This is a genomic window from Streptomyces sp. NBRC 110611 (assembly GCF_001590865.1).
Taxonomy (GTDB): Bacteria; Actinomycetota; Actinomycetes; order Streptomycetales; family Streptomycetaceae; genus Streptomyces.
Genome location: NZ_BBUY01000022.1, coordinates 1 through 49,517 on the forward strand (window position 1 = coordinate 1; position 49,517 = coordinate 49,517).

Genomic DNA, 49,517 nt, shown 5'->3' on the forward strand with positions numbered 1-49,517 from the left:
CCCTAGGGGAGCCGTCCATGTCGGTGCGGGAGCTTGATGCGGTGGCGGCCCTGGCACCGCTGGAGACGGAGCTGGCGATGATGACGGCCGTACGTCGGGTCGCCACGAAGGAGATGGGGCCCACCGGAGCGGTGGAGGGCCTGGCGCCACTGGATCGCGTCCACGCCATCGCGATCTGCACCGCGGTCATGCTGCTGGAAGCACGTGGCCGCACCACAGCCCTCAAGCAGCTCGATGCCGAAACCGTGCGGTATGAGCAGATGGGTTACCCCAGGCCCTACACGATCACGTGACCGCCGTGCGGCCGAGGGCGTCGGACTAGACGCCTCCCAGCTCGTTCACGATGGCCTCGATGACCGAGTCCGATCCCTCGATCTGTGCCGGCATCACGACGCCGACGGTCCTTCGGTGTGCGGTTGCGCTTCCCGACAGCAGGGTCGGCACGGGGCTCTCACTCACGATGCGCAGCGCGCTGTGGCCGGGCGAGCCTTCAATCCGGTAGCCGGTTTGAAGGCGCGACAGCCACGCGTCGTCCACCGCCACGGCTGTGCGGTTCACGGCCCCGACGCGGAGCCCCTTTGTCACCCAGACGGACCAGAGGACCTCGCTCCAGCCGGATTCATCGGCTTCCGACGGAATGGCATCCGAAAGGTCCGGGTGCTCCGGAGCTACCCATCGTGACGGTTGGGCCTTGCGGATCACCCATTGCCCATCGCGGGACACCTCGTCGGGATCGAGGCCGGTGATGCCGCTCATGTCGAGAACGACATGACCGTCGGTAATCCGGTCGCCATGGACCCAGACTTGGTTCTTGTTGACGACCCAGTCGCAGAGCCGTTCCATTGCTGCTGTCACTCGTCGCGCTCCCCGGCAGAGACCGATAGTCTCCACGGTAGGTCAGGCCGGTGGACGGCATCGGCCCAGACCGGCCGAACGTGGACCCCGAGCACCGCGTGCACCGTTGCCAGCCCTGCAGCGAAACGCGGCGGTTAACCGCACACTCCCGCGTCGATGTGGGCCAGAAATCGAACACATGCTTGGATGGCTCGCCATGGAGTCCCCCAGCTATCACGAGCTCCTGCGGGCGCAGGTCGACTGGAACCGTACATACGCGGCGCTCGCGGCCTCGCCGAGCAGCGCCAGCACGACAGCCCTGCGTCGCCGCCTCTTGCGGCTGTCTGTCCAGGTTTTCTGGCATCCGTTCTTTCCGCTGTTCAAATCTGTCTCATGAGGTGTGTGGTTCAGTCTCGATGCGTTGTGGCGGTGCGAGACAGGTGACGCTGGGCTCTCGGGCACCTGGGGAGGGGCGAGTGTGGATCTTGCATCGCCGCCGTCGACGACGCGGACCTCCCCGTCCACCTCACCGAGTGGCCGCAGTTCATCCACATCGACCCCCAGCGACTCGCCATCCGCACCCACGGCCCGAAGGTCATCGACGGCCGCGACACCCTCGATACCGACCAGTGGCGCGAAGCTGGCTGGATGAGTCGAGCCCTCGGCTGTCCGTGGTCTCACGTGGAGTGGTCCGCTGATATGTCCGTCTCGACGCCGATGGCTGTCCCACCTCACGCGGCGGCCATCGGCATCGGTCCGACTCGGCGAGGATGCGAGGCGATCGGTCGTTCACGCGGCGGCCCGGAACGCCTGGATCCTGTTCGAGGACGAGGCATCACAGCCACTGACGCCGCCGCGCACAAGAACCTGCGGTCGCGTAGGGGTAACTCCCGTCGTCAGTGTGCGCGGCCGTGGCTCCGGGAGGTCTCGATGGCCGGGATGGCCTGCTTCAAGCCGGGACAGCGGTCGCGTTTTCTCTACAGCTTCCGCGTCCACCGGGGCCGCAAGGGCGAACCGAAGGCTTTCACCTGGCAGGATTCACCGCGACCTGGTCCTCCGCGCACACCGGCAGCTCCTCCGGCACCTCGCCGACGGCAGCCTTCACGCCCCGCAGCGCAAGCAGGGCGGCGGCGCCCAAGCCGCTGTCCTCGGCCGTGCTGAGCAAGCGGCTGCTGACCGAGGATGACCTGGGCGAGGGCTACGTACGCAAGGCCGAGCGCACCCAGCGCAACGACGACGTCACGGTGGTCGGCTGCCCGGCGCTCGACAAGCTCGGCGCGGAGGCGGCCACGGGCGCAAGCCTCGACTTCCCGCGCAAGGCGAAGATCTCCTTCACCTACAGCGCGAGCAGCACCCCCGAGGTGAGCGAGGAGCTGTACAGCGACACCGCGCAGAAGCTGTCTGCCGACGTCAGAGCCGCATCTTCGACGCGATGGTCTCCTGCCCGGAGTACCAGGTCGTCTCGGCAGTACCGCCATCGGCATGGCCACCCAGGCGACGACGGTTCCTGACCTCGGTGACGAGCAGTGGAGCCAGCTGCTCACCTACTCCGCGGGCGGGCAGCGCAGCGTCGTCAAGCAGACGGCGATCCGCACCGGGAACGTGGTGGTCATTGTCTCCGGCTCGCCGACCCTCGTGGACGCCCACCTGGACAAGGCCCTCGCCAAGGCCCAGTCCCGATAACCCCGCGTCCTCTGACGGTGTCCCTGCCGCTGCTGGGCAGCGGCAGGGACACCGTCATATCGTCATCTGCTGCTAGTTCAGAGAATCCGAGACCCTGATCGCCTGGGCGGCGAGCACGGTGATGACCAGGCGCTTGACCCGCAAGGGCCCGGCCACCGCCTGGACGAGGAAGCCGCAGCCAACCCGCTGACCAGGCCATTCACCGGATTGCGGGCCGCCCTCACCGAACTGCTGACGCCAGCGCAGGAACACCTGGAGCTGCAAGGCGGTCTGCCGTCCTCCATGCTTCACGGCTGCCCCCGCCCCCCGTGAGGCGGGGGGGAGCCGTGAAGCGCGTCAGCCAGCGACCAGCCCTGTCTTGTGGGCGTTGGAGTTGACGAAGTCGAGGTAGAAGTAGACGCCGTCGCGGAAGTCCCTCCCCAGAACCTTCCACTGGCCGGCCTTTGCCGTGACCATGCGGTTGCAGGTTTCCTTGTTGGGATCACGGTCCTTCAGGTAGCACAGCTTCACCCTCGTGTCGCGGTCCGCCTTGACCTGGATGTCCGCACACCGGTCGGTCGTCACGTAGTAGCCGGTGCCCATGGGGGCGTACTTCGTTCCGTCGTACTTCCATGCCCCGCGGAGGCAGGCGCCGGCGGCAGCAGCAGCGGTATCGCCGGCCGATGCCTGGGCCGACACCGACTTCTCCAACGCCGGTGCGGCGGTGGCGGTCCCGACAGCCCCGCCGAGGAGCTCGGCGGCGAGGACGCCTGCCGCGAGCGCGGTGGTGAAGACGCCTGCCGCGAGTGTGGTGGTGAGCTTCATACGAGTAGGCACAGTTCTCCTTCTGATGCTCGATTGCGGATGCCCGTCGGGGGCATCCGTGGATGACTTCACCGGCTCGCGGATTGTTCGTCAGCCCTGCTCCGTGCGACGAACAATCCCGTCGACGGGGCGCACGGGCACGTCTGCGGCGGGCGCGCGGTGGCCGGTTGGCCGAGACCTGGCTATGCGCCGTCGGTGGCGTTCCGTAGGTTGATGCCGCAGATCATCTGAGGGGGACGGGTGGGGCGCAGGGAGAAGCCGGTGGATCCGGCGGCGGGGCCGGTTCAGCGTTTCGCGTTCGAGTTGCGCAAGCTGCGTCAGGAGGCCGGCGGGCCGTCGTACCGGGTGATGGCAGAGCGGGCCCAGTACGGGGTGACTGCCCTGTCGCAGGCGGCGGCGGGGGAGAAACTGCCGTCGCTCCCGGTCGTCCTGGCGTATGTGACGGCGTGCGAGGGTGACCCCGCTTCGTGGGAGCGGCGCTGGCACGAGGCCGCGCGCGAGGAGGCCGGGCGGCGCTCTCCTGGGCCGGATGAGGAGGGGCCGGCGCCCTACCAGGGCTTGGCGCGTTTCGAGCCGGCCGACCACGAGCGTTTCTTCGGCCGGAAGCGGCTCGTGGACGAGGTGAGCGACATCCTGCGCGAGCACAGGTGCGTCGCCCTCGTCGGCCCCTCCGGAAGCGGCAAGTCCTCCCTGTTGCGCGCCGGATTGATCCCGCTCCTCCAGCGAGCGCAGGATCCCGTTCTACGGCCGGCGGCACTGCGGGTCCTCACGCCAGGCGAGCACCCCATCCGCACCCACCGCGATGTCCTTGCCCCCGCCCCAGCGGATGGCGACACCTGGCTGGTCGTCGACCAGTTCGAGGAGGTCTTCACCCTCTGCCGGGACGCCGGGGAGCGCGCCGAGTTCATCGACCTGCTACTGACCGCACACGCCCCGAACAGCCGACTGCGCGTGGTCCTGGGGATCAGGGCCGACTTCTACGGCAGCTGTCTGGAACACCCCGGTCTGGTCCCGGTGCTGCGCCGGGCGAGCGTGCCAATCGGTCCGATGACACCTGAAGAGCTGCGGGAAGCCGTCGTCAAGCCGGCTGCCGCACACGGCCTGATCGTGGAACGGGCGTTGACGGCCCGGCTCGTCGAGGAAGTGGCCGACGAGCCCGGCGGGCTACCGCTGCTGTCCCATGCCTTGCTGGAGACCTGGCGCCTACGGCAGGGCCGCACGCTGACAATGGGCGCCTACGAGGCCGCCGGAGGTCTGCACGGCGCCATCGCCCAGACCGCGGAGAACCTCTACACGGCGCTCTCGCCGGATCAGCGCGCCGTCGCCCGCAGGATCCTGCTGCGGCTCATCACCCCCGGCCAGGGCGCCCCGGACACGCGATGCCCGGTGGACCGCTCCGCACTGTCCGACCTGGGGAGTCCGGCCGACGATGCGGACGAGACCGGCACGGTCCTGGACCGGCTGGCGCGGGCCCGGCTGATCACGCTCGACGAGGACACCGCCGACCTCGCACACGAAGCGCTGATCACCGCCTGGCCCCGGCTGCGCGGCTGGCTCGACGAAGACCGCGAACGGCTGCTCCTGCACGGCCGGCTCCGACAGGACGCGCGAACCTGGGAGGAGCTGGGCAAGGACCCCGGATCCCTGTACCGGGGCGTCCGTCTGGCCGAGGCCGAGGAGACGTTCGGCCCCGGCGCGGCGCCGGACGAACTCACCGCGGCGGAGGCCGAGTTCCTGACCGCCGGCCGGACCGCGCGTACCCGTGAGCGCAGGCGCCGTCGCGGCCTGGCGGCCTCCCTGGCCGTCCTCGTCGTCCTGTCCCTGATCGCGGGTGTGGTGGCCTGGCAGCAGAACCGTACGGGCGACCAGCGCCGGGCGGAGGCCACCTCTCGCCGCATCGCGTCGATCGCGGAAAACATGCGCGCCACGGATCCGGCCACCGCGATGCGGCTGAGCGCCGCCGCGTGGCGGATCAGCCACACGGACGAGGCGAAGGCGGCGCTGCTGGGGGCGGTGACGCAGCGGGAGCAGGACTACTTCACGCTGCCCGGAGCGGGCACGGACGCTGAGACGCGGCTCAGCGCCGACGGACGGACGCTGGTGATGACCGGGGCGGGCCGGGTACAGCGCTGGGATGTGGCCGGCCACCGGCGGACGGGCGGGTTCCGGGTGACCGGCGGGGAGCACATGCTGGACCTCTCGCCGGACGGGCGGCTGCTGTTGCTGGCCGCGGGTGACCAGTTGGTGATCCGTGACGTCGCCTCCGGGAAGCCGGCGGGCCCGCGCTTCGGCGCCTCCTCCGCGGGCGCCAGGTACGCCCCGAGCGGACGCATGGTCCTCCTGGAAGGCGAGGACTCGGTCCGGCTGTGGGATGTACGGCGCGGGCGCGTCGTGTTCCAGCGCGAGGGCGGGAACATCGGTGAACCGGTCGTCAGTCGGGACGACAGGCGCATGGCGCTGTGCAGGGGACAGTCTCTGGAGATCTGGGACATCGCCGCGCGACGTCAGGTGCGTCCGCCCCGCCCGGCGGCGCTGTCGCGCGCCGCCTGCGGTACCGATGATGACCGCGGCGGCGGCACGGTGTGGGAACTCGATCCGCAGGGACGCAGGCTGGCGGTCACAGGTGAGGGGGTGAGCATCTGGGACCTGAGCTCCGGCAAGGAGGAGCCCATCCTCGACGACGCCACGGCGCCGCACTCCGTCCGCTTCAGCCGCGACGGACGGTTCATCTCCACGGCGGACGACCAGGGCATCACGCTGTGGCGACTCCCCGCGGACTCCGCTGGCGCCACCGACCACTCCGAGTTGATCTACGCGCATCGGCTGGCCGGCGAGCACGCCTCGGACCTCAGGCTGGATCTGGACCGGGGCGTGATCCGGTACGAGGAAGGGTCACGCGCGGGCACCGGCAACGTGCGGACGCTGTTCGTGGACGATGCCACCGCCTCCCGCTGGCGCCGGGAACCAACCGAAGAGACCGCGTTCAGCCCGGACGGGCGCCTGGTCGTCACGGCCCGCCTCGACGGCGAACGGATGCGGTTCGAAGCCCGCGCCACCGACGGTGGCGGCCGGGCGGCCGCTCTGCCGCCGGTCGGCTGCGCAACGGCCGACCGCCCGCTGCGGAAGAGCGAGTCGTGCTGGGCGCACCTGGCGTTCAGCGGCGACGGGCGGACTCTGGCCTACGGGGTCGGGGTGCGGGAGACGGACGCGCCGGACCCGGACCGGACCAGGATGCGCCCGGAACGGATCGGGGTGTGGAATCTCCGAGAGAACCGCAAGCGGGCGGAGCTCCTGCTCACGACGGACGGCGAGTGGGGGAAGAGCATCGATTCCATCGCGCTGAGCCCGGACGGCTCATCCCTCTTCGCCCTCCGGCAGGGCCCTGGAGCCGTGCTGGAGAAGTGGGACGTGCAGCATCGGACCAAGGTGGCACGCCAGGTGGAGACGGCCCCCGACGGAAGCGCCGTCTGGGCGCTCCCTCCCGAGGGTGCCATGGTGGTGCGGCCCGACGGACGACGGCTCGCCACCACCTACGGAATGGGCTTCACCTTGCCATCGGCCCACCGGACCACAGACAGCACCGGACAGACAGAGGCCCGGGCACTCGCCTACAGCCCCGACGGCGAGCGGCTGGCCCTGGGCACGTCCTCCGGCCGGGTGGCCGTGTACGACGGCGACGCGAGGCGACGCGTGGGCTCGCTCTCCGGAACGTACTCGGAAGCCGCCCAGGAAAAGGAGCCGGTGACCGCCCTCGCCTACTCACACGACGGCACGACGTTGGCCGTGGGGGGGAAGGACGGCACGATACGACTGTGGGACGCCGCCTCGGGACATCCCTTAGGGAGCACGCTGACCACCACGACCGATCCCGTCCAGGCGATCACGTTCAGCCCCGACGACCGGACCCTGCTAGTAGCCGGCGCGTACATCCCCCTCAGGACATACGCCATCGACCCCACCCGCGCCACCCACACCGTCTGCAAGCGCGCCCGCGGCGGCCTGTCCCGCGCCGACTGGGAGGCATACATCCCGGATATGCCGTACCGCGACATCTGCTGAAGCGGTCGCCGAAGCCGCTGGGCTGCTCGGGTGGTAGCCCCGAACCAGCTGCGGGTAGAGGAGCCGGTGTGGGGCGGCGGCCAGGTCCTGACGCTGACCGAGTACCTCGGCCGGACCGTTCGCCGGCACAGCCCGGTGGACCCACCGCGACCGTTGTCAAACATCCGGCAACGAGTTTACCTTCACACCACCGGCTGCGGACTGCGTCGGGGACGTCGAGACCCCTGTCCTCGTCGCAGCCCTCCACCATGCTCGCCCAAGTTGTCTCAGCCGCCGTTACCCCACTGCGCCCCGAGGCTCTCGCCAACACCGCTAACCTCCAGGTCAATCGCGCGGCCAGCGTCCGACTACATGTCTCATGAGACACGCTGAGCGCGAAGAACATCCGCACTGGTCGACGCAAGGATGTTCGCCAGTGTCCCTGGTAGAGCTGCGTCGCCAGGCGCGGGTGCTGGAGACCAGTGCGGCATAGGCGGGTTGGTCCGGTGGGCGGTTCTCCGACGCAACCGTATGCCCGCATAACCCTCATCCTTCCCAACAAGCAGACCGTCGAGGTACGGCTGTACGAGCGGCTGCAGACCACAGGGCGTTTTCCGTGGCGATTTCGTATCGGCGTTCCCTCGTGGGTGGCGACGGAAGACGGGGTGGAACCTGCCGAGTATTCGGTCTGGGTCACAGACCGGCAGCTGAGGCCGATCGAGGGAGTGGACCTATCAATGGTCCCGACGCATCGCAGCCTGGAGGCTCTCCCCACGCCGAAGCCTTCCGGCTGGGTCGTCCGCCCTGACCCGCAGCGCCGCGGCGGCACACTCGTCCACGACGGTATATGCCAGCACGCGGGTGGCAAAGGTCGAGAGCTGAGTTTCCTGGAAGCGCTGGACGCGCTGATGCGTCCCGGCGCTAAAGCCTGCTACGACTGCGCCGCTGCCGAAGTCCTGCTCCCTGCCCTGGAATTGGGTCAGGAGTACGGCTAGTCGCCGTGGGCGGCCATATCCTTGCGATATCTCTCGGCTGAACGCGGGGATCCTCTGCCGTGCCGTGACGACGAACGGCTCCGCCGAATCTTTCAGCGGAGCCGCTCTGCGTGCGGCCGACCAGAGCCGACGCGCAGGGGTGGCCACTACACGTCCTCGGGTCGCCACTGCAGCCCGAAGGGACGATCAGATAGCGCCGGTGGCGTGGTGGGATTGCTCACGCGAACGGGATGGGGTTCTCTTTGCGTGAGCCACGGGTGATCGAATCGTATGTGCCGAACTGCGGGACCCGTTCCCACAGGTCATCGAGTGTCCGGCCCGGAATGAGGGTGAGCTCCTCGGTGTAGCGTTCGCCTGTCACTTCTTCTTCCACGGAGTGGTCGCCAGTCCCGTCGGGCCGGAATTCGTCCTTCTCCATGCGCTGGCACTGCGACATCCCGCGATACTCGACAGTGTCGCCGTAGTCGTACGTGACGATCTCGCTGAGAAACAGCAACTCGTCCTGGGGGGCGAAGGTGTAGGTCATTTCGACGCGGCTGAGGTCGTCGTAGAAGAAGACGCGGACGTGTCCGCTGCGCAGGGCGATTTCAGCGGAGCGGTCAGCGCGGCCGTGTGCTTCGTCGAAGGACGCCACAGCGTACGGTTCGCCCGCTTCATGGCGCTGTCGCGCCTCTTCGGCGCTGAGGGGCTTGATGGGCTTGTTGAACCGGTTGTTCCAGCGCTGGCAGTACACCAGTGACATCGACGTGCAGCTCCTCTAGGTGTAGACGTGACCCGTGACGTCCCGGATCATGATATTCAGCTCCTGGGCGTGCTCGATGATCTCTTGAGGGATCGGGGTGACCTGGACCGGCACCTCCAAAATCATGTCGCCGCTGAGTGGCTTCCCGTCCAGTTCCGGGTATTTGTTGCTGCGGATTACGGTGTCCGGCTCGTACTTGTTGGTGATCTCGTCCAGGTAGCTGCGTGCGGTTTTGGGTTCCACCTCGGACAGCTGCGCATGTTTCCGGGAGACGATTTCCTTGCCGGGCGTGTAGGAGTCCAGCCGCTTACCGTTGGTGAGATGCACCTCGTTGGCCGGGTAGCGCCCGTAGTTTTCCCGGTTGAACTTATTCCCTCTGTAGAAGTTGTCTTTGACTTCCTGCGGAAGGTCTTTCCACGCGAAGACCCAATGTGCGTCAAGGCCGCTGCCGCCGACGCCGGGCAGCATCCCCTCCGGCATGGCCAGGGACGGACCCGTGTTAACGGGTACCCCTTGGAAGCCGCTCAATACTGTCTTGATTCCTCCGGCTTCATTGACGGCCTGGACGCCCTTAGCGGCACCTCCGTAGGCCCCGCCGGCCATGAGCCCGGACAGGCCGGCGTGCTTCATCTCCCCCAGATCGATCACGCGTTGGTCGCCCAGGAGATTTCGGCCTCCCTGGGCGACGACGACATCGACAGTGATCGCTTCAAGGCAACCAATGGCGGCAGTGGCCAGCACCGTTCCGGCGATCTCGGTAATGGTGACGGACACCGCGATGCTGGCGGTACTGGCAGCCGCGACGATGGCTTCGGCCGCGCCGGCGGCAGCGAGTTCGGTGATTCCGCCAGTGAACACGGCCAGTGCCGTGCCGGCCACGACGACGGCGCCTGCGATGGCCAGTTCGTGTTGGATCTTGCGCTGCGCGTCGTCAATCTCGTCAGCGAACTTGTCCAGCGCCTTGGCCATGTCCCGGGCGGCAGAGGCCAGATCATCCAGGTAGCCCTTGCCAGAGCCGTGGTACCTGCGCCAGAACGCCGAAAACGCTTCGATCGACCGGCCCTTGTTGTTGTCGATGACGTCCTGCGCCGACTTGTGTGCTGCCGCGGTACATTCCTCGACGTCGTCGGCGTACGTGCGCCAGACCCGGGCCGCTTCACGTAGCGCGTCCGCGTCCCCGTCGGGCCACCACATCCCTGTGAGGTCTTGGACGATCTCCTTGGCCTTGTCCCCGGCGCTCAACGACCACCACCGTGGTTGCCCTGGAACCCGGAGGCCGAAGAGTGGTCCGCTTCCTCGTGGTTGCCGGCCATGTCCTTCATCGCGCCATGGATGCTTGCCAGCCCCTTGGTCAGGGCATGGGCGACATTCTCGATTGCGTGTAGATGTGGAGAGTAGACATCTTCAAACTTCGCCCCCTGCTCGTCATCCCCCCATGGAGAGCCGAGTCCGGCTAAGGAATGCTTCAGCTTCTGAGTAGCACGCTCCAATGCGACCGACTCTCTATGGAACGTCGGTGCAGCAGAGTGAATTTGGTCAAGGTCTATATCGAAGCCTGAATCGGCCACACGTCCCCCTCCATCACCCTTCCGTCGTCGTGCGATCAACTTACTACTCCCCACTGACAGCACCTCAACTTGCTGGTCATGTATGGCGGTTGCGACATATGCCCCCATTCCCGCAATCCAGCCAGGAACCTGCCGACGAGAACGTTTCGCAAGGTGGGGCTGGATCGAACTACCCAGCTTCTGCGGAATAGTTGAAACGCGCCCACCGAGGAGTGCATGAGGCCCCTCGAATCCACCAGGGTGGATTCAAGGGGCCTCGCAAAAGTGGGGACGGTGAAAGTACGGGTCAGCTCTCGGAGCCGTTGTCTTCGGAGTCGCCCGTTCGGTGTCGGCGGGCCGCTATGAGAGCGCCTCCTCCGGCAGCGAGGAGCAGTCCGGCGCCGCCGAGCAGCCACGGGGTGGCGTCTGCGCCGGTGTGCGCGAGCGCGCCGTCGGGTTCGGGCACTGCGGCCCCCGACCCGGTCTCATCGTTGGCCGGGGTCTCGGAAGGCGAGGCGGACGGCTGCGAGGGGGCGTTGTCCTCAACGGGGTCGTCCGGGGCCGACTTGCCCGTCGGTTTGTCGGTCGCCTTCTCCGTGGGCTTGTCCGTCGGCTTGTCCGTCGGCTTCTCCGTGGGCGTCGGTGTGGAGATCTTGGCGTTGGTGACAGTCACGGTGACGGGGTGGCCCGGCTTGGCTGTGAAGGGCTTCGAGGGCTTGTAGAGGTCGTAACCGTCAGGGGCCTTGACCTGCTTGGCCCAGAAGTCCGTTCCGGTACGGGAGTTGATGGGCAGCTCGCCACTGGCCGTGCCGTCGGCGCCGGTGGTCAGGGTGAGAAGGGTCTTGTCGCCGCTGCCGATGTTGACCTTGGATCCGGCCAGCAGCTTGCCGCTCTTGTCGTCCTTGGCCTTCAGCAGAAGCGAGGCCGGCTTGAAGGGGTCGGTGATCGTCAGGGGCGTGACAGTGCCAGGCGTCACAATGACGTCCTGGTCGTTGACCGTGTCGTGCAGATTGCTGCCGCTGGAGATCTCTTTGAGGCGGAAGACGCCCGGCGTCAGGTCTTGGAAGACCAACTGGCCCTCCGCATTGGTCTTGCCGCTTCCGGCCTCCTGACCTGAGCCGTCCAGGAGAAGGAACGCGGCGCCTGGGAGGACATCGCCGGCGGGGTCCTTCGTGGTGATGGCGACACCGCCGACCTCGGGCTCGGAGGTCTTGGTGGGAGTGGTGGAGGCCGATGGCGGCGGTTCGGTCGGCTGCGCGGTCGCGGTCGGTGCCCAGGCGAGGGTGCAGGTCAGCGCGGCGGCGACGGCGCCGGATCGGACGGTCCCGCGGACGATTCGAGTGTGCACGGGAAGGGTGCTCCTTGTTCGGTGGAGGGAGGGTTAGCGGGTTCGGCCAGGGGCCGGGGTTGCGGGAGGCATGGCGAGGGGGGTGGAGTGCGGAACCTGCTTGGTCGCTTGGGTGGTCGCCGCGACGTAGAGGTGGCTCCGCGTGTGGAACGGGATGTCCTTCACGGTGCGGTGCACTGGCTCGGTGGAGATCAGTGAGGCGGTGAAGGCTGCGGCGAGCGTGTTGGGGGCGCCGAAGGAGAAGCGCGCTCGCCAGTGCGGCTCGTTCGGGTATCCGCCTGCGGCTGTCCAGGCAGGGCGGCTGGTATTGGTGGCGGCGTACTGGTGTCGCACGAAGCCGAGGGCTTCGGGTGCTCGGAAGGTCTGGGTGCTGTCTGTTTTGACTCTGTGGCTCCAGCCGTTGACGAGCAGCGGGGTGTATGCCTCCTGCGGTGGCGTCTCGTCCTCGAACAGCCCGTCCCGGTCGCCGTGGCGGTCTTCGTGGTAGAGGTCGAGCAGCTCGGTGTGGACGTCGTGCAGCAGCTCGACCGGGGTGGTGGCATCGAACGTGATTTGCCAGGCCGCCGGGCCGAACGGGACGCGGTTCGCGGCGATGGTCCACTTCCCCTTGCTGGGGCTGTCGGGTTCGAGGACGAGGCTGGTCCACAGCCGCAGGCAGGGGCTGGTGGCGAAGGCTTGTCCCTTTGCGGGCTGGTGCAGCGACCAGTCCTCATCGAAGGGAAAGGGCCAGACGGTACGAGGGTCGAGGGGGCCGGGTCCGGCCAGGTGGCGGGGTAGGACCTTCACCGTCTGGTCTGGGTCGAGGTGTTGGAAGGGGTCGGGAGGCACGGGCTTCTCTCTGGAGGAAGTGGGAGGTCAGCGTCGTGGGCCGGGCAGCGCGGGGCGGCTGGTGGTGCTCCAGCGCGGGACGCTGGACGTGGTGAGGGCAGCCGGGCGGCGTGCGGCGGCGCGCTGGACGTCGAGCGGAGTCGCGGCCGGCGGGCGCGGAGGGATGACTGGCGTGAGCCGGGCCAGGCCCTGGACGTAGCTGTACGTCTCCTCCTGCCATCGCGGCAGCGGCGTGGGATCGGACACGCACTCGGTGACGGCTTTGAGCAGGGCCACGGGGGTGCCGGTGCTGGCGGTGGCGTACCAGGCAGGTCGGTCTATCGAGGTGCCGGCCCACATCTGCCAGCGGGCGTCGCGGGTGGTCAGCTCGGTTTCCGGGTCGAGGCGTCCGGTGGTGAATTCCAGCCCGGCGAGCCCGTCGGGCGACTGGACCGCGAAGACGCCCCACCGGGGGTGGTCGATCTGCCAGCCGCGGTTGATGAGCGGCGCGATCGCATTGAACGGGTCGCGGTCCGCGCTGCCCGGGTCCGGTGCCGCGAGATAGGCGCCCGGCCCGTGCTCGTATGCTTCGGCGAGGGCGGTGGTGAAGGCTCGGACGAATTCGGTCGGGCAGGAGTCGTTGAAGCAGGCTCCCCAGGTCGGCGGGCCGAAGGGGTCCTTGTAGGCGTTGATGCGCCACAGGCCGTCGTCCTCTCCTTCGGGGAGGTAGCCGAGGCGGACCTTGCGGTCGGGGGCGTGGACGAAGGCGTTGCCGAGGTCGTCGTGCTCCAGTTCCCAGCCGAGGTCGAGAAGGGGCGCGAGGGCGGGGTCGCCAATCGCGGTGGTACCAGCGAGGTAGCGCGGGGAGACGTAGACGTCGCCGTCGATGGTGCGAAGGTCGTCGTGGGGTGGCACGCGGGTCCTGAGGGTAGGCGTTGGGGGTGGTCAGCCGGTGTTGGGCAGCAGGGCTGTTTCCAGGTCGGTGGGTTGGCCGGTGTAGTGCAGCGTGCGCAGCCCGAGGCGGGCGGCGGCGCGGCAGTTGTCCGCCCGGTCATCGATGAACAGCACGCGCTGCGCGGCGGCGCCGGTGGCGTCCAGGGCGTGCCGGTAGGCGGCCGGGTCTGGTTTGCACACCTCCAGCCGGGCTGAGTACAGGGCCCGGGTCATCAGCTGGCGGCACCAGTCGTGGGTGTCGAGGACGTCGCTGAGAGGGGCAGGGGCGTTGGACAGCAGCACCATGGGCAGCCCGCGCCCGTGGGCGCTGTACAAGACGGAGAGAACGCGCTCGTCGGTGTGCGTCCACATCGCCGTGTCGGCGGCGCGCAGTTCGCGCAGCATGGGTGGCCCGGGATGGTGGCCCAGCACCCGGGCCCAGTACGCGAGGTCGCTCAGCTGGCCAGCATCGTATGCCTCGCGGGCGCTCCAGAAGGCGCTCTGGAACGAGGCGATGTCGTCGGGGCATGCGGCGACGCGGGCGAGATTCCGCCACTGCTCTGTGCTGGGCTGCCGACCGATGACGCCGTTGTAGTCGAGGATCACGGCGTCGAGGTCGCTGGTCGCGGTGGTGAGGGTCAAAGGGTGGGTTTCTCCAGGGCACGGTGGGACAGGGCGGCGACGGCGGCTGCGAGCAGGGCGGGCAGCAGCAGCGCGGTGGACAGGGTCGTGACGGCGGCGAGGGCGCCGATGAGCGCGGGCCCGGCGAGCAGGCCCAGGTAGCCGGTGACAGCGACCGTGGCCACGGCCCTCGGACCGCCGACTCCTGCAGCGCTGATCAGACAGGGAACGGTGAGGGACAAGCCGAGCCCGAAGACCGACCAGCCGGCCAGAGCCAACGGCGTGCTGGAAGAGACGACGCCGGTGGCAAGCCCGGCCGCAGCGAGGAGCGCACCGGCCCGTACCACACGGGGGGCGCCGAAAGATGCGGTGAGCCGGTCGCCGGCCAACCGTCCGGTGGCCATGGCCGCGCTGTAGAGGGCGAACGCGGCTGCGCTCACGGCCGTCGAGGCATCCAGGCCGTGCAGGTGGACGGCGGCCCAGTCCGCTGCCGCTCCCTCCCCCAACAGGCTTGCGGCAGCCAGCGCGCCCAGCAGCCACAGCTTCGCAGACGAGAGCGGCGAACGGTCCTCGCCGGGCCCGGAAGTGGCGGGGGCAGGCGGCTGGTCGGTACCGGTCAGGGAGCGGGTTGCCGGTGCGACAGCAAGCACAGCCCCGGTGAGGACCACACCAGTGGCGAGGAAAAGGGTGCTGTGCGCGATGCGGGCGCTGACGGCGGCAACGGCGGCTCCCGCGAGGGCGCCGATGGAGTAAGCCGCGTGGAACGACGACATGATGGGGCTGCCGTAGTCGTTCTGGCAGCGCACCGCCGCGGAGTTGGCGGCAACGTCCAGCACACCGTGCGCGATACCGAAACCCAGGGCTGCCGTGAGCAGGGCCGGCAGGCTGTCGCACTGGCCCAGAAGGGCGAGGCATACGGCGAGGCCGGTGGCACCGGAGGTGAGCAGGGCAGGAAGGCGCGCTGGACGGGCGAGACGGCCTCCGGCCTGCAGTCCCGCGACCATGCCGAGCGCTGCCGCCAACAGCACCAGGGCAAGGTGCGCGGTGCTCAGGTGGGCGGCCTGCTGAACGGCCGGCATCCGGGCACCCCAGACGGCCATCACCACCCCCAGGCCGAGGAAGTAACCGGTCAGCAGGCCACGGCTGCGCCGGGCAGAGGCGGTTGTACGGCTCATGCGGCCGGATCCATGTCGGCCGCGGCCACGACCAAGACGACAGGACGGTCGGACAAGAGGGTGCTCCTCGAAGAGTCAGGTTGTGGTGGGCTCTTGCTGGCTCAGGCTTATGGGCTGTGCCGGCGGCGGAGCTCGATCGCGGAGGCTCACTCCGGGTGTGCGGCGAGCAGTCGTCTCGCATAGAGCGCGGTGTAGTTGTTGTTGAGGCCCTTCACGCCGTGTGGGTGACGCCAGCGCAGTGCCTCGAACAGCGCCTTCATGCCGACCCTCGTCGCGCCGACGGCGAGGCGCTGGGCGACGAGCTGCTCCAGGGCCCGGTACACCCAGGGGTGTTGGGCGTCGAAGTCGTGGAACTGCTCGGTGATCGTCGGCCGTATGTCCTGGTGCGGGAGGGCGAGGCCAGGCAGTCGGTCTTGCGTGAGGGTGGGCATGAGCGTCGAAGGTCCTCTCGTACCGGAACGGTCAGGCGGGCAGAGCGGGAAGGGTGCGCAGCCGGGCGAAGGTGACGGCGAGACCGAGGGCCTGCAAGCCAGCTGCGGCCGTGACGGCGTGCCCGAGCTGGGCGGGCGGGATGGCCGCGACGAGCAGTCCGGCGGCGGGGAAGGGCAGCAGGAGCAAAAGGATCGTCAGGCTGAGGGTGCTGCCGAAGACGCCGGGTGGGATCAAGTGGGAGCGCAGCGTGCGCAGCACGACCGTGAGGCCCCCTTCGCCGGCCATCAGGACGGCGATCAGCAGCAGGTAGCCGTGGTAGGTGTCGGCCTGGGAGACGGCGAGGGTTGCGCTGGCGGCGACGGCGGCGGCTGCGGCGCCGACCGGCCACAGGCCCCAGCGGTCGATCGCACGGCGGGCGGCGGTGATGGCGAGCAGGGAGGCGACGGCCGCGGCGGACCAGATGAGTCCGGCATCCGCGCTGGAATGCCCCAGCTCGGTGACCACGATCACCGGCATGGCGGCCTGGAGGAGGGCGATGGCGCAGTTGGAGACGACCAGGCCGCCGACCAGCCAGGCAAGGGCCGGCAGCGCGCGCAGCGTTGCCCAGCCCGTCCGCAGCCCTCCCTGCGCCGGCGCGGCACTGAGCGCAGCAGTCCGCCCACGGGTGCCGAGCGCGGCCGCGGCGAGAGAGAAGCCGGCGAGCGTTGCGAGCATCACGGCCGGTCCGCCGTGCTCCAGCAGCAGGCCCGAGACCAAGGGCCCGGCGAGCATCGCCTTCTGGTCGATTCCCAGCAGGACGGACTGCACCCGGTGCGCGCGAACTCCCCCGGTGCGACTCGCCTCGCCGCCGGCGGTCTCGGCCGCGACGTAACTGAACTCGGTGACGACGCCGGTGACCGTGGCGAGCGCCATCACCGTGACCGTCGCCGCTGGCCCCCCTGCGTCAAGAACCGTCAGCAAGAGCACGGCGGCAAGGACGACCAGGGCCCGGACAACGCACGCGGTGCGGAAGATGAGCGCGGTTCCGTAGCGGTCCACGACGGTGCCGGCCACCGTGAACGCACCCAGGCGCGGCAGCCACTCCAGCGCGAAGGCGAGCCCCGTCAGGGCCGCCGAACCGGTGGTCGCCAGGACGAGGAGCGGGATGCCATAGGTGGTCATGGCGAACGCGGCGCCATCGGCTGCACGGGGCAGATAGACGCCCCGCAGGAGGGTCGGTTCGGGGCGGCGCGCGTCACGAGGGGCGGTGCGGGCCGTCACGCGGCAGGCTCGGGCACGGTGAGCTGGGCGGCCTGCGGGTTGGCGAGCAACCACTGGCTCAGCAGGTCGCGCGGCCGGACAAGGTCCGCGACAGCCTGCGCACTCGGTGAGCGGTCGTCGGCCGGGCAGTGGCGACCATCCTGCGCAGAGGGCACCTCCGTCTCAGCCAGGAGGGCGAAGGTGCGCTGGATACGGCTGATGAAGTCGGCAACCGGGGCCGGGTGGGCGTGGTGCCGGGCCCAGCGGACGGTCGCGTCGTAGAGGTCTGCCAGCTCCCTGCCGGACGTGGTCAGGTCCAAGCCGACGCCGGGCCGGACGCGGACGAGGCCGAGGGCGCGTGCCAGGTCGGTTGCCTGGCGAATGTGGTGCGGCGTGCGATCGGCGAGCGTGCCTGTCAGCCCCCGCGGCGGGATGGGGCCGTTGTCGTCGATCTCCGTGATCAGGCGGATCAGGGTCGGCGAGGACAGCACCGTGCAGGCGTACTGGACGTCGGCCGCGTGGGAGGTGGTGGTCATCGGCGCGGGCCTCCCGCCAGGAGTGCCGCCTTCGGGCGGGCCGGGGTGGCGTGGGAGAACAGGTCACGGTGCTGCCACGTCGACGGTGAGGGCTGACCGGTCCTGGCCGATGCCTGCACTGCCGTGGGGGCCGCCAGCCGCGTCGGGTGGCTGACCCACTTCTGCACAGTCGGCACGGTGCCCGCTCGGCCCCAGACCGGATGCCGGGCGGCCTGTGCGAGGGGTTGGCCGGCAGACCATGCGGACAGCGCCCCGAAGACGGTGCCCAGACCATGGCCGGCCGCGGACAGGCGGTAGGGCTGTCCGGTGCCGGCGGTGTCGACCAGGCCGTCGGCTACGAGCTGCCGAAGCGGCGGGTAGACGTTGGTCCAGTCACAGCCGGGCATGACGATCCTGGCCAGCGCACGGCCGCTCGCCTCCTGACGGGACTTCAGCACCCACAGGATCGCGGCGGCGTGCCGCCGGGTGAGGAGTGTCAGGCTGTCCTCGATCTGCTCGATCGCGGGCAGCAGCCGCTCCGGCTTCTCCAGATGTTCCTCAGCCCAGGTGGCGATCAGCGGCAGTACCTGCAGCAGAGCCGTCCCGCGGTCGGTGTGGCCGTAGGTGACGTGCCGCGGGGTGTGCTCGGTGCGCTGGACGAGGCCGGCGTCGCACAGCCCTCGCAGCTTGGGATGGAGCTGGCCGCTGTGCAGCCAGGGCATTTTGCCCGCGATTTCGCGATACCGCAGAGGCTGGCCGGAGAGCGCGAGCAGGATCCGCACGTTCCATCGCGGAGTGATCATGGCGAGTGCCTCGGTGACCCGGGCGATGTCGGCGTCGGTGTCGGGAGGCAGACCGGTTATGGCCAAGGGAGGAACTCCTGGGTGAGTGGAGGGGGTGCGCCCGCAGCGGTCAGCGGATCGGAGCAGCGCTCGCGGCCGCAACGGCAGGAGAGGGCACGGCTGGCACGGGGGCGGGGGACGACTGGGGCGAGGAGACGCGTCCGAGGCTCTTCAGAACGGCACAGACGGTCTTGGTCTGGACGTCGCGGACGGCGACCGCTTCGGCGAGCCGACGGGCGCAGTCGAGGACGTGCGACACCTGGTGGGTGCCGATCTGCCTGTCGGGGTGGACGAGTTGGGCGAGCCGGTCGCGCTGGACGGCGATGCTCCGCTCGGCAACAGCGAGGCTGTGGTGCATGCCGAGGAGTGCGGCGAGCATGCCGGGCGGTTTGTCCTGGGCGTGGGCTTCGAGGTCGGCGAGCGGGGCGCCGTACAAGTCCTCGATCCGAGCAGCGATCTCAGCGGACGACGGGTGGGTCAATCGGTGAGGGCTTTCATGGTCGGCGGGCCCGGGCCGCCCCGGCACGCTGCGGTGCCGGGGCGGCGCTGGCAGGGGGCATGGTGGTCGTGGCCTTCTGCTGCGTCAGGCGGGCAGGCCGCGTCTGCTGGCCAGGCGGAGGCATGGTGCGTAGCAGGTCGCCGAGGGCGGCGCGGTAGCTGTCGCGGGCGTCCAGCGCGGCCTGAAGCCACTGCGCGTCCATCCGCAGCTCATCAGCGGACAGGTCGTCCATGTCGCGCTCGGGCGTCATCGCCTGGTGTACGCGGTCGCGGATGCGGGCGACCTGTTCCTCGGCCAGGGCCAGGAACGAGCGCAACTCCAGCGCACGGTTCACCGCGCGGGACGTGTCCGGGCCTGTGGCGGTCTCGTACAGCTCGGCGACGGGGACGCCGAAGATCTCCTTTAGGAGGCCGTCCGCAGTACAGGGCTTGTCGCGGACGCTCACCGCAGGGCTCCTCGGCCTCTTGCGGGGGCCATCCCGGGTCGGGCCGGCGCGCTGGTGGGTACGGCCGGGCCCTTTCGGGATCCGCGGCTGAGGCGGGCCAGTCGCTCGGCGGCGAGGCCCTGCTTGCCGGGAGCGTCGGGGTCGAGCAGCCAGCGCACGACCATGGCCCGCCCGTCACGAGCGGTGACAGCAGAGGTGACGCGGTGGGCAAGCGCCCTCGTCTGGTCGTCGACCTCGCTGGGCCGTGTCTCAAGCGCGCCGAGGAGGCGGTCCTCTGCGCGCTCAAGTGCTGCCTGGGACTCGGTGAGGAGCCCGTGCCACTTCACGACGTCGGTGGCCTCGGGGTTCGCGTCCGGCGCCGCCGCGACCGCTGCGGTCAGTTCGTCCATGCTCATGGCGTACCGGCACTCGATCTGCTCGGTGAGCACGCCCACGACATCCTCTATGCCGTCGGACACAGCAAACTCCTTTCACATCCAGGGCAATGCGATCGGCGATAAAGCCAGGGCCCGGTGCCGGGGCGGGAGGAATTCCCGCCCCGGCGGCCTGGGTCAGTGCAGGCAGGTGTAGACCGTGGGGTAGACGTAGGTACCGGAAACCCAGCCGGTCACACCGGTCGACTTGTCCGTGATGTAGACCCACGAGCCGGTCTTGGTCGTCTTGTGGACCGTGAACTTGTGGCCCTTGTAGAGAACGCCGAGGGCCGTCGAATTCGACGATGCCTTCGAGCGGATAGTCACCGCGCTGGTGTGGACCTCGTACGGGCCGACCTTGTCGCACTCGCCATAGGCGACAGCGGCCGTCTGGGGCGCGGCGGTTGCTGCCGGGGCGGTGACGACGGGGAGGGCAATGGCAGCGGCTACGGCTGCAGCGGCGGCGATGCGGGAAAGGCGCAAGAGAAATTCTCCAAGAAGTGGGGATGCGGGGGAAATGCAGTCAGGGCTGCGGTGTGGGGGGGGCGAGCTGAGGGCTTTACGGCTCGCGGTAGACATAGTTGCCGGAGACCCAGCCGGTAACGCCGGTCGACTCGTCCGTGATGTAGACCCAGAAGGCGGCCTTCGCCGTCTTGTGGACCGTGAACGTGTGGCCGCGATAGAGGACGCCCACAGCGGTGGAATTCACGTCCGGCTTGGCGTAGATGACCACCGCCTGTGTATGAACCTTCCACGGACCGGGCTTGTGCCATTCACTGGTCACCGGTGAAGACGCCGGCGCAGCCGTCGCCGACGGGGCACCTATCACGGGAAGGGCCAGTGCGCCGAGGACGGCGGCGGATATGGCGATTTGGGAAGAGCGCATGCGGAATAAACCTCCTTACAGGAAAAGGGAATGCGTGGAGAGGCGGCCGAGGTGTCGTCCCGGCGGCTGTTAAAGAGTCCGGAGAATCGCCTGTTTGGCCAAACGCCGATCGTCGCCTATATTTCGCCGCGCAAGACGGCCGTGATACTCAGCGGCCTCGGCCCGGCAGGCGCGAAGCAGGGGCCTTCGGCTTGGGGACGGGACAGGTGAATGACGCGGCTGGCCTGACAGGCGGTAGCGGGTTGGTATTGCCGCTGAGCCGGTCGTCGCACCATTGGAGGGCTTCTGTGGCCGTGGCGAAGCCGCCCTCGCGCAGGGTGTAGGTCCACGTGTCGGTGTCCAACTCCAGCGCCATCACGCGAAAGGGAGACGGGGCCCGCTCGTCCAGGGCACGCAGCGCTACGAGGATGACCATGTCGTTCGGGTCGTCGTGGGTGTAGCTGTAGCCGAGCGCGTAGTGGTCTCCGTCCCCGGCCAGACGTCGCTCCAGTGCCAGTGTCACCTCGTCCGCCGGCGCGGGGCCCAGCCCCTCAGTGAGTCCGATGGCCTCCAGTGGGCAGCCGCGGTGGATCAGCCAGGACTGTGCCATGGCTGGTAGCGGCAGAATGGCGTGCTCGAAACGGAACGTCCGTTCCTCCATGTCCCGCTGGAGGTACAGGGCGGCGAACTGCGATACGCCAGAGTGGTCGTAGGTGGCTGTGCTGTCGTGCAGGACGTAGAAACTGTGGACGCCGTCAGCGGTGTGGTGCTCGGCAAGCGGCACGAGCTGATCCTCGATCACGCCGATTGCATAGAAGAACGCGTCGGCGGTCTTCTCGTCTGCCTCGAAGCCGTCCAGCCGGACATCGAGTTCGGGCATGCGCCCGGTGGCCGCAGGGGCCGGTTCGGTAGAGGGCATAGAGCCTTTCGAGGGGATTCGGCGCAGGTCAGCGACAGTGTGCTGGGGCGGACGGCCATGCTCCCGGCCGGCCCACCGCCTTCGGCACCTGAGTCGTTTTGGGGCGGCGGGCAGCAAGCAGCGCGGCGCGACCGGCTTGAGTCAGGGCGACGGGCTGGCCGCCGTGGACGGGCTGGCCGGTGTCTCTAGAAGCGAGACCGGCGGATTCGAGCCGGTGCAGATCCGCGTACGCAATGCGGGTGCCGGAGGCGGTGGCCACCGACATCCGGCCGGTCAGGAGGTGTTCGTGGAGCTTGGCGCCGCCGGCAATGGCGAGCAGCGCCGCCTGGTCGGCAGCCGAAATCGCCTCTCCCCCGGCCGCAGGTGCCGTGCGGGCTGCGGTCTCGATCGACTCCAGGGCGGCGATCACCCGTCGCGCGACGGCGTCGCGCTCGCTGGCAGCCTCCTCCAACTGGTCCACCGTGCGGTCGATCCGCTCCAACAGGGCGCCATCGACAGGGAACTCACCGCTGGCCAGGCGGTGGAGGAGGGTGCGGTAGAACGTCACCCCGGTTTCGGCCCGGGCCAGCTCGCGGTGCAGATCGACCAGCTGGGCGTGCGGTTCTTCGAGGACGCCACGGTCTCGGTGGGCCCACAGGGTGTCGACGTCGTGGCCGGTGACGGCCTCGATGCGGTGGTCGAGCGGGGAAACTTCACGCCGAGCTGCTGCCGGCGCGGGATCAGGAGGCATAGGCGCGTACTCCTCAGCGGGCTTGGTGGTACGAGGGGCTCTGCGCCGCACGGGGCAGGCCCGGCATCGCGGAGGGCGACGGGCCCGGTCTCGGCACTGGAGTGCGGGTGATGAGCTGGGGGGACCTGGAGCGGGCTGCGTGGGTGCGGGCGCTGAGCGGTCGGCGGGCCATCCCCAAGCGACGTCCGACGGTGTCGTAGACGTCGTTGCCGGCCCGCGGCCGGACCGCGACGACGTGGATCTCCCGGCGGTACGCGGACGTTTCGGGTGCGGGGCGCACGCCGTAGACGACACGCCACTCCTTGCGGCGGTCCACGAGCAACTTGCGGTACCCCGCCAGGTCGCCGGTGAGTTTGAGCCCGAACCGCTCGGCGTTCACCACATCCTGCAAGTAGGCGAGGGTGAGGTCACGGATGTCGCTGGGGGCCTGGAGGAGGTCGGTGAGGGCGCGGGGGTCGAAGCTGAGGCCGAAGGCCGGCTGCCCCGTCCTCATGACGTCGGCTCGCCCGGCTTGTCAGGTTCGGACGCTCCAGGTTCCGCCGTTTTCGCCTGCTCCGTGCGGGCCGAGGGCGGCGGGCCGGGAAGGATGCGGTGCGCGGGACGGTCCGGGGAGGTCATGCACGCCAACAGCGGGCCGCCCGGCGCGCGCACCGCCGCGACGGCGTGGGTGAGAAAGTCGCGGTGCCACACGAACACACCGCTCAAACCGGCCTCGGGGTCCTTGTGCTGCTGGTAGGCGAGCCACAGGGCGTGGAGCCAGGCGACGACATCGTCGTGCTCCTGCCACTGCAGGCACCAAGGCGCTGCCGTGGTGACCTCCGCCCCATAGGTGGGGAGGAGGAAATCGTCGACCCAGTCCGACAAGGCGTCGATTTCGTCCTCATACTCCTCGCCTTCGAGTTCCAGGATCGGGCGCGGCTCCGGCGGAGCGGCCGGGCCCGGCCCGCCGAGCCCTGGCATGCCGAACGCCGCGAACGGCGAGGAGCCGCCGGGGGCAGGGGCGGAGGCGAGGTGGTCGAGCTGCTGGGCCTGCTGCGCCGACTGCTCCATCAGCCGCCGCACACTCGCCTCGATTCCCTCAAGATGAGGGTCCGGCACACGAACCGGCTCCAACGCCCCATCGGCCGGAGGTTCTACGGATTCAGGCATGGAAAGACTGGCCTCCTAAGAGCCATAAATAACGGTGAAGCAGAAGCGCCGCGGAACGGACCGATCTCGCGTGAGGAATTTCCTCGACGCACCCAAGGCGCCGCACGCAGTCCGTGCTCCCGAGTACCCGATGGAAACTGGGAAGTTGGGGTCTCAGGTCGCGAGGACCATGTCCTCCTGGCCGAGGGTTTGACGGACGGTCTCCGTGAGCCGGTCGGCCGCGATAGAGGCGTAGTGCTCCGTCTTCTCCACGCCGACGAAATCGCGGCCCTCCAGCAGGGCAGCGACGCCGGTAGAGCCAGAGCCGCAAGTGAAGTCGAGCACAGTGCCGCCCTCGGGGCAGATCTTCACCAATTCACGCATGACCGAGACAGGCTTCTGAGTGATGTGCTGCCGACTCTTTCCGGACGGCTGGGAAGCGCTGTACAGGCCCGGCAGGTAGACCGGATTGCGGGAGCCATCAATCGGGCCCTTCGAACCCCAGATAATGAACTCACAGTTCTGGGTGAAACGCCCCCGCTGGGGCCGCGCCTGGGGCTTGTGCCAGGCGAGCACGCCGCGCCACAGCCAGCCGGCGGCCTGGAGAGCGTCCGTGGTCGTCGGCATCTGGCGCCAGTCAGTGAAAAGCAGCGCCGTGCCGCCGGTCTTCGTGAGCCGGTGGGCCTCGGTCATGATCTGCGTCAGCCAGAACGAATACGACCGCTGGTCCATATTTTCGCCGGTGAAGTCGGCCAGACCGTGGCCGGCGTCGGCAGAGGTGTATTTCTGCTTCGCGCTGCGCGAGGTGCGCTCCTTCGCGGTCCTGCCCCCCGAGTTGTACGGCGGGTCAGTGATCACGGAATCGACACAATCGTCCGGCAGGCCAGCGAGAACGCTGAGGGCATCGCCCTGGTGCAGGGAAAAAGGCAAAGAGGTACCCCGATTCGGGTGTGAACGTGCGGAATGAATAGCCCGTCGCACATGCGAGTCCCTGGGGCCGGAATTGGGCATGCAGAAGCCCAGGGCCGCAGACCAGGGAGGGCGAGGGAGTCCCAAAACTGTAGAGGCGATTTGGCGGTTGCCCAAGAAGTGCCGTGCTGAGGGGTCGCATTCCGGCCCCTCACGTCAGCTTTTTGGTCAGCCGCCAATCTGGACCTACTGTTTTTGAACCGCCCGGCGCACACCGCCGCTGGCCAGTTCCCACCCTGCCTCGCGGAGGTCCCCCTGCCCCGGCACACCTAGCCCACCCTGGCCCGCCTGGCGAGCGGCAACTCGCCTGCGCCGACCAGCACCTTGATTGCCCACCCCGGCCACCGCGCCCTTCCACCACGCCACGCGTACGCGGCACGCCGGACCCGCACCCGAAGGACACACTCATGACCTCTCGTTACCCGCCCCTGCCCAAAACCGGTGACCTGCGAGCGGGCCGCATCGGTTGAAGGCGCTCGCCGCCGGCATCGGCGTCGTCTTCCTCTCCCCCCTCCTGCTCGCCGGCACGGCCATGATGATGGCCTCCTCCAGCCAAGCCGCGCAGACAGCCAGCAGCTCGTCGCAATGCCTCACCGACCTCGACACCGACGCCGTCACCAGACAGGTCACCAAGATTCTCGACGGTGCTTCCGGTAAAGGCGTCCACATCAAGGGCTTGGACCTGCCCGCCGAGCAGGTCCCCAACGCCCGGACGATCGTGGCCACCGGCCTCTCGCTCGATGTGCCCAAGAAGGGCCAGGTCATCGCTGTCGCGACCGCGATGCAGGAATCGCGGCTACGCAACCTCAACTATGGCGACAGGGACTCGCTGGGCCTGTTTCAGCAACGCCCTTCCCAGGGGTGGGGCACGGCCCAGCAGATCCGCGACCCGGTGTACGCCTCGGAGCAGTTCTACAAGCACCTGCTCAAGGTCAATGGCTGGGAGCAGATGGCGGTCACCCAGGCCGCCCAGGCTGTCCAGAAATCTGGGTTCCCCGATGCATACGCTCAGTGGGAGGGCCTGGCCACCGCCCTGCAGAAGGCCATCGCCAAGACGTTCCCGAGCGCCGGCAAGGACACGACCAAAGACAAGGACAAGGAGTCCGCGCCCCGCGCCACTGGCTGCGCAGCGGCCAAGGACGGTTCCTCCTACGGGCGCATCCCCGAGGGTTCCGTGCCGAAGGGCTACGCGATCCCCAAGGATGCCGATCCCAAGGCCCGCAAGGCGATCGACTGGGCGATGCACCAGCTCGGAACCCTGTATCAGTGGGGCGGCAGCTGCACCGCCGCGCACGGTCCCGACCCGATGGGCCGCTGCGACTGCAGCAGTTTGATGCAGCAGGCGTACGCCCACGCCGGGATCACGCTCACCCGCACCACGTACACGCAGGTCAGTGAGGGCAAGGCGGTCTCGCCCGAGAGCATCAAGCCTGGCGACCTGATCTTCAGTCGCGGCACCGCATCCCGGCCGGAACACGTCGGCATGGCGCTCGGCGAAGGCTTGGTGATCGAGGCTCCCAGGACTTCAAAACCGGTCCGGATCACTCCCCTCAAGGACTGGGCCGTCCTCGCCGTCCGCCGCGTCATCTGACGCCGCCCCGCCCGGACATCGCTTTCGGGCGGGCCCTGGCCGCCCCTTCTCGCGCCTCGGGCGCCACTCCCCCTCCCTCTTCTTCCCCCTTTGCGCCGGGCTCGCTTCGCCTGCGCATGCAAGGAGTTCCGCCATACCCATGTCACTCGCAGACCGCGTTGTCTACCTCGCCTACAACCCAGGCGTCACCCCGTCGGACGGTGGCCTTCCGGGCCTGTCCGTCCTGAAGAACGTGGTCAATAGCATCAATCTGTTCGGCATCGTCGCTGTCGTCGGCGCCCTGGCCGTCTCCTTGGGCGTGTGGGCCTGGGGCCACCACACCGGCGGCCACCAGGCCGAAGCCAACGGAAAGAAGGGCGCCGTCGTAGCCGCCGGAGCCGCACTCGGACTCGGCGCCGCCAACGGCATCGTGGCGTTCTTCTCGGCCCTGGGGTCGCAAGTCCATTGATAAGGAGACGACTCCCTTCCCTGTCCGGGTTCGGCGTCGGCTGGTCGGCCAAGCGCCGCATCGCGATCGTCGCGCTCGCCATCACCGCCCTGCTCGCCGTTGCCGCCACCGTCGCCTTCTTCACCGGGCGCGGCGAGCAGCACCAGGAGCCCACTACCCCGTCCCAGGCGAACAGTTCCTCGCCCTCCGAGGCCGCGCCAAAGCCCTCGGCAGGGTCGGGGTCGGTGCCGGCGCCTCCGCAGATCGCCGAGCCGGTCGCCTACGCAAAGGCCGCAGCCCACATGTTGTGGTCCTACGACACCCGCGGGACCAGCCGTGACCAGCAGCTCGCCGGCATGCGCGCGTGGATGACCAAGGAGACCAAGTACGCCGACTGGAACTCCGTGTCGGCCCAGGTCCCTGATCCGGTGCTGTGGTCGCGGATGGCCGATCAGGACCAGCACGCCACCGCGAAGGTCACCGAGGGCCATTTTCCGTCCGCGTTCAAGGCGGCCCTGGCCGATGATCCGTCCGCGATCACTGAGGCGTACATCTACGTCGTCACCGTCAACGGCAAGCAGAAGATCGCGTGGAAGAAGGGTGGCGGCGGTGCTGAGGAGCGCGCCGTGACCCTCGCTGTGCAGTGCCGGCCCCACCACGACTGCTCCCTGGCTGCCATCGCTCCCAGCGTCACGCAGTGACCCGCCCCGACTGAAAGGAGGAGCAACTCCCGATGGGTTTCTGTGATTTCCCCCTCGCCGACAAGCTCTGTGCCGTCGGCGGCGCGGCCAAGGACGCGATTGATTTTGCCAGTGATCCCGGCAAGGCGATCGGCAACTGGATGGCGAAGTCGGCCGGTGAACTCGCCGCCGCAGCAGCTGATCTGGCCGCCAAGGCCGTCGATGCCACCACCAAGGTGGACTTGAACGCGGGCTGGTTCCGCGACAACTACGAGCTGCTGCTGCCGATCGGCCTCATCATCCTGGTCGCCACGTTCTGCGCCCAGCTCATCCGGGCCGCCGTCAAACGCGACGGACAAGCCCTCACCCAGGCATTCACCGGCACGATGAGCGGCGTCTTGTTCGCCTTCTGCGCCATCGCCCTGACGACCGTGGCCATCGAAGTGGTCGACGCGCTGTCCGACGGGCTGTTCAAAACCGCGCACCTGAACATCGAGACCGCCGTACGCCGCATCGTGAAGGTCTCCCAGATCGGCGCGGTCTCCGGACTGGGCTGGCTCGTGGCGGTCTTCGCAGCCCTCGGAGCTGCCCTCGGCGCGGTCCTGTACTGGTGCGTGATGATGGTCCGCAAGGTCGGCATCCTCGTCATGGTCACCCTGGCCGTGTTCGCCGGGGCCGGGGGCGGCTGGGAGGTCGCCCGCCGGTGGCGCCGCGGCTGGATCGAGGCCACCGCCACCCTCGTCGTCTCCAAGCTGCTGATGACGATCATCTTCATCCTCGGCATCGCCGCCATGGGCCGAACCGAGTCCAAGGACGGATTGGGCGCGCTCGCGGACGTCATGTCCGGCATCGTGATCATGATCCTGGTGCTGCTCTGCCCGTACGCGGTGTTTAAGTTCGTGCACTGGGCCGCCGAAGGCACCAGCGGCGAGGACATCCACCGCGCCGGCGGCGCTGGTGCCCAGATCGCCCGGCAGCACGCGGAAAAGGCCGGCCGCAAGGCCGCCTCCATGGCTGCCACCGCCGGAACCGGCGGCGCTGCAGCCGGAGCAGGCGCCGCGCCACAAGGCCCCGAATCTGCGTCCGGCGGTGGGTTCCCGGGCGACATCGCTTCCAATCCCACCGGTGGCGGTGGAGGCAAGGAAGGTGACGGCTCCGGAGCCTCGCCCGGAGGCGCCGCGCTCAAGAACGGCCTGGAGAAGGCAGCTCAGCCCCCGCCCGCCAGCCCCCGAGACGACACCAGCGGCCAGTTCGGCGGCGGACCCGGCCAGGGCGGACCCGGCTCGGGATCCCCCTCCGGCCAGGGCAGCGGCGGCTTCATGTCCCAACCGCCGATGGGCGCCTCCGGACCCCCGCCGCAGGGCGCTCCGCCCGCTGCGAACTCCACCGGGGCGGCCGGCGGGACCGGTACCCCGCCGCCCCCGCCCACCGGTATCTGACCCTTCCCGCCCCCGGGGCGGCACGCGCCGCGCATGGTCCGCCGCGTGCCGCCCCGGCCACGCCCCGCGCTTCATCGGAACGGCCCTTGTCTGACCTCTCTATAACCCCGCTCACGGTCAAATTCCCGCACAGATCGAGGCGCGGCATCCTGCTCGGCCTCTCCCTTCCCCAACTTGTCCTCTTCTCCTGCGCATTGGCGCTTCTCCTTGTCACGGTAGTATCCACCGGGCTACTTGGCGCTATCGTCCTGACCCCGCTGTGGGCTGCGGTCGCCGCGCTGGTCGCGATGCGCCGCCACGGCCGTTCGCTGATCGACTGGGCGCCGATCGTCCTGCGCTACGCCCAGCGCCGCCGCACCGGGCAGACCCTGTGGCTCGCCCGGCCCGTGACACGCCCCCGCCAGGACGGCGTCCTGCATCTGCCCGGCACCGCCGCCTCGCTGCGGGTCGTCACCCCCGGCGACTCGGCGAACCAGGCCGCCGCCGTGCACGACCCTCACCACCAGACCCTCACCGCCATCGCCCGCGTCTCCTCCCGTGCCTTCGCACTGCTCGACCCCGCCACCCAGAACCACAACGTCTCCGGGTGGGGACGGGCACTGGCGGGCATCGCCCGCACCGGTCACGTCGCCACCGTGCAGGTCCTGGAGCGCACCGTCCCCGACTCCGGCGACACCCTCGCCCGCGACTGGGCACAGCAGGGCCGGCCCGAGACCCCCGTCGCAGGGCAGGTCTACAGCGAACTGGTCGCATCCGCAGGACCGGCCGCCGCCCCGCACGAGGCGTACCTGGCCATCTCCCTGGACCTCAAGGCCGCCAAGCGGCTCATCAGTCAGGCTGGCGGCGGGCTGCCCGGCGCATTCACCGTGATGCAGCAAACCACGGCCTCGATCGCCCAGGCCGCCCGCAGCGCCGGCCTGACGGTGACCGGATGGCTGACGGCCCGCGAGGTCGCCGCCGTCATCCGCACCGCCTACGACCCCAAGGCCCTCTCCGCCCTGCAGCAGTGGTCCGAATCCGGCCGGGCCGAAGCCGACCCGGCCGCAGCCGGCCCGGTCGTCCAGGTCGAAGAAGTTGACCGCCTCGCCACCGACTCCGCCCGGCACGCCACCTACTGGGTCGAAGACTGGCCCCGCACCGAAACCAGCGCAGGATTCCTTCACGGCCTGATGTTCACCGCCGGGGTCCGGCGCACCCTGTCCCTTATATACGTGCCCCAGGGGATCGAGTCCGCGATGCGCGACGTCCAGCGCAGAAAAGCGGCGATCATCGCCGACGCCAACGAACGCTCCCGCCGCGGCCAGGTCGACAGCGAGGCCGACTCCGTCGAGTACGCCGACGTCAAACAGCGCGAGCGCCAGCTGATCGCCGGGCACGCCGACGTCGCCCTGACCGGCCTGCTCACCATCTCTGCCGAGACCGACGCCATGCTCGACGCCGCGTGCGCACAGATCGAAACCGCCGCCGTCACCGCCCAAGTCGACCTGCGGCGCCTGATCTTCCAGCAGCCCGACGCCTTCACCCTCGGCGCCCTGCCGCTCGCCCGTACCGCCCTGTGACCCCGCACCACCACCCACTACTGTCCCCGCCGTAGCGGCAGGAAGGTTCCATTCGCTTTTGACCTCAGCCACCCCCGTCAGCGATGCGCACCCGTACCTGCGGGCCGCCAGCGCCGGCGTCCGCCACCACACCCGCGCCCTCACATCGCGGGAGCAGACCGCCCCGACGCCCGCGGACCGCGTCCACCTCGACGTACTGCACGCCCACCTGACCGCGCTGCACCAGCTGCTCGACCACCTCGCCACCACGACCCGGCCCTCGCATCCGGCCGCCGGGCGCCAGTTGGCCACCGCGCACACCCGCCTGTGGCAGTCCGCCGCCGCCGTGCACGAAGCATTCCACCTCCTGCCCTCGGCGACGGAGGCCGCTGCGGATGCAGCGTGCCATCCCGAGCGGCTACCGGAAGGCCCGCCCGTCTTGACCATCTGCCAGCGTCACCTCGCTGCAGGACATGTCGTGCGCCGCAAGACCACCCCGAGTGATCTCCACACTCCGCTGCACGGCCACACCACCACCTGCAGCGGGTGACCGCCGTCCCGTGAAAGCCGCCCTGTCATGAATCACCGGCCCGCGCGCCGAGCCCGCCGCGCCAGCGCAAGCCCCCTGTTCACCCCGCACGGCACCGACCGTGCCGCTCGCAAAACCGCCCGCCGGCAGCTCGCCGAGGCCGCCGCGAAAGCCCGCGCCGAGGCCACCGCCCACACGGCCGGCAGCGAAACCGCCGAGCAGCAGATGCCGGAACCCCTCTACCCGCTCGCCGGGCGCCCCGGCCCCGCCTCCGCCCGCAGGGGCAAGCTCAAGCTGCCTGCCCACCGCATGACCACCGCCACCGCCTCCGGGGCGTATCCGTTCCTCGCCGAGGGCGGCCTGGGTGCCGAAGGCATCTACATCGGACGCGACGTCCACGCAGAGGCGTCCTTCTGCTTCGATCCCTTCGCGCTGTACGGCAAGGTCGAGGGCTTCACCAACCCGAATGTGCTGCTTGCCGGCGTTATCGGCCAGGGCAAGTCCGCGCTGGCCAAGAGCTTCGCACTCCGCTCGGTCGCCTTCGGCTACCGCGTCTACGTTCCCTGCGACCCCAAGGGCGAATGGACGCCCGTGGCCAGGGCCCTGGGCGGCACTTCCATCGCGCTGGGGCCTGGTCTGCCCGGCAAGCTCAATCCCCTCGACGCCGCACCACGCCCCAACTCGGTGTCCGAGGCCGACTGGGCGGGCGAGATCCGCAAGCGCCGCCTGCTGCTGCTCGGCAGCCTGGCCCGCACCGTCCTCGGGCGGGACCTGCTGCCGATGGAGCACACCGGCCTCGACGTCGCCCTGGACGCCGTCGTCACCCGCGCCGCCACCACCGGGCGCACCCCTCTGCTCGGCGAGATCGCCGCCACCCTCAACAACCCGGACGAACTCGACGCCGCCGGCGGCATGATGTCCGGACGCCTCGGCGACGCCTCCCGCGACCTGGCTCACGCTATGCGCCGCCTCGTCCACGGCGACCTCGCCGGCATGTTCGACGCACCGAGCACCGTCGCGTTCGATCCGAATTCGCCGATGCTCACCATCGACCTGTCCCGCCTGGGCGGCTCCGGCGACGACACCGCCCTCGTCCTCGCCATGACCTGCGCCTCGGCATGGATGGAATCGGCGCTGTCCGACCCGAACGGCGGCCGCCGCTGGATCGTCTACGACGAAGCCTGGCGCCTGATGCGCCACCCCGGACTCCTTCAGCGCATGCAGTCCCAGTGGAAGCTCTCCCGCGGTCTGGGCATCGCCAACCTGATGGTCATCCACCGGCTCTCCGACCTGCTCACCGCCGGCGACGCCGGATCCCGCGGACGGGCGCTCGCCGAGGGCCTGCTCGCCGACTGCTCCACCCGCATCATCTACCGGCAGGAGACCGACCAACTCCAGGCCGCCGCAGCCCTGCTGGGCCTGACCTCCGTCGAGGCCGAGGCCATCGCGCATCTCAACCGCGGCCGCGGCCTGTGGCGGGTCGCCGGACGATCTTTCATCGTGCAGCACCTCCTGCATCCCCACGAGCTGTCACTGTTCGACACCGACGCCCGGATGCATTGAAACGCCACATTTCGCATATTCAAGACTTCACGGGAAGTGTATGCCCGATCCCACCACAGATCAGACGCTGCGCGAACTGCAGCAGGTCTCTCTCAGCCTCCGGCGCGCATCCGAGCAACTCGAATTACTGGACAGAACAGGACAGGTTCCCATATATCCCCTGTTCGGCGAGCTGATTCAGCATGTGGCTGTCGCACAGAACCTGTCACACACCACCGCGCAACTAGCGACTGGGTTCTCGGTCCGGCTCGACGCCCCGTCAGAGGAACTCTCCCGAGCCCACTCTCACCTGGTAACCGCCGTGGCACACACCTGCTCCGCGGTGGCACTGTTCGCCCGGACCGCGCAGACGTCCACGTCCCCTGCGCCGGCGCAGGGGACGCCGGATGCCGAGCGCCGTCAATGGAAGCTGGTCCTCGATCACGCCGAGGGCCGTGCCGAATTGCGTCGCGCATCCGAAGCCGTCAGCGCAGCAGCCAAGCACCTCCAAGACCACCACGACCTGCAGCAATTCCTCTCCAAAGCCCTGGGGCGGGCTACGGATGCGCCCAAGGCAGCGCCGCCATCACCGCGGCGCTCCCGGTGACACCCGCCTATGCGTCCAGCATCCGCCAGCCGAAGACGCTGCGGCGCTGCGCGAACCCACGGCACGGGAGACACAAAGCCCTTGCGGCCAACCACCCGACGCTATCGATCAACTAGGAGCACCGCATCCAGTTCCATCCGACCATCCTGCTCTTTCCGGAACTCGACGAGGACGACCTCACTGCTCTCGCCGACGACATCAAAGACAACGGACTGCTGCACCCTGTCGTCCTCGACCAAAACGGCCGGGTCATCGACGGGCGCAACCGCCTGAAGGCTTGCGAGATCGCCGGTGTCCAGCCCTCGTACACCACGCACGAAGGCGACCCCGACAGCTACGCCCTGTCTGCGAACATCCACCGGCGCAATCTGGCCAAGGGCCAGCTGGCCATGATCACCGCCAAAGCCTGTTTCCTCAGTGGACAGAGCGAGCGTCCACCGAGTGGACAGTCCTCTCGTTTCCTGAGTGGACAGTTGGGAGTCTCGCGGGGCATCGTAAGCAAGGCGAACGTCGTGCTCCAGCACGCACCAGACCTGGTGGACCCGGTGATCAGCGGCGCCTCAGGGCTCAACGAGGCGTACGCGGTTGCCCAGGAGAACAAGGCCAAGGCCAATTCGGCCGAGGTCCAGCTCGCCCGGCTGCGGGAGGAGGACCCCGAGCTGGCCGACCGGGTCGTCGAGGGCGAGCTGACTCTGGCTGGGGCATGGGCAGAGCGCACCGAGCGCGTCGAGGAGGACAAGCGCCAGCGCCGGGTGGCCACCCGGCTGCTGGATGAGCTGGTCCCGCCGCTCGCCCAGGCCCGCGGTACCCGGACGTTCAGCCGTTACGACCCCGCCTACGCCAGCGGAGAGCCCATCACCCGCGAGACCATCGCGCACGCCATGACGGCGCTGGCCGAGATGGACCAGGTCTGGCAGGAGCGTGATCTTCCGTGACGACCACCGCCGACATTCGCCTGCAGCGCATCGTCGAAAGGGCCGCTCTCGCGCTCACCGACGACAAGGGCCGTTTCCGCAAGGACGACCTCACCGATGCGGTGCTCGAAGAGCTCGCACGCGAGGACCTCGATCCGCACATCAAGGCAGCCGCCCGGCGCAAGCTCGCCGAGAGTCTCGTCACGGGGTTCGGCGAGCAGCGCAACCCTCGCCGGAGACGGACCGGCACCCTCTTCCATCCCGACGACGTCGTGAAGCTGGGCAACGGCATCTGGGTGTGGATGGACCGCGCCACCGACTCCGACCTGCTGGTGTGGAGCCGACTGTCGAGACGGAACCGGGCGCGCGTCGATCTGGCGGACGCCGAGGTCCAGGACTACGTGGACCAACGCATCGACGCCTTCCGTGCCCATGCCGATGTCGTCTACCTCGGCGACCTGGAGCGCGTGGTCTTCGGCTGGACCGAAGACCACGCCGATCAAGCCGATCTCCCCGGAGCGTGACCAGCACGAACCACAAGGCTGGCCATCCCGCCCAGCTGGATCAATCCACTCGGCATGCTGCAAAGCAGTGCCACCCACATCGACATCCTGGCGGCACGACGCGCCGACGCCGTCGAGCGCCTCAAGGAACTGATCCATGCCTACCGGCACGTTGCCGCTCTCGCCGGCACCGTAACGGGGCTCACACCAGCGCAGCACCGCACCGGTTCGAGGACCTTCCCAGCCCTCGGCACCCACCAGCCCAGCTCGCAGCCGTTGACCACCAACGCGCATCCACCGGCCCAAGGAGCCCATGCCCCGCACCGACCTGTCCGCCTTCGCCGGCGCCCTTGCCGAGCGCCTTCCCGGCGCCTGGACCTGCGACTACCTCGCCCACCCCACCTACCCGGCTCAATTCCCCCGGGCCGAGGGAGTCTGGGACCTGGCGATGGTCCACGGCGCCATCTGCACCTACGTCCTGGGGCACGACGCCATCCTCAGCGGTCCCGATGACACCCGCCTCTACGTCATCGACCGGCCCCGCCGCAGCGACCAGTTCCTTGTCGCCGCCTTCGTGCCCACTGGTATCGAGGACAAGCACCTACACAAGGTGGAAACGCCTCACGGCGTCGCGGTGTCCAACGAACCGGCCCGCGCCGCCCACCAGATCAGCGAGCGGCTGCTTCCACGCTACGAGGAAGCCGTCACAGAGGTCCGCAGGATCGCCGCGGCGCCTCCCGGCCCGCCGCTGGCACCGCCGGTGGTCGACAATCACGTCAGCATGACCTGGTACGGCGACGGACTGATCGCCGCCACAGTCTGCGACCGGGAGGCCGCCACCGCCCTCTATCTCGCCGGATTCCAGTACGACCCCTATGAGCGGGCATTCCTTCTGGACGGGGCCGACAGCGCCGAGCAGGTACGCCGCCTACAGGAAGCCGACCGTCTGCTCGCTGCGCGCGGCATCGGCATCACCGTGCGCCATCCACCCAAGACTTCGCCTGCGGTGAGCGCGGCACCACCCCACCGCGTCGTCGGGCCCGCGTCCTCCGCAGCCCCGTCAGCCGCACGCAGCTCTCGGAGCGCTTCATGACACGTGCCGCTCGCGAACCACTGCCTCCAGAGCGGGAGGTACTTGCTGCCCCCGTCGCTCTGGCCGGCTCCGGGCACCTCGGGCTCGTCACAGGACTGCTGAAGGAAGCGCCGGGCTGGACGACGGCCCTTGCTTCCGACGGGGCCCGCTACTACACCAGCCCCTGCCAGCGCATCCGCATATCCCACAACTCCCCACCCCTGCACGCCTACGAGCCCGCCGCCCGCGAGACTGGATGGAAGATCGCCTACAGCGACCAACCACTCTACGGACCGTCGTGGATGGCCTTCTTCGGCCGCGAAACCCCCGGCGAGATCGTCCATGCCGTGGTCCGGCGCCTCGTACGCGGCGACCCCGAACGCTTTCTTGACGGGGACAACCACGCCGCCCCCGACAGCACGCTGGCGGACCACGGCTGGAGCAAGCGCCACACCCCGGGCTGGGACTGGTCCCAGGACACCTGGCTTTCCCCCGATGACCACACCAGCGTCACCAGCCTTCACGGCGACACCTACGCCGCCGAGCAACTACGCGACAACGAACCGGGGTCCTGGATCCTTCGCGGCTACACAGCACCCGACGCCGGCAGCCTGTGGCGTACGGACTTCACCGAGGGCACGCCCGCCCACCTCATCAACCAGGCACTCGCCGTTCTCACCGATCCGGCCCCGGTCCGCCGCTCCCGCCAGCACCTGCCGAGCCTCAGCCTCCCGTACCTCACCACGAAAGATCTCCCTGCCGAGCACACGCGCCCGGTGCCGCCCCGCGCCGCCACAGCCTCCCGGACACCGCCACCGCCACCGGCCGGCCCAGGCAGCACACGGCCGCGCCGCTGAACATTCACCGCACCTACGCCGCTGGCTCCGCCCGTCACCCCGGCACTCGACCCACGCGTAGGGCCACCGCCGCAGACCGCACGCTCCAAGGGAGTCCTTTGTCCCACCCCGACTTCGAGCTGTACGACAACGTCGGTCGCTCCACCGAGCAGATCAGCGCCTACCGCACCAACCGTCCCACCGCCGACGATCTGCACCGCTGGGCCGCCTACAACGCGAAGCAGTTCACCGACGCCCTCACGATCGAGGACGCCGGGCAGAGCATCACCGCCTGGACCCACCAGCTCTACCGGGTCCGCACGACCGCCGAGTTCCAGGCCGTCGCGCAGGCCGTCCTCGGCGACGGCCACAGTGGTCTGGGTGAGCTGCACCAGTTCCTGGAGACCGCGGCCGAGTGGTGCGAGCGCAACCAGGAACCGGACATCGCCGCGCCCACCCGCCGTTCCTCCCGCTGACCCCCTGTCCTAGGAAGGCCCTCTGTCCACTCGTTCCGTCATCGCCCGCCCCACCGCCAGTGGATATGCCGGCACCTACGTCCATTGGGACGGCTACCCCAGCCACCACGTGCCCCTGCTGCTCGCCGCTCACCGGTATCGGTTCGCCGGTGACACCGAGGCCATGGCCCGCTATCTCATCGACGACGCGCCGGAAGGCTGGTCGTACCTCGGCACCGAGCTGCTCGTCGGGGCACCCGACGTCCTGCGCGACCGCCTCGCCCGTGGCCGTGACGACCCCGGCAGGCGATACCCGCCCCGCGCACCCGGCTCACCGCTGCTCTACACCGAGCGGACCGCGTCCCGGCTCGACTGGGGCTACGTCCTGCAGCCCCACGGCATCGAGGTGATCAGCCAGCCGGGCACGGAACGCGGACCGGTCGTGGACTGGAACACCGAACCCCGCGTCAGGCTGAGCGACACCCGCAGCATGTGGAAGGCCGGCCAGCCGATCCCGGCCACCACGCCGCCCCGGGCCACGGAACCAACCCTCACACCTGCCCCGCGGCTGGCCCGGCCGATCCCCGCTACGGCTCCCGCACCGCGCACCCGCTCACACTGACCTGCCCAGGAGACTCATCTGTCCACCCGTGCGGTCATCGCCCGCCCCACCCCGAACGGCTACGCCGGCATGTACGTCCACTTCGACGGCAACCCCGGCAGCAAACTCCGGCTCTTGCTCGCTGCCTACCAATACCGGTTCGCCGGTGATGTGGAGGCAATGGCCCGGTATCTCGTCGACGAGGTACACCATGGCTGGGAGGAACTCGGCACGGACCTCCTCGACGGAGCACCCGCCGCGCTGCGCACCTCTCTGACCGGGGGCATGGAGTTCCCCAGCCGCCAGTTCACCAATGTGCTCAACGCGGACGGCACACCGGCCGAGCGTGAACTGATCACGCCGGACGGCACCAACGGCCTGGACTGGGCGTACGTCCTGCACAGCCACGGCATCGAAGTCATCGCCCTGCAGGAATACGACCGTGGCCCCGTCGTCCCCTGGCACACCGACCCGCGCAGCCTCATCCACGCCGATCCGAGCGTATGGCGCCCGGACTTCCGGGCCCCAGTCCTGCCGCCCCGCACCGCGCCGCGCCTGACGGCCACCGCCGCGGCAGCAGCGCCCACGTCCCGCAAGACCGCACACCGATAGCCACGCCATCCCGTCCCCGACCGCCTTCCGCACGGAGAACCACCTGTCCTCGCACACCCACCCGAAGATCACCGTGGTCATCGCCACCCAACTGCGCCCTGACCGCCTGGAGTACCTGGCGGCCATGCACGCCAGCTTGGCCCGCCAGGGCGTTCCGTGGGAGGCGGTCGTCGCGATCGACGGCAGCGACCCCGCCCGGCTTCCGGAGCCGCTCACGGCCGACCCCCGCGTCCGTACCCTCGTGCTTCCCCGCGCGGTGGGAGCCGCCTGCGCCCGCAATCTCGCCCTCAACGACGTCCGCACCGAGTACATGAACTGGGCAGACGATGACGATGAGTTCGACGACGGCGCGATGGCCATCCGTTTGAACGTCCTCGAATCCACCGGGGTCGGCTGGTGCGCGGGATACAGCCAGGACCTCCACTCGTCCGACGGGACGACGACGCTGTGGCGGTGCCCGACTCCTCCCGGTCGGCACGACGCCGGGGATGTGATCACGTACTGGAAGGATCCGGCGGACACGATCCCGATCGGCCCCACCACGATCCTCGCCCGCACCGACCTCGTCCGCGCCGCCCCCATGGGCGGGCTCGTCCAAGGCGAGGACTACCTGGCCGCGGTCGGCGTCACCTGCCTGGCTCCCGGCATTCTCCTGCCCGTCCCGGTCTACCGGTACCGCAAACACACGGGCCAGATGACCGCCCAGGACTCCTACGACACCCTCGAAGCCCAGGCCCGCCAGACGGCGTTCAACTTCGGCCACAACCTGCGCTCGGCAACCCGAGCCCTGCGGCACGCCGCGCCCACCGCGGCCACATAGCGACGGCCATCCCGTCCCGCAACGCCTCGTCGCCTCCCGACACACGAAGGTCCGCCGTGCCCTGTGACACACATCCCTCCCAGATCGCCCTCGCAGTCAGCCTGGATGCCGGCATCGTCGCCATCCCCTTCGGCGAACAGCACATGAAGGCACAGACCGCGCTCCGGGCCTGCGGTTTCGGCCGACGGCCGGATGGCACGTACGCCCGGCCGGCGGCTGATTCCGAAGCCACGCGCACTGCGCTGGCCCGACTGACGGATATCGCCCGCTACTACGACACCGCGGTCACCACGGCCACCCGCCGCTACATCGGCGACGTCGCCGACGGCATCGCCCACCAGCTGCCCGGAGAATGGACCGCCGACGTGGAGATCTACGCCCTGCCCGACTGGCAAGATGACCTCCATCCATACGTCTGGGACAACGGCGAACTCGCCCAGGCAGTTGCGACAACCCGCATCCCGTACGCCGCGGTCCTCACCCATAGCGACGGCCCCAGCCTGCTGCTGACCGAACGCCCCGAAGCCGATCGCGACTACCTGGTCGGTGTCTTCGCCCCCAGCGGGTTCGTCGGTCACTTCGCCGACGAACCCGACGCCCCACGCAGCATCGCCATTCCCGCCCAGCCATCCCTCGCCGCTCATGCCATCACAGGGCACCTCCTGCCCGACTACCACCGGGCCCTGCATGACCGTCGCATCCACGAGGTCTCCAGCTCCCTATCCTGGGCCCGCCAGGAGCAGCAGGAGTGGCAGAGCATCGCCCAGTCCCGTCGCGACAGCGACGGCATGCCGCTCACCAGTGGCCAACTCAGCTGGCACGAAGAGGAGTTCCGCGACGACGGCTGGAATGCCTTCCGCGACTTCGTCACCCACGGCCCCGCTCTCTTCGACCGGTGCCAGCCCCTCTGCCGGAAGTCCGGTGATCCCCACCGGGAGGATGGCCGCGCGATGGAGCGGCTTCGTACCGCACTGGAGGATGGGAAACGGGTGGTAGCCGCGTGGAACGCCAAGCTCGCCGAACTGCGCGAGACCCCCAGGACACTGCCGGCCGAGACCTACCTCCAGGCCAGGGCCCGGCGCAACGCCGACGCATGGCCGGCTATCGAGACCTGGGTCGCCGACGGCCACGTCCTCATCCACCACGCTCGCAGCGCACGATCCGCGCTGCCCAGCGCCGCGCTCACCACGCCGCGACAGACCACCGGCGCAGCGCTGCCTTCACCGCCTGCACCGAAGGATCCGCCCCGGCGGCGCTGACCCCTGACCGCGGTAAGCACCCATCTTGATCACGACCGACCACCCGCAGGACCATGCCCGCAACCACTCCCGCGCAGATCACGCTCTCGTTCAGCCGTTCCGCCGGCCTCGTCGCCATCGCCCACGGTGAGCAGTACCTCTGGGCCCAGACCGCCCTGACGCACACCGGGTTCCTGCGCCGTGACGACGGCACGTACGCCGTCGCCCTGGACGATGTCCGCCTCCGCCACGGTCTCGCCGCCTCCTTGGTGCGGTCCGCCCACCAGCACCAGGCCGCAGTGACCACCAGCCACCGCCCGTACATCGGCGATGTGGCCGACGCCATCGCCGCATACCTGCCCGGAGCCTGGAACACCACGGTGGAGGTCTACAGCCACCCGCTCTGGCAGGAAGACCTCGTCCCGCTGCTGTGGGACGCCGGGGAACTGACCCACGCCATACAGCACGAGCGGGTCCCGTACGCGGCGGTCCTCAAAGACGGCGCCGGCACCGAGCTGCTGCTCGTGGAGCGCCCCGGACACCAAAGCGACTACCTGGTCGGCGCGTTCGCCTCAGAAGCCTTCGACGACAACTTCGCAGATCCGCACTCGCCAATCAGCATCGCCATCACGGCTGCACCACAGCAAGCAGCCCGCGCGATCAACGACCGGTTCCTGCCCGCCTACCATCGGGCACTGCACGCTCGGCGCGTCGAGGCCATCTCCTCGGCACTTGAGCGCATCGACGAGGAACACGCGACGCTGGAGGCAATGCGGGACTCTGGCCGCTACAGCGACGGCGTCCCACTGACCGCTCCCGCCGAGCAACTTGCCGTATTCGAGGACCAGTTCGCCGACCGGGCCTGGCTTGCCTTCGTCGACGTCCTCACCCATGCCCCCAGTGTGCTGGAGCAGTGCAGCCGCAGCACGGCTTTGAGCACCGAGGACGAGGCCGTCCTGGCCGAGCTGCACGAGGTGCTCCGCTCCACCCAGCCGGCGCGCGACGAGTGGAACGCCCAGACGGCCAAGTCGTACGCGAGACCGCCCCGCAAGTTCTTCCACGAGAGGTGGGGCGGCCTGCGGGCACGGCTCGGTGCCCAGGTGATGCCGGCTATCGCCACCTGGGTGACCGAGGCCGACGCATTCGCGCGTATCGCCCGCGCCGCCACCCCCGGCGGGCAGATGGCGCTGGCCGCGCCCGCCCCCTGGCCCGCGCCGTCAGGCCCGTGCCCTCCGCTTCAGCCCCGTCAGCCGCTTCGCGCCGTTGACCTGCGCCACCACCGTCACTGTTAGGAGAAACCCACCCCTTGGCCCCTGGTACCCACTTCGTCTTCGGTACCCACGAGGATCACGGCTTCGTCGCCTCCTTCACGTCCTCGATGCCCGCGCACCTCGGCCACTGGTACCTCACCCGGGAGCAGTTCGAGCCCGTCCCCGATACTCCCGGGCTGTTCCGGCTCAGCGAGCCCGAGCGCGACGGCCCACGCCGCACTCGCCAGGCCGTCCACGACCTGCGCAGTGCCGGCTACGCAGTGCACGCAGACGTAGCCCTCGACCCCGCTACCTCGGCCAGCCCGCCACGCCCCGTTCGGCCCAACGGGCTGATAGAGCAGCGCAGTCGCATAGCTCAGGCCGCTGCCGGCCGGTCACCGCAGCGTGGTCCGGTGCCGACCACCTCACCGCCGTCCGCGCGGCCGATCCCGCCGAAGCCCACCTACGCACCCACCGTGCACCTGCCCCCTTCCGCCACCGGACGCTCCCGGTGAAACCCCGCACTGCGCGCCTCTCGCGACGGCCCGCGCCTGTTGCCTGACAGAAGTCCCCCGTTGCCCCTGAGCGCCCAGGTGGCCCCGGCACCGCGCATCACCTTCGGCGCGGTGCCGGGCAGCACGCGCGTCGCCCGCCTCCTCGGCGGCGTCCTCACCAGCCGCCTGCCAGGCGGCATGGCGCCGATGGCCATCGCCCTGCGGACGCTCACGACCGGTAGCAGTATCGCCTTCGGCGGCCTGCTGAGCACCCTGTACGGGCTCGCCTCCGGGCTGTCGCAGCCGACCCAGGGGCGCCGGATGGACCGTTACGGCCAGACCGCCGTGCACCAGTCTGCGGCCCTCGCCGTCCTGCTCCTGCCACGCCCCGGCCATACACCGGCCGGACACGGGCGGCACCGCGTCCCTCGACCGGGCCGGATCGCACCCTTCCGAGCCGCCTTGCCCCTCAACTCACCTTCTACAAAACCGATATCAAGGGGATTCAGCTATGGCTGTCCGTACGCATTGGAACATTACGCACGCCTGTGGCCACGAGATTGCCCGTGACCTGTCCGGCCGTCCAGCAGACCGGCGGGCCGGGTTCGCCCGCTGGCTCGCCGAGCGCGACTGCACCGACTGCTGGAAGGCTGAGCGCGGCGCCGACACGGAGTCCAAGGAGCAGTGGCTCGCCGCCCGGCGCGCCGAGGAACAGCGGGCCGCCGCGGAGTGGGCCGAGCGCTTCGACATGCCGCCGTTGGAGGGCCCTGAGCGTGCCTTGGACTGGGGCGAGCGGTCCCGCCATCGGCTGATGACCTCCGCGCACACCGCGCTCGTCGTCGAGGGCACCTGGCACGAGGCTGACTGGGCGGAGCTGGAGGAGAAGGCCCGCTCGATCACCCGGGCCGGGTGGTGGATCGATCAGAGAGACTCAGAAGGCGCTGACCTGCTCGAACTCCTCGAAGCGGCTGGCGAGACGGACCGCGGTACGGAGAACCCGTTCCGCTGACGCGGCCGAAATATAGCCGGGGATCGTCGGTTGGCCAAACTGGCGATCCTCCGGAGGATTGATGTCCCGCCGCCACCCGCTCCGCGTAGATAGGGCCTGTATGTTCCCGCCGTCTTGGACACCTCCCACCACTCCGGCCTTCGCGCCGACGCCCGACCCGCTCACGCACGCTCGGGACATCACCCACGCCCACTTCCAGGCCGGCGACGAGGTCGTCGTCCTGAAGGGAGTGGCCGGCGGGGAATTGTGGGGGGATGCGATGCGTGTCGTCGCACCGTCCTGGCACACCCCGACCGATGAGGACGGATGGCGCCTGCGCGACGCCACCGGCGGAGCCCAGACGTACATCACCGCCCACCCCCGCTACCTCGTGCACCTCTCGCACCGGTGCCCGGACTGCCTGATCTACCTGCGCGCCATGGAGGACCACCTCCTGCCGAAGTACCCCGGACACGACGCACTGATCGACTGCGGCTGGTACTCCACCACGGCGCTCAACCAGCTCGTTCACATAGCCGACGTCCGAGGTGGCCGGTGATCCCCCATGTGCACAGCGGCAGTGACTTCGCCGTCGAAGCCCTCTCCAATGCCCTGGGCCGCCCCATCGCCGAGCAGGACGTGCTCGGCGACCTGGTCGTCGCCTACTCAGCCCTGGAGGACGACCTGGCCGACGACGATCCGCGGGCATGGATGCTCGACGATTGGTGGGAGCACCTCGACGAGCCGACCGCCATGTTTCCCTGGGCCGGTGGCCCCGGCGGCATCCAGGAGCCGGTCTTCCATGTCTCGGTCCGTCTGCACCCCAACGACCGTCAGCTCACCCCATCGGAGTGGTCGCAGATCGCCCACCGCCTCGCCGACGCCACCGGCATCGCCCCTGTGGATGACACACAGGCATGCCGCTGGGTCGCCCTGCAAGCCCAACGCGGCCGACTCGATCTGATAGCCAACCTCATCCGCCTCGACGGTAGATGGGCGCACCACCACAGTCTCCACCAGTCCCTGGCCGCAGAGTGCCGAGGCGTCGAATCCGACCTCGGTCTCGTGCCGGCCCGCCCCACGCTCTACCGCACGTACATCGCTCATCACCCCGCCCACCACGGCGAGATGCCCGACCCCTCCGCCACGCAGTCGCCTCCGAGCGTGGCTGCGCAACTCGCGAACCTGATGTGCCAGCTGGCGGACGAGAAGACCGAGCCCATCGCCAGCGTGCGCGGTCTCGTCGAGCAAGCCGCCCACTGCCTGGACGACCTGCCCCACTCCTACGGGCCCGCTGCGGGACACCGTCTGGAGCTGATCGCCCGCCGACTGCACGACATCCAGCAAGACCTCGAAGCCACCGCCGCCGACCTGCCCGGCGCCAAGCAACGAGCGCCGGTCGCCAGCCCGCCCTCCGCAGCCCTACAGCGATCCCACAGGAGAAACCTCTGACCCCACCGCCGTCCTCTCATCCGAGCACTCATCTCAGCCGCCGACTGCTGCATCTGAACGCCGGTCTGGTGCCCTATGGAAGGTCACGTCCTTGGCACTTTCCGACCGCTTCTTGACTCTGGGACGCGACGCGCACTCCGGGGAAGTCCTCGCCCGCGGAGGCGACCCCGAAGCCCACAGCATCCTTCACGCGCCGGGTTCATCGCCATCGTCCGCCGCCACGAGACGTACCACCGTCTGCCCACCGGCCTCGACGAGACTGAGGAGAAACGTCTCGCCACCCGCGCCGTGGCACGTCTGCGTGCCGTCCGCTACCACGTGGACTGCGACCCTGGCTTCGACACCCAGCTGCGCGAGCCGCACTATCTCCCGCTCGGCGCCTCGGTGGGCCGCATCGCCGAACGGATCCGCGAGGCGATCACCACCGACGAGGTGGCGGACGCGCTGACCGAATTGACCGCCGCCCACGACGGCGTCCTTACCGCACTCGACGACGTGCTGGCCGCGACCGCCGAGTTCTACCAGGACCTGGGCCAAAGCGCAGACCCGGCCACTGCCCGGCGGCTGCACTACCTCGCCGAGAGCCGTCTGGACGTCATCCGGTCCGACCTTTCGCACGTACGCAACGAGCTCGCCGACCGGCACGCTCCGCACCCCGGCCGCAGCACCTGCACCCAAGAGGTCCCGGCAGGCGAACGCGAACGGTCCGCCGTGTGCGCCTGTCCTCCACCGCCGCGCACCGTACCGGCCCCGCCACCGCAGCCCGTCACTGCTGGTATGCGCCGCTGACACCACCACCCGCCAAGGAAGACATGCACGCCCACGAAGATTCCGAGCATCTCGCCTCGTACGCCGACGTCCTTGCCGGCGAACTGCCCGACGCCTGGAACAGCACCTACCACCCGGCCGAGCACAAGGACGAGCTCGCCGAACTCACCGACCGGGTCTGGGACATGGACCTCGTCGCCGAGTCCCTCGCCCAGCACCCGCTCCAGCAGGCGGCCGTCCTGACCCGCCAGGACGGCGCCCAGCTCGTCGTCCTCGACCGGCACAACGAACGCGGCGGGTTCCTCATCGCAGCTGTCGCCCCCCGTGCGCTTCCCGACGAGGCGTACCGCGGGATACGCGAGCCGAACGGAATCGCCCTGAGCGACGACCCCTTCATGGGCGCCGAGCAGGTTGCCGGCGACCTGCTGGCCCGCTACGACACCGCGCTCGCCCAGGCCCGCCACAACGCCGTCGACGGCGTCCTGCCGTCCCAGCCGGATCGGGTCGTCCTGACCTGGCAGGCCGATGGCAGCCTCGCCGCCGCCCCCGTCGGCAAGGAAGCCGTCGCCGTGCTGGCCCGCAACGGCTTCGTCCGCGACGAACAGACCGGCATCTACCGGCTCAGTGGCGACGACACCGCCGCGCAGGCCCGCGCCGTGCGCAACACCGGCCAGCAGCTCGACGCCCGGGGCATCGCGACCGCGCTGCAGCATCCCTCGGGCCGGATCGCGCCCGCCGCCACCCCGCCGGCCCCTGCAACGCTCGGCCCCGCGAAGCCGCCGACCGGTGCCGCACGCCCCCACCGCTGAACAGGAGGACCGTACTGTGGGCAACCGCGCCGATGAGTACGGCACCGACGTCGAGATCTACCGCAAGGCCCTGACCCCCACCATCCACGCCGACACCCCCACCGGCGCCCCCGAGAAGCTCCTCGGCCTGCTCGACCGGCTCGGGCTGGAGCGCCAGGAGGTGCGCACCGCCGGTCCCGTCTACATCTGGCACGAGGTCCCCGAGCACCTCGACGCCGCAGAGCAAAAGCGCCTGGCGAGCCGCGCGATCCCGGCCCTGCTCATGGCCGGATACAAGGTCAATTGCACTCCCGAGGTCTTCGACGAGGCCGCCTACCAGCAGGCCGTGTGCGAGATCCGCTCCGGCCAGACCCGCCCGGTAGCGCACAGCCCCGCGACGCCTGCTGCCCCCGCTCGCCCCGCCCCGCCCCGTCGCACCCCCTAGGACCGAACGGCGGCCCCGGCACATCCCCCGTCGGGGCCGCCCCACCCCCGCTTGCACTACCAGCCGGAGACACCCGTAACACCCCGCACACCCGCACCGATTACCCGGCACCTCAAGCCGCGTCTCGCGACAGCGCTGTTCCGCCGCTACCTGCGCGCCTGCATCCCCACCAGCCGCGACCAGACCGTCCCGCTGGCCGGGGCACGCCCCGAGGCAGTCCTCGACGAGGCGCGGCGGATCGGCCGCCACCACTGATCGACCACCCCAGGAGGAGCATGCCTCAACCCACCCCACACCCGTTGCGATTGGCCGACGAGATCACCCGCCAGCTCGGCCAGCTCGCCGACCACCTCGCCCAGGCCCCGCCGCGCGAGGCCGCCCAGATCCTTGGAAAGGTCCTCGATGGCGACAAGGGCGTCCTGGGACGGGTGACAGCGCTCATGATCACCGGGGCCCACTTCGCCAAGGACCACGCCCAGCGCGGCATCCTCCCACCGGAGGTGTGGCTCGCCCTGGGGCGCGCCGCGAATGAACTACATGACGTCGGCCTCGACCTCGACGAGCACGCCGACGTCATCAGCCAGCTCGCGAAGCCTCCTGCGCCGGCCAGCACCGCGACGCCGACTCCAGCAGCCTCCGCGATGGTCGTCCGGCGGCGCCGGTGAAGAAGGCAAAGTGGCAGGGCTGGGGTCCAGGCGAGCAGGCCGAGCAGCACTACCTGGTTGAGCCCCGCCATCTGGCCGGCGGCGGCGACCTGCGGCACGTCTCCGAGTTCCTGCGGGCCTCTGGCTGGCGGGACAAGACCAAGACCGGCGGCCCGCTCTTCCTGGAGAGCCCCGATCGCACCCTTCGAATCGCGTACGACCCCTCGGTGTCGCCGGGCGGGTGGACGATCCACGGCGCGGCGACCGCGTACCAGGACGAATGGTGGGCCAGCCTCGGCCGGCAGACGCCGGTGGAGATCGTCGCGGGGCTGACCGATGCCCTCACCCGACCCCGCTCCGCGCACGCCCCCAACGTGTGGGCACCGCTCCAGGAGCAGCGCTGGCGCACTCCGCCCGCCGCCGAGCACGTCACCGCGGTCAGCCCCGACGGAAGCGCATGGCTCCAGTTCCACCAGGCCCCCAACGGCCAGGCCATGTGGTGGTCCGGCGCGCAGGACCAGCAGGGCAACGGCTGGACCGCGCACTTCAGCGCCACCACCCCGATGCACCTTGTGCAGAGCTTCTCCGCCGCCCTCGCCAGTGACGAGCCCGTGATGCGCCCGCGTGGACGCGTCCCGCACAGCGGGCAGATCCGGACCACATCCGTCTCCGTCCTCCCCTCCCAGCTCAGCGCCTGGCAACAGGCTCGCGTCGCCGCCGCCCGCGCCGCCGCCTGGGCCCGCAACTCCGTCAGAAACAGCCGCCCCCGCACCACGGCCCGTCCCCACGCCCAGGCAGGCGGAGCCCGCACCCACCGCTAACCCGACGCCCTGAGGAGCCCTGTGCCCGCACTCACCCCGGACCACGTCCGCACCGCCACCGAGACCCTGTCTCACCTCACCGACTTCCTGCGCGAGGACCCCGACCCTGCCGAGGCCCTCGCTCTCGTCGAGCCCCTGCTCGACGAGTACACCGGCATGCCCGTCCAGCTCGCCGACGCCCTGCGCGCTCTCGCCCGCGCCGTGCAGGATCACCCGGACACTCCGCGCACCGCCGAGGTGGACCTCCTGATCACAGAACTGCGCACCGCAGCGTGGGAGCAGGCCGACCAGCACACCCTCCACTACGTCCTCGACGACCTCCGCGGCCTGTACGCGAAGGCCCCGTCGGGCACGCGGGGGTGCGGCCGGTGCCGGTGAGCGAACGGCAGATCGCCGCGTTCGCCGACACCCACGCCTGGCAAATCCCGTTCGACACCAGCCCCCGCCACCTCGCGGGCGCCGGTGACGCCCGCCACGTCACCCACGGCCTGGCCGCCGCCGGATGGACCCGCACATCCGACGCGCTCAGTCCCGAGATCGTCCTGCGCAGCCCCGACCATCGGCACACCCTCCAATTCGACCCGCAGTCCGCGACCTCCGCCTGGTGGCGGCTGCGGGCCGAGCCCACCGGCACCGAGCCGGGCTGGTACGCCGAGTTCGGCGAACTGGTCCCCGCCGAGATCCTCGCCAGCCTCACCGACGCCCTCATCACCCCGCCACCGGCACAACAACGTGACCTGTTCGAGGTGCTGGAGTCGGCGGGGTGGCTGCTCGACGCACGGAAGGCGGCTCACTCACCGGACGCCATGTGCCACGTAGAACAGCGGCGCGACCAGGACGACGTGACGATGTACTGGCACGTCGAGACCTGCGAGCCGGGGCACGGCACCCCGAAGGGCCGCCGGATCTGGCACGGCTTCTTCAACGGTCGCACGCCGGAACACCTGGTGACCGCCTTCGTCACCGCGCTTGCCGAGCCCGCCCCGCTCCAGCGCGGCATGTACGACCGCACCGCCCACCACGGCACCGTGCAGCAGCCGAGCCCGCTCGCTCCGCAGCAGGTCGTCGAAGCGCACACCGCCCGGCTCAGCACGATCCGCGCACAGGCACGCGCTGCCCGCCGACAGCAGCGGCAGCAGCAGCACGATTCGACAACAGCCCCGGCGATGGTCGGTACCGCCCGTCCGGCCGCGCGACGCTGATCCCGAGAGGACCCCGCAACATCTCCTTCGAGCCGCTCGCTCACCGCGAGTCCCTGCACCGCCTCACCGGCTACATCCAGGACAGCGAGAAGATCCTCGCCTCCTGGGACGCCTACTCCGACGAGCACACCGACCTCGACGGCTGGCCGCACGACGACCACGCCTACGGACTCCGTCAGAGCCAGCGCGACGCCGACACCGCCAAGGCGTTCGACAACATCCGCGCCACCGCCCCTCACCTTCTGGCCACAGCCGACGCGCAGCTGGCCAACCTGCCTGCCCACGCAGTACAGAGCAACTGGGGCTATCAACTCGGCGTCCTGCACGCCGCACTCGACCGCCTCGACGCCCTGCACGAGGCATGGCTGCACACACGCGACAGTCTCCCCGCCGAGGCCCGGCCCGGCACTCCGGCCTTCGACAGCGCCCTGGCCGAGCACCACGCCGAATGCTGGAGCTACCTCGACAACTGGGCCACGCACGGCCATGTTCTCAGCGACATCAACACCGCCGCACTGCACACCCCCTCGCCCCTGGCCCCGCCGCCAGCCATGACAGCGGTCCCGGCACCCAGCCGAACCACATCGGTGCGCAGGTCGTGACGATGTCCCAGGTCCCGACACCGTCGAGCAGACGCTCGTCTGCCCCCGCCATCTCGCCGACGGCGGCGATCCCGCCTGGGTCACCGTCCCTCTCCACCAAGCCTGCGGATGGAGCTACGGGCACGACCCGCTGATT

General features: G+C 69.7%; 59 protein-coding genes and 3 pseudogenes. 37 read left to right on the forward strand and 25 right to left on the reverse strand.

Annotated features, from left to right (window positions below; all coding sequences use genetic code 11):
* Nucleotides 1–293, forward strand: a pseudogene (locus AZE13_RS29140) (hypothetical protein); the annotation flags it as partial.
* Between the two features lie 25 nt (nucleotides 294–318).
* On the opposite strand, the gene AZE13_RS29145 reads toward AZE13_RS29140, so the two are convergent.
* A complete protein-coding gene (locus AZE13_RS29145) occupies nucleotides 319–855 on the reverse strand; it encodes a hypothetical protein (protein ID WP_258528060.1) in 537 nt (178 codons plus the stop codon).
* Nucleotides 856–1,858: 1,003 nt separating this feature from the next.
* Nucleotides 1,859–1,999 (reverse strand): hypothetical protein, encoded by a 141-nt coding sequence (locus AZE13_RS37215; RefSeq protein ID WP_181690486.1) that lies wholly within the window; start codon nucleotides 1,997–1,999, stop codon nucleotides 1,859–1,861.
* Between AZE13_RS37215 and AZE13_RS39365 the strand changes: the two genes are divergently transcribed.
* The 3 genes and pseudogenes from AZE13_RS39365 to AZE13_RS39570 all read left to right on the forward strand — a co-directional run.
* Entirely contained in the window at nucleotides 1,989–2,345 is a 357-nt protein-coding gene (locus AZE13_RS39365) for a hypothetical protein (RefSeq protein ID WP_147264755.1), read from the forward strand. The two genes, AZE13_RS37215 and AZE13_RS39365, sit on opposite strands and share 11 nt — an antisense overlap.
* Complete coding sequence (locus AZE13_RS39370) at nucleotides 2,317–2,517, forward strand: hypothetical protein (protein WP_107288502.1); 201 nt, start codon at nucleotides 2,317–2,319, stop codon at nucleotides 2,515–2,517. Before AZE13_RS39365 ends, AZE13_RS39370 begins: the two co-directional genes overlap by 29 nt.
* Before the next feature lie 79 nt (nucleotides 2,518–2,596).
* Nucleotides 2,597–2,701: pseudogene (locus AZE13_RS39570) on the forward strand (IS5/IS1182 family transposase); the annotation flags it as partial.
* A 152-nt stretch (nucleotides 2,702–2,853) separates the two neighbouring features.
* On the opposite strand, the gene AZE13_RS29165 reads toward AZE13_RS39570, so the two are convergent.
* Nucleotides 2,854–3,333 (reverse strand): hypothetical protein, encoded by a 480-nt coding sequence (locus tag AZE13_RS29165; RefSeq protein ID WP_107288504.1) that lies wholly within the window; start codon nucleotides 3,331–3,333, stop codon nucleotides 2,854–2,856.
* Between the two features lie 228 nt (nucleotides 3,334–3,561).
* Between AZE13_RS29165 and AZE13_RS29170 the strand changes: the two genes are divergently transcribed.
* A complete protein-coding gene (locus AZE13_RS29170; RefSeq protein ID WP_066938519.1) occupies nucleotides 3,562–7,380 on the forward strand; it encodes a hypothetical protein in 3,819 nt (1,272 codons plus the stop codon).
* A 485-nt stretch (nucleotides 7,381–7,865) separates the two neighbouring features.
* Nucleotides 7,866–8,354, forward strand: a complete 489-nt coding sequence (locus tag AZE13_RS29175; protein WP_147264756.1) for a DUF6233 domain-containing protein — start codon at nucleotides 7,866–7,868, stop codon at nucleotides 8,352–8,354.
* A gap of 217 nt (nucleotides 8,355–8,571) precedes the next feature.
* On the opposite strand, the gene AZE13_RS29180 is transcribed toward AZE13_RS29175, so the two are convergent.
* From AZE13_RS29180 to AZE13_RS29280, 22 genes are all read right to left on the reverse strand, one after another.
* Complete coding sequence (locus AZE13_RS29180) at nucleotides 8,572–9,096, reverse strand: hypothetical protein (protein ID WP_066938525.1); 525 nt, start codon at nucleotides 9,094–9,096, stop codon at nucleotides 8,572–8,574.
* 15 nt (nucleotides 9,097–9,111) lie between these two features.
* Nucleotides 9,112–10,338 carry a WXG100 family type VII secretion target gene (locus tag AZE13_RS37605; protein ID WP_220127616.1) on the reverse strand — a complete coding sequence of 409 codons (1,227 nt, stop codon included), beginning with the start codon at nucleotides 10,336–10,338 and terminating at the stop codon, nucleotides 9,112–9,114.
* The gene (locus AZE13_RS34660) at nucleotides 10,335–10,664 is read right to left on the reverse strand and encodes a WXG100 family type VII secretion target (RefSeq protein ID WP_079124498.1); all 330 of its coding nucleotides are present in this window, start codon (nucleotides 10,662–10,664) and stop codon (nucleotides 10,335–10,337) included. The genes AZE13_RS37605 and AZE13_RS34660 overlap by 4 nt, the downstream gene beginning before the upstream one ends.
* Nucleotides 10,665–10,950: 286 nt before the next feature.
* The gene (locus AZE13_RS29190; RefSeq protein ID WP_066938530.1) at nucleotides 10,951–11,991 is read right to left on the reverse strand and encodes a SpaA isopeptide-forming pilin-related protein; all 1,041 of its coding nucleotides are present in this window, start codon (nucleotides 11,989–11,991) and stop codon (nucleotides 10,951–10,953) included.
* 33 nt (nucleotides 11,992–12,024) lie between these two features.
* The gene (locus tag AZE13_RS29195) at nucleotides 12,025–12,777 is read right to left on the reverse strand and encodes a DUF317 domain-containing protein (protein ID WP_258528061.1); all 753 of its coding nucleotides are present in this window, start codon (nucleotides 12,775–12,777) and stop codon (nucleotides 12,025–12,027) included.
* 69 nt (nucleotides 12,778–12,846) lie between these two features.
* On the reverse strand, nucleotides 12,847–13,713 hold the full coding sequence (locus AZE13_RS29200) for a DUF317 domain-containing protein (RefSeq protein ID WP_066938535.1): 867 nt from the start codon (nucleotides 13,711–13,713) through the stop codon (nucleotides 12,847–12,849).
* Nucleotides 13,714–13,743: 30 nt separating this feature from the next.
* On the reverse strand, nucleotides 13,744–14,373 hold the full coding sequence (locus AZE13_RS35990; RefSeq protein WP_066938538.1) for an HAD family hydrolase: 630 nt from the start codon (nucleotides 14,371–14,373) through the stop codon (nucleotides 13,744–13,746).
* Nucleotides 14,370–15,527 (reverse strand): MFS transporter, encoded by a 1,158-nt coding sequence (locus tag AZE13_RS35995; protein ID WP_066938540.1) that lies wholly within the window; start codon nucleotides 15,525–15,527, stop codon nucleotides 14,370–14,372. The genes AZE13_RS35990 and AZE13_RS35995 overlap by 4 nt, the downstream gene beginning before the upstream one ends.
* 146 nt (nucleotides 15,528–15,673) lie before the next feature.
* Entirely contained in the window at nucleotides 15,674–15,958 is a 285-nt protein-coding gene (locus tag AZE13_RS29215) for a hypothetical protein (RefSeq protein ID WP_258528062.1), read from the reverse strand.
* A 31-nt stretch (nucleotides 15,959–15,989) separates the two neighbouring features.
* Nucleotides 15,990–17,219: an MFS transporter gene (locus AZE13_RS29220; RefSeq protein ID WP_066938543.1), complete on the reverse strand. Its 1,230-nt coding sequence runs from the start codon at nucleotides 17,217–17,219 to the stop codon at nucleotides 15,990–15,992.
* Entirely contained in the window at nucleotides 17,216–17,734 is a 519-nt protein-coding gene (locus AZE13_RS29225) for a hypothetical protein (RefSeq protein WP_066938547.1), read from the reverse strand. The genes AZE13_RS29220 and AZE13_RS29225 overlap by 4 nt, the downstream gene beginning before the upstream one ends.
* The gene (locus AZE13_RS29230; RefSeq protein WP_066938550.1) at nucleotides 17,731–18,582 is read right to left on the reverse strand and encodes a winged helix-turn-helix transcriptional regulator; all 852 of its coding nucleotides are present in this window, start codon (nucleotides 18,580–18,582) and stop codon (nucleotides 17,731–17,733) included. The genes AZE13_RS29225 and AZE13_RS29230 overlap by 4 nt, the downstream gene beginning before the upstream one ends.
* 43 nt (nucleotides 18,583–18,625) lie before the next feature.
* Nucleotides 18,626–19,036, reverse strand: a complete 411-nt coding sequence (locus AZE13_RS29235) for a hypothetical protein (RefSeq protein ID WP_066938552.1) — start codon at nucleotides 19,034–19,036, stop codon at nucleotides 18,626–18,628.
* Between the two features lie 13 nt (nucleotides 19,037–19,049).
* Nucleotides 19,050–19,499 (reverse strand): hypothetical protein, encoded by a 450-nt coding sequence (locus AZE13_RS29240; RefSeq protein WP_066938555.1) that lies wholly within the window; start codon nucleotides 19,497–19,499, stop codon nucleotides 19,050–19,052.
* Nucleotides 19,496–19,957: a hypothetical protein gene (locus AZE13_RS29245; RefSeq protein WP_066938557.1), complete on the reverse strand. Its 462-nt coding sequence runs from the start codon at nucleotides 19,955–19,957 to the stop codon at nucleotides 19,496–19,498. The genes AZE13_RS29240 and AZE13_RS29245 overlap by 4 nt, the downstream gene beginning before the upstream one ends.
* A gap of 93 nt (nucleotides 19,958–20,050) precedes the next feature.
* Complete coding sequence (locus tag AZE13_RS29250; RefSeq protein ID WP_066938560.1) at nucleotides 20,051–20,395, reverse strand: SH3 domain-containing protein; 345 nt, start codon at nucleotides 20,393–20,395, stop codon at nucleotides 20,051–20,053.
* Between the two features lie 76 nt (nucleotides 20,396–20,471).
* The gene (locus AZE13_RS29255; RefSeq protein ID WP_066938563.1) at nucleotides 20,472–20,798 is read right to left on the reverse strand and encodes an SH3 domain-containing protein; all 327 of its coding nucleotides are present in this window, start codon (nucleotides 20,796–20,798) and stop codon (nucleotides 20,472–20,474) included.
* 148 nt (nucleotides 20,799–20,946) lie between these two features.
* Nucleotides 20,947–21,657 carry a hypothetical protein gene (locus AZE13_RS29260; RefSeq protein ID WP_258528063.1) on the reverse strand — a complete coding sequence of 237 codons (711 nt, stop codon included), beginning with the start codon at nucleotides 21,655–21,657 and terminating at the stop codon, nucleotides 20,947–20,949.
* 67 nt (nucleotides 21,658–21,724) lie between these two features.
* Nucleotides 21,725–22,426 (reverse strand): hypothetical protein, encoded by a 702-nt coding sequence (locus tag AZE13_RS29265; RefSeq protein WP_066938569.1) that lies wholly within the window; start codon nucleotides 22,424–22,426, stop codon nucleotides 21,725–21,727.
* A 13-nt stretch (nucleotides 22,427–22,439) separates the two neighbouring features.
* A complete protein-coding gene (locus tag AZE13_RS29270; RefSeq protein ID WP_066938571.1) occupies nucleotides 22,440–22,919 on the reverse strand; it encodes a hypothetical protein in 480 nt (159 codons plus the stop codon).
* Complete coding sequence (locus tag AZE13_RS29275) at nucleotides 22,916–23,476, reverse strand: DUF4913 domain-containing protein (protein ID WP_066938729.1); 561 nt, start codon at nucleotides 23,474–23,476, stop codon at nucleotides 22,916–22,918. The genes AZE13_RS29270 and AZE13_RS29275 overlap by 4 nt, the downstream gene beginning before the upstream one ends.
* Nucleotides 23,477–23,728: 252 nt before the next feature.
* On the reverse strand, nucleotides 23,729–24,484 hold the full coding sequence (locus AZE13_RS29280) for a DNA-methyltransferase (RefSeq protein ID WP_066938574.1): 756 nt from the start codon (nucleotides 24,482–24,484) through the stop codon (nucleotides 23,729–23,731).
* Between the two features lie 505 nt (nucleotides 24,485–24,989).
* Here AZE13_RS29280 and AZE13_RS29285 point away from each other — a divergent pair.
* From AZE13_RS29285 to AZE13_RS29420, 31 genes and pseudogenes are all read left to right on the forward strand, one after another.
* Entirely contained in the window at nucleotides 24,990–26,114 is a 1,125-nt protein-coding gene (locus tag AZE13_RS29285; RefSeq protein WP_066938576.1) for a C40 family peptidase, read from the forward strand.
* Between the two features lie 133 nt (nucleotides 26,115–26,247).
* Entirely contained in the window at nucleotides 26,248–26,562 is a 315-nt protein-coding gene (locus tag AZE13_RS29290; RefSeq protein ID WP_066938578.1) for a DUF6112 family protein, read from the forward strand.
* Nucleotides 26,562–27,242 carry a hypothetical protein gene (locus AZE13_RS29295; RefSeq protein WP_066938732.1) on the forward strand — a complete coding sequence of 227 codons (681 nt, stop codon included), beginning with the start codon at nucleotides 26,562–26,564 and terminating at the stop codon, nucleotides 27,240–27,242. Before AZE13_RS29290 ends, AZE13_RS29295 begins: the two co-directional genes overlap by 1 nt.
* A gap of 32 nt (nucleotides 27,243–27,274) precedes the next feature.
* Nucleotides 27,275–28,660 carry an ATP-binding protein gene (locus AZE13_RS29300; RefSeq protein WP_066938581.1) on the forward strand — a complete coding sequence of 462 codons (1,386 nt, stop codon included), beginning with the start codon at nucleotides 27,275–27,277 and terminating at the stop codon, nucleotides 28,658–28,660.
* An 86-nt stretch (nucleotides 28,661–28,746) separates the two neighbouring features.
* The gene (locus tag AZE13_RS29305; RefSeq protein WP_066938584.1) at nucleotides 28,747–30,219 is read left to right on the forward strand and encodes an SCO6880 family protein; all 1,473 of its coding nucleotides are present in this window, start codon (nucleotides 28,747–28,749) and stop codon (nucleotides 30,217–30,219) included.
* A gap of 58 nt (nucleotides 30,220–30,277) precedes the next feature.
* Complete coding sequence (locus AZE13_RS29310) at nucleotides 30,278–30,748, forward strand: DUF6238 family protein (protein WP_066938586.1); 471 nt, start codon at nucleotides 30,278–30,280, stop codon at nucleotides 30,746–30,748.
* Between the two features lie 27 nt (nucleotides 30,749–30,775).
* Nucleotides 30,776–32,290, forward strand: a complete 1,515-nt coding sequence (locus AZE13_RS29315; protein WP_066938589.1) for an ATP-binding protein — start codon at nucleotides 30,776–30,778, stop codon at nucleotides 32,288–32,290.
* Between the two features lie 40 nt (nucleotides 32,291–32,330).
* Nucleotides 32,331–32,876 carry a hypothetical protein gene (locus AZE13_RS36495; protein ID WP_147264757.1) on the forward strand — a complete coding sequence of 182 codons (546 nt, stop codon included), beginning with the start codon at nucleotides 32,331–32,333 and terminating at the stop codon, nucleotides 32,874–32,876.
* A gap of 215 nt (nucleotides 32,877–33,091) precedes the next feature.
* Nucleotides 33,092–33,166 (forward strand): annotated as a pseudogene (locus AZE13_RS39380) (hypothetical protein); the annotation flags it as partial.
* A 222-nt stretch (nucleotides 33,167–33,388) separates the two neighbouring features.
* The gene (locus AZE13_RS38550) at nucleotides 33,389–33,811 is read left to right on the forward strand and encodes a hypothetical protein (RefSeq protein ID WP_258528064.1); all 423 of its coding nucleotides are present in this window, start codon (nucleotides 33,389–33,391) and stop codon (nucleotides 33,809–33,811) included.
* Nucleotides 33,808–34,314, forward strand: a complete 507-nt coding sequence (locus AZE13_RS29325; protein WP_066938595.1) for a hypothetical protein — start codon at nucleotides 33,808–33,810, stop codon at nucleotides 34,312–34,314. Before AZE13_RS38550 ends, AZE13_RS29325 begins: the two co-directional genes overlap by 4 nt.
* Nucleotides 34,315–34,606: 292 nt before the next feature.
* Nucleotides 34,607–35,386, forward strand: a complete 780-nt coding sequence (locus AZE13_RS29330) for a hypothetical protein (RefSeq protein WP_066938597.1) — start codon at nucleotides 34,607–34,609, stop codon at nucleotides 35,384–35,386.
* On the forward strand, nucleotides 35,383–36,222 hold the full coding sequence (locus AZE13_RS29335) for a DUF317 domain-containing protein (protein ID WP_079124500.1): 840 nt from the start codon (nucleotides 35,383–35,385) through the stop codon (nucleotides 36,220–36,222). The genes AZE13_RS29330 and AZE13_RS29335 overlap by 4 nt, the downstream gene beginning before the upstream one ends.
* A 98-nt stretch (nucleotides 36,223–36,320) precedes the next feature.
* A complete protein-coding gene (locus AZE13_RS29340) occupies nucleotides 36,321–36,677 on the forward strand; it encodes a hypothetical protein (RefSeq protein ID WP_258528065.1) in 357 nt (118 codons plus the stop codon).
* Between the two features lie 109 nt (nucleotides 36,678–36,786).
* Entirely contained in the window at nucleotides 36,787–37,278 is a 492-nt protein-coding gene (locus tag AZE13_RS29345) for a hypothetical protein (protein WP_258528066.1), read from the forward strand.
* A gap of 69 nt (nucleotides 37,279–37,347) precedes the next feature.
* Entirely contained in the window at nucleotides 37,348–37,869 is a 522-nt protein-coding gene (locus AZE13_RS29350; protein ID WP_066938605.1) for a hypothetical protein, read from the forward strand.
* A gap of 73 nt (nucleotides 37,870–37,942) precedes the next feature.
* Entirely contained in the window at nucleotides 37,943–38,689 is a 747-nt protein-coding gene (locus tag AZE13_RS29355; RefSeq protein ID WP_079124501.1) for a glycosyltransferase, read from the forward strand.
* Between the two features lie 56 nt (nucleotides 38,690–38,745).
* Nucleotides 38,746–39,948, forward strand: a complete 1,203-nt coding sequence (locus AZE13_RS29360) for a hypothetical protein (RefSeq protein ID WP_066938606.1) — start codon at nucleotides 38,746–38,748, stop codon at nucleotides 39,946–39,948.
* 53 nt (nucleotides 39,949–40,001) lie between these two features.
* The gene (locus AZE13_RS29365; RefSeq protein ID WP_066938609.1) at nucleotides 40,002–41,219 is read left to right on the forward strand and encodes a hypothetical protein; all 1,218 of its coding nucleotides are present in this window, start codon (nucleotides 40,002–40,004) and stop codon (nucleotides 41,217–41,219) included.
* A 14-nt stretch (nucleotides 41,220–41,233) separates the two neighbouring features.
* Nucleotides 41,234–41,692: a hypothetical protein gene (locus AZE13_RS29370; protein ID WP_066938612.1), complete on the forward strand. Its 459-nt coding sequence runs from the start codon at nucleotides 41,234–41,236 to the stop codon at nucleotides 41,690–41,692.
* Between the two features lie 490 nt (nucleotides 41,693–42,182).
* Nucleotides 42,183–42,680 carry a hypothetical protein gene (locus AZE13_RS29375; RefSeq protein ID WP_107288514.1) on the forward strand — a complete coding sequence of 166 codons (498 nt, stop codon included), beginning with the start codon at nucleotides 42,183–42,185 and terminating at the stop codon, nucleotides 42,678–42,680.
* A gap of 100 nt (nucleotides 42,681–42,780) precedes the next feature.
* Nucleotides 42,781–43,218 carry a hypothetical protein gene (locus AZE13_RS29380; RefSeq protein WP_066938615.1) on the forward strand — a complete coding sequence of 146 codons (438 nt, stop codon included), beginning with the start codon at nucleotides 42,781–42,783 and terminating at the stop codon, nucleotides 43,216–43,218.
* Nucleotides 43,215–44,111, forward strand: coding sequence for a hypothetical protein (locus AZE13_RS29385; RefSeq protein WP_066938617.1), 897 nt, complete (start codon nucleotides 43,215–43,217; stop codon nucleotides 44,109–44,111). The genes AZE13_RS29380 and AZE13_RS29385 overlap by 4 nt, the downstream gene beginning before the upstream one ends.
* Before the next feature lie 288 nt (nucleotides 44,112–44,399).
* On the forward strand, nucleotides 44,400–44,900 hold the full coding sequence (locus AZE13_RS29390) for a hypothetical protein (protein ID WP_258528067.1): 501 nt from the start codon (nucleotides 44,400–44,402) through the stop codon (nucleotides 44,898–44,900).
* Between the two features lie 23 nt (nucleotides 44,901–44,923).
* Complete coding sequence (locus AZE13_RS29395; protein WP_066938619.1) at nucleotides 44,924–45,688, forward strand: hypothetical protein; 765 nt, start codon at nucleotides 44,924–44,926, stop codon at nucleotides 45,686–45,688.
* Between the two features lie 16 nt (nucleotides 45,689–45,704).
* Nucleotides 45,705–46,112: a hypothetical protein gene (locus tag AZE13_RS29400; protein WP_066938622.1), complete on the forward strand. Its 408-nt coding sequence runs from the start codon at nucleotides 45,705–45,707 to the stop codon at nucleotides 46,110–46,112.
* Between the two features lie 51 nt (nucleotides 46,113–46,163).
* Nucleotides 46,164–46,367 carry a hypothetical protein gene (locus AZE13_RS36505; RefSeq protein ID WP_147264759.1) on the forward strand — a complete coding sequence of 68 codons (204 nt, stop codon included), beginning with the start codon at nucleotides 46,164–46,166 and terminating at the stop codon, nucleotides 46,365–46,367.
* 20 nt (nucleotides 46,368–46,387) lie between these two features.
* The gene (locus AZE13_RS29405; protein WP_066938625.1) at nucleotides 46,388–46,777 is read left to right on the forward strand and encodes a hypothetical protein; all 390 of its coding nucleotides are present in this window, start codon (nucleotides 46,388–46,390) and stop codon (nucleotides 46,775–46,777) included.
* The gene (locus AZE13_RS29410; protein ID WP_066938627.1) at nucleotides 46,774–47,577 is read left to right on the forward strand and encodes a DUF317 domain-containing protein; all 804 of its coding nucleotides are present in this window, start codon (nucleotides 46,774–46,776) and stop codon (nucleotides 47,575–47,577) included. Before AZE13_RS29405 ends, AZE13_RS29410 begins: the two co-directional genes overlap by 4 nt.
* Nucleotides 47,578–47,598: 21 nt before the next feature.
* Nucleotides 47,599–47,955, forward strand: a complete 357-nt coding sequence (locus AZE13_RS29415; RefSeq protein WP_066938630.1) for a hypothetical protein — start codon at nucleotides 47,599–47,601, stop codon at nucleotides 47,953–47,955.
* Entirely contained in the window at nucleotides 47,946–48,779 is an 834-nt protein-coding gene (locus tag AZE13_RS29420) for a DUF317 domain-containing protein (protein ID WP_079124508.1), read from the forward strand. Before AZE13_RS29415 ends, AZE13_RS29420 begins: the two co-directional genes overlap by 10 nt.
* Nucleotides 48,780–49,517 lie beyond the last annotated feature (738 nt).

Bases quoted from the DNA above. Each gene is read 5' to 3' on its own strand.
- AZE13_RS39370 (WP_107288502.1), top strand. From the start codon at position 2,317: ATGGCCACCCAGGCGACGACGGTTCCTGACCTCGGTGACGAGCAGTGG.
- AZE13_RS29405 (WP_066938625.1), top strand. From the start codon at position 46,388: ATGCCTCAACCCACCCCACACCCGTTGCGATTGGCCGACGAGATCACC.
- AZE13_RS29350 (WP_066938605.1), top strand. From the start codon at position 37,348: ATGTACGTCCACTTCGACGGCAACCCCGGCAGCAAACTCCGGCTCTTG.
- AZE13_RS29365 (WP_066938609.1), top strand. From the start codon at position 40,002: ATGCCCGCAACCACTCCCGCGCAGATCACGCTCTCGTTCAGCCGTTCC.
- AZE13_RS36495 (WP_147264757.1), top strand. From the start codon at position 32,331: ATGCCCGATCCCACCACAGATCAGACGCTGCGCGAACTGCAGCAGGTC.
- AZE13_RS29270 (WP_066938571.1), bottom strand. From the start codon at position 22,919: ATGAGGACGGGGCAGCCGGCCTTCGGCCTCAGCTTCGACCCCCGCGCC.
- AZE13_RS35995 (WP_066938540.1), bottom strand. From the start codon at position 15,527: ATGAGCCGTACAACCGCCTCTGCCCGGCGCAGCCGTGGCCTGCTGACC.
- AZE13_RS29330 (WP_066938597.1), top strand. From the start codon at position 34,607: ATGCCCCGCACCGACCTGTCCGCCTTCGCCGGCGCCCTTGCCGAGCGC.
- AZE13_RS29315 (WP_066938589.1), top strand. From the start codon at position 30,776: ATGAATCACCGGCCCGCGCGCCGAGCCCGCCGCGCCAGCGCAAGCCCC.
- AZE13_RS29225 (WP_066938547.1), bottom strand. From the start codon at position 17,734: ATGACCACCACCTCCCACGCGGCCGACGTCCAGTACGCCTGCACGGTG.
- AZE13_RS29255 (WP_066938563.1), bottom strand. From the start codon at position 20,798: ATGCGCTCTTCCCAAATCGCCATATCCGCCGCCGTCCTCGGCGCACTG.
- AZE13_RS29395 (WP_066938619.1), top strand. From the start codon at position 44,924: ATGCACGCCCACGAAGATTCCGAGCATCTCGCCTCGTACGCCGACGTC.
- AZE13_RS29335 (WP_079124500.1), top strand. From the start codon at position 35,383: ATGACACGTGCCGCTCGCGAACCACTGCCTCCAGAGCGGGAGGTACTT.
- AZE13_RS29265 (WP_066938569.1), bottom strand. From the start codon at position 22,426: ATGCCTCCTGATCCCGCGCCGGCAGCAGCTCGGCGTGAAGTTTCCCCG.
- AZE13_RS29215 (WP_258528062.1), bottom strand. From the start codon at position 15,958: ATGCCCACCCTCACGCAAGACCGACTGCCTGGCCTCGCCCTCCCGCAC.
- AZE13_RS29275 (WP_066938729.1), bottom strand. From the start codon at position 23,476: ATGGAGCAGTCGGCGCAGCAGGCCCAGCAGCTCGACCACCTCGCCTCC.
- AZE13_RS29300 (WP_066938581.1), top strand. From the start codon at position 27,275: ATGGGTTTCTGTGATTTCCCCCTCGCCGACAAGCTCTGTGCCGTCGGC.
- AZE13_RS29375 (WP_107288514.1), top strand. From the start codon at position 42,183: ATGGCTGTCCGTACGCATTGGAACATTACGCACGCCTGTGGCCACGAG.
- AZE13_RS29380 (WP_066938615.1), top strand. From the start codon at position 42,781: ATGTTCCCGCCGTCTTGGACACCTCCCACCACTCCGGCCTTCGCGCCG.
- AZE13_RS29180 (WP_066938525.1), bottom strand. From the start codon at position 9,096: ATGTCACTGGTGTACTGCCAGCGCTGGAACAACCGGTTCAACAAGCCC.
- AZE13_RS29260 (WP_258528063.1), bottom strand. From the start codon at position 21,657: ATGCCCGAACTCGATGTCCGGCTGGACGGCTTCGAGGCAGACGAGAAG.